Here is a 41,377-nt window from a genome sequence, read left to right as displayed (position 1 = left end):
TGGAAATGAGCTATTATCACTTTTAGAAAATGCTGGACGAATGGGGATTCCCCTTCCACAAGCATTAACAAATGCAGTTGAAATTTTAAGTAATAAGAGCAATAAGACAAGTTCTGAATATGATAATAGAGGAGATGTTGAATAATGGGACATATTGTAGATATTTCAAAATGGAATGGCAATATTAATTGGGACGTAGCGGCACCGCAACTTGATTTAGCAATTTGTCGGGTTCAATACGGTTCCAAAAAAATAGATGAGCGTTACAAAAGTTATGTAGATAATTTAGAAAGACAGGGTATACCACATGCAGCATATGCTTACGGGTGTTATATAAGTGTAAATGATGCCATCGTGGAAGCAGATGACTTCATGAAACGTGTGAGTCCAAATGCAAAATTCCTTGTTCTCGATGTAGAAGATGATACATTGAAGAGCTGTGGAGCAACAAATTTAGCAAAAGCTTCTCAAGCATTTATTGATCGTTGCAAGTCAAAAGGATGGAAAGTAGGACTATATGTATCACATCACATGTACAATAACTACGGTTTAAGCGGAGTGAAAGCAGATTTCCTTTGGATCCCTCGTTATGGCGGAAACAAACCTGCATATGAGTGCGATATTTGGCAATACACAGAGACAGGGCACGTGCCTGGTATTGGTAAATGTGATTTAAATAAATTAATCGGAAATAAACCGCTGGCTTGGTTTACAAATCAAACTGTTGAAAAACAAGAAGGAGGATTTATCGTGGCGGATAATAAATTAGTTGCAACAGGCGGAATTGGTTTTAATCATTTACAAGAGGTAGCAGAATTCCTTAACAAACTTGGGTACGGTGCTTCAATCGTTATTTCTGGTAAAAATGACGGGATTTTTAGCATTCGCACTGAAAGACGTATCGGTTCCGAATTAGATAAATTCACAGCGTGGTTAGATGTGAAAAATTGGTGGTATCAATACGAATAATGAAAGTAGCCGGCTCTTATGAGTCGGCTCTTTTTGTTTTTTTCTAGTAAAATGGTTATTTGCTTATGTCTTTCCTTTAAATCCTCTAATGATATATTTGTGATGGCAGCATTATTTATGAAGAAGTTTTTATGAGAAATTTTCTTCTGGTCATCATGTTTTAATAATAAAGATGCAATTTCTTTTTGTTTGCCAAAAATATCTCGGATTAACTGATCTTTTTCATGTTTTGTTTGACTAAATATCATAACATTCCCTCCTTGTTTAAAATTCATTTATTAAAATTTTAATAGCCCTAGGTTTTGAATGATCGCGCTGAATGTATCCTTTCTCTTCTAGTTTCAGCAAATGACCATGTATTGTAGAGGATGATGCAATTCCTATACCTTCTCCAATTTCTCGTATAGATGGTGGATATCCATTTTCAATTACTTTATCGCGTATAAATGTTAAAATTTGAGATTGTCTTCTAGTTAGAATCATATATGTTAACCTCACTCTTATATAGGAAATATTTAACTATATAATACCAAAAGAAAAACATTAAATCAAACGTACGTTCTATTTTAAAAAGGAATATATTTAAAAAAGATCTATCACAACTTTAAAGATTGTAGATAGCAAGGTATCATATATTATAGAAGATAATAAAAAATAAAACAGGATAAAGTGTAGTGGGGAATGAAATCTCACTTATCGATATTTTGAAATCTGAATCAGAAGATGTGATCGATATGATTCAACTTAGTATGGAGTTAGAAAAAATTAAAGAGTATATTGATATTTTAGATGAGAGGGAGAAAGAAGTCATTGTAAAGCGTTTTGGACTCGGACTGGATAAGGAGAAAACGCAGCGGGAAATCGCAAAGGCACTTGGGATTTCAAGGAGCTATGTATCAAGAATTGAGAAGCGAGCACTGATGAAAATGTTTCATGAATTTGTGAGGGCGGAGAAAGAGATGAAAGCAAAGGAATAAGAAAAAGGAACGACTGCCGTGTCAATGCAGTCGTTTTTCTTTTGATGAAGGTGATAAAAAGCGAAACGAAAAGAAGAAATATATGTTCACTGTTGAAAATGATGGATTCTATCTGTAATATTAGAAGGTGCTAACGAATTTATCCAGCAGTAACAGGCAGTAAGACTTTTATTTTAGATTGAAAGAAAAATAAAGATGATAGATAGGAGTCTGGTTGTCTGTAATCGCTTGATTGGTAAAGATTCATAATCAGCGGGAGAGGGAAAATCTTGCTGCTTACAGTTTCACTTTATGAAAGAAGTCATATTTTTCTTGTATAATATGTAGACTGTCTGTAATAACGTAAAGGTGTTTATTTAGATAAACGGCATGATATCGCAAGAAAAGAAGGGAAAGCTATATGTAATTGTTACTTTAAGAGTGATTAGGAGGTTTCGCAGTTTGCGACGTACATTATATCGACTGATGATCGAACTTACAAATGGGCGTTTTACTTCTTATATATTACGTAAATTTGCACAGTCTCGTTTCAGTTCTATTATTATTCCATCTTATGCAAAAGTGTTTCAAATTAATCAAGATGAGATGGAAAAAGATTTAAAAGAATATCGAACGTTACATGAGTTGTTTACACGTAAATTAAAAGAAGGAAAGCGAATGATTAATACAGAGGCAGCAACTGTTGTTAGCCCTGTTGATGGAATTTTTGCGGATTTTGGATCTATCGAAGAATCGAAAACATTTGATATTAAAGGTAAGCGCTATTCGATTGTAGATATGCTTGGCAATGAAGAAAGAGCAAGTCGTTATGCCGGCGGTACATATATGGTGATTTATTTAAGTCCAAGTCATTATCATCGCATTCATAGTCCACTTTCCGGTATTGTGACAGAGCGGTTTGAGCTAGGGAAAAAATCATATCCTGTAAATGCAGCAGGCATGAAATATGGGAAAGAACCTTTGTCAAAGAATTATCGTTCTGTTACAGAAGTAGATAGTGAAGGAAAGCATATGGCGCTAGTAAAAGTAGGAGCTATGTTTGTAAACAGTATTGAACTTCTTCATAAACGAAACACTGTTCAAAAAGGTGAAGAGATGGCATACTTTACATTTGGTTCGACAGTTGTTCTGCTGTTTGAACAAGGAATGATCGAAGCTGTTTCAACGTTAACAAGCGGTCAAGAACTCCGTGTAGGCGAAAAGATTGCAACTCGATTAACCTCATAGTAGTGAACAGTAGAAGTCTATAATAAGCTTGTATGGACTCAAAGAAGTGAGATGTGTCAATGTGTCTAATGAAAGTTCCTGAAAGTTGGAAAGTTCATTTTAGTTAAGAGCCATCTTACCGATGGCTCTTTTTACAAATAAGACATTATTTTATATGTACTTAAGAAGATTTGACAAGCTTGTCCTCTAATGAACGTCTAATGATTTCTTGTTTTATAAGTAAAATAAAGTCAGGATTTAATTTTAGTTCTTTTGCTTTATAATAAGACTCAGTGAGTAATTCGGTAGATAACTGTTCTATATGATTTGTATTCAAGATGAGTCACCTCCTAGTAATTAAGGATAGGTTCTTTGTTGCATCTAATGTATCAAAAAAATATGACGGTCACAAACGTATGGTTATCCACAAAGTGTCGTGGATAAATTGTGTATGAAATGTTAATAATTTCTAAATTGATTGAAATATTAATGTGGAAAATGTGTACAAGTTTATCCACATGCTGTCTATCGAAAAATGTTGTCGAAAAATTTTATGAAAAATCCTCAAAGAGGTGAAAGAAATTGAAACTATTTTTACCAAATGAATACGTGAAAAACGTATATCATGTTCAACCAGAAGAGCTAAAAAAACGTGGAATTAAAGGCGTTATTACAGATTTAGATAATACGTTAATTGAATGGGATCGTCCGAATGCCACGCCACAGCTTGAACAATGGTTTTTGAACATGAAGGAACAAAACATTCAAGTGACGGTTGTGTCAAATAATAACGAAAAACGAGTAAAGGATTTTGCAGAACCACTTGGAATTCCATTTATTCATAGTGCACGTAAGCCGTTTGTTCGTGCATTTAAACGTGCAATAGAACGAATGAATTTGAAGCCAGAGGAAGTCGTAGTCATTGGAGATCAGATTTTAACAGATGTATTAGGTGGCAATCGAGTTGGGCTACATACGATTTTAGTTGTACCAGTTGCACAAACGGATGGATTAGTAACGCGCTTCAATCGAAAAATTGAGCGAAGAATTATGAAAAAAATGAAGAAAAAAGGTTTAATTAATTGGGAGGAATAAAGTTTGATTGAAACAATTAAATGTATTGGTTGTGGTGTAGAGATTCAAACGGAAAGCAAAAATGAAGTTGGATATGCACCAGCTTCATCTTTGCAAAAAGAGCAAGTCATTTGTCAACGTTGTTTCCGTTTAAAGAATTATAATGAAATCCAGGACGTGTCGCTAACGGATGATGACTTTTTACGTATTTTAAATGGAATTGGCCAGTCAGAGGCATTAGTTGTTAAAATTGTTGATATTTTTGATTTTAATGGAAGTTGGTTACCAGGGTTACATCGTTTTGTTGGGAACAATAAAGTGTTACTTGTAGGAAATAAGGCAGATTTAATTCCGAAATCTGTAAAACATGATAAGATGAAACATTGGATGCGCTATAGCGCAAAGCAGCTTGGTTTAAAAGCAGAAGATATCTTTTTAATTAGTGCAGCGAAAGGACAAGGTATTCAAGAACTTGCAGAGGCAATTGAAAAGTATCGCAACGGTAAAGATGTATATGTGGTAGGATGTACAAATGTTGGGAAATCAACATTTATTAATCGCATGATTAAAGAATTTAGTGAAGAAACTGAAAATGTGATTACAACATCTCATTTTCCAGGAACAACGTTAGATTTAATTGATATCCCATTAGATGATACGTCTTCTTTATATGATACACCAGGAATTATTAATCATCATCAAATGGCTCATTATGTTGGGAAGCAAAGTTTAAAAATAATTACACCAACAAAAGAGATTAAGCCAATGGTATTCCAATTAAATGAAGAACAAACATTATTCTTTAGTGGATTGGCACGCTTTGATTATGTGAGCGGTGGTCGTCGTTCATTTACTTGCCATTTCTCAAACCGTTTAACAATTCATCGTACAAAGCTAGAAAAAGCAGATCAATTACATGAAAAACATGCTGGGGAATTATTAAATCCACCAACTCCAGAGGAATTAGAAAGCATGCCTGAATTTGTGAAATATGAATTTAATATTCGTGAGCCAAAAACAGATGTTGTATTTTCTGGATTAGGATGGGTTACTGTAAATGAACCAGGAGCAAAAATTGTTGCTCATGTACCAAAAGGAGTTAGTGTTTCATTACGTAAATCTTTAATTTAAATGGAGAGGGATTTATGAAACAATTATATGGTGTAATCGGAAATCCAATTGGACATTCCTTATCACCGCTTATGCATAATGATGCGTTTGAACATTTAGGAATAGATGCTCATTATCATGCGTTTCTTGTAGAAGAAGAGATGCTAGGGGAAGCTGTGAAAGGGTTAAAGGCGTTAGGAGTTTCAGGGATCAATGTGACGACTCCACATAAAGTTTCTATTATGAAATATTTAGATGAAATTGATCCGTTAGCAAAGCAAATCGGTGCAGTAAATACCGTTGTTCATCGAAACGGCAAGCTTGTTGGTTATAATACAGATGGAATTGGATATGTTCGTTCTTTGCAGTCTATTAGTAAAGAATCCTTACGTCACAAACGCATGTTAATACTCGGTGCAGGTGGTGCATGTCGAGCCATTTATTGTTCGCTAGTAGCTGCAGGCGTAAAAGAAATCGATATTGCCAACCGGACGGTAGAAAAAGCAAAGCAGTTGATTGCAAGTAGCAAAGAACGGGTTGTTTCAAATGCACTTTCACTAGAGCAAGCGACGGAAGCACAAGAGAATTATGATGTGATCATTCAAACAACAACGATAGGTATGCATCCACATGTACAACAGACGCCAATGCAAATTGGCTCTTTAAAACAAGGGGCAATTGTTTCTGATATTATTTATAATCCTTTTGAAACGAAGCTCTTACATGATGCGAAATCGAGCGGAGCGATTGTTCAAAACGGTATTGATATGTTTGTTTATCAAGGAGCACTTGCCTTTGAGATGTGGACTGGAATGATGCCAGACATTAATAGAATGAAACAATTAGTAATAAGAAAGCTTGGAGGATAATGATATGTTAACAGGAAAACAAAAAAGATTTTTACGTGCAAAGGCGCATCATTTAACACCGATTTTTCAAGTAGGAAAAGGTGGCGTAAATGAAAATATGATTAAACAAATTGCAGATGCATTAGAGGCTCGTGAATTATTTAAAGTGAGTGTATTACAAAACTGTGAGTTTGACCGCCGTGAAGTTGCAGAAGAACTAGCACAAGGTGCGGGAGCAGAAATTGTTCAGGTGATTGGAAGTACAATCGTTTTATATAAAGAATCAAGAGAAAATAAGCAAATTCAACTCCCGTAATCGTCGAGGATTTATATAGGTTTTTTCCGAAAAAATGCTTATTGTAGATGAAATGAACATAAGTAAGCTTTTCCAAAAGATAAGCTCTTTTCATGTTTTTTGAGGGAGAAATTGAAACTTTAATCAGTAGAGGTTTGATTCCTCGCTGATTAAAGGCCCTCATGAATCGGGTTGCCCCAAAATAGCGGGATAAAATAAAGGAGGCATTTCCTTTGAAAAAGATCGGAATTATTGGTGGTACCTTTGACCCGCCGCATTATGGACATTTGTTAATTGCGAATGAAGTGTATCATGCATTAAAACTGGATGAAGTTTGGTTTTTACCTAATCAAATACCGCCTCATAAGCGGAATCGAAATGTTACAAGTGTAGAAAATCGACGAAGGATGTTGGAGTTAGCAATAGAGAATGAAGGCCATTTTTCACTTTGTTTAGAGGAGCTTGAGAGAGAAGGCCCATCTTATACATATGACACTATGTTACAATTAACGAAGAAGCATCCGGACACAACGTTTTATTTTATTATTGGCGGTGATATGGTGGAATATTTGCCAAAGTGGTATAACATCGAAAAACTACTTGAACTTGTAACGTTTGTTGGCGTTGCAAGGCCTGGCTATACTTTACAGACACCTTATAAAATTATGACGATAGAAATTCCGGAATTTGCTGTTTCTTCATCTTTACTGCGAGAAAGATATAAGAATAAGAAGACGTGTAAATATTTGCTTCCAGAACAAGTACAGTCATATATTGAGAGGAATGGGTTGTATGAATCGTGAAAAAGCTCTTGAAATTGTAAAAAAACAAATGCACGAGAAACGCTATATACATACGATTGGTGTAATGGAAACAGCGATTGAATTGGCTCAGCGATATGGTGTGGATGAGAAAAAAGCAGAGATGGCTGCTATTTTTCATGATTATGCGAAGTGTAAACCAATTCAAGAAATGGAAGAGATTATTAAGCGGACGGATTTGCCAAAAGATTTGCTTCAATATAATAAAGAGTTATGGCATGCACCGGTTGGGGCATACTTAGTAGAAAAAGAAGTAGGCATTACAGATCCGGAAATTTTGCAAGCTATTACATATCATACGAGTGGTCATGAGAAGATGACAATGCTTGATAAGGTTATTTATGTAGCGGACTATATTGAACCTGGACGCAAGTTTCCGGGCGTAGATGAGGCGCGGAAGTTAGCGCAGGAGGATATAAATAAAGCATTATTATTTGCATTAAAGCGTACGATTCAATTTTTAATGGAAAAGAACCAAACGATTTATCCGTTAACATTTCAAACGTATAATGCAGTTGTAAAGGAGGAAATTACTGGATGAATAATAAAGAATTATTAATGGTAGCAGCAAAGGCAGCTGATGATAAACGAGCAGAGGACATCGTAGTATTAAATATGCAAGGGATTTCACCAATTGCTGATTACTTTATCATTTGTCACGGGAATTCTGATAAGCAAGTACAAGCAATCGCGCGTGAAATTAAAGCAAAGGCACATGAATTCCAAATTGATGTAAAGCGTATGGAAGGATTTGATGAGGCACGCTGGGTTCTTGTAGATCTTGGTGATGTTGTAGCTCATGTATTCCATAAAGATGAGCGCGATCATTATAATTTAGAGCGCCTATGGGGCGACGTGCCGCGCGAAGATATTACAGAAGAGTTAAGCCAATGAGATATGAGCAATTTGCATTACTGTACGATGAACTTATGAATGATGTCCCATATGACAAGTGGGTAGAGTTTACAGAGGAGAGTTTGCAGCAGGCGGGGATGAAAGAAGCGAAAATCCTTGATGTAGCTTGTGGTACTGGGAATGTAACGCTCCCGCTTGTACAAAAAGGTTACGATATGACTGGTGTAGACCTTTCGGAAGAAATGTTAGCAGTTGCCCAGCAAAAATTAGGAGCAGAAGGGCACTTCATCCCATTTTATCAACAGGATATGAGAGAATTAGATGTTCCTGGAGAATTCGATTGTGTAACAATCTTTTGTGATTCATTAAATTATGTATTGCAAGAAGAAGGGATACAAGAAACATTTAAGAGAGTATTTCATCATTTACGGAAAGATGGTTTATTTTTATTTGATGTGCATTCTTTATATAAAATTCATCACATCTTTCAAAATGAAACGTATACAGTAAATGGAGAAGAGATAGCCCTTATTTGGAACTGTTTTCCTGGAGAAGTACCAGATAGCGTGGAACATGAATTATCATTCTTTGTCCAAGATTCAGAAGAAGGTGTATATCACCGATTTGATGAATATCATATGCAGCGTGCGTATCCGGTTGAACTGATTACGAAATGGCTTGAAGAAGCCGGTTTTTCTGTAATCCGTGTTACGGGTGATTTTGAACGCATGGAAGTAACAGAACAGACAGAACGCATCTTTTTTATGGTGAAAAAGAATGGATAAAACGAAAAGCAACCTATTTATTGGTTGCTTTTCGTTTTATTTTATTTTGCAAAAATAAGAGAGAATAAAGGATTTTGTATATAGATGGCGTATTCTTTACGTGTGCCTGTTAAATTGTTCTTCTACACCTGCTAAATCTTCTGCATATTTTTTATGTGTTCGTTCGAATAACTTGTGGAACATATCTCCGACGTGTCCTTCTAAAATTTGGATTCCTTCTCCGGTGACCCCACCTTTTACACATACTTTTTCTTGTAATGTCGGTAATGTGAAAATTTCTTTTTCAAGCAATTTCCCCATCCCAATAATCATTTCACTTGCTAAAGTAGTAGCTTCTTCATGAGTAATCTTTGTTTGATCTACCGCTGCGTCAATAAAGCACTGTAATAAATAACTGAAGAACGCTGGTCCGCAACTTGCAATATCAGATGAAACGCGCGTAATATCTTCTTCAATGACCATAGGTGTAGAAATATTTTTAAATAATTTCAGTAATTGTTGTTTCCATTTCTCAGAACAGTTTTTTCCGAATGTGAATAGTGAAGCGCCAGAGAATGCTCGGTTTGTAATGCTTGGAATAATGCGTGCAACGTGACAAGAAACCACTTTTTCTAATTGGCTGGCTGATATAGGACTAGTGATAGAAATTAAACATTTTTCATCGGTCAAGTAAGCGGTATGTTGTTTTAAAATAGGATAAATATCTAAAGGCTTGACGCAAATAAAAACAAGTTCTGAACGTTCTATTACTTCTTGCACTGTTTTTGCTATATAAATAGAAGGATACTTCTCTTTTATATGATATGCTTTGGCAGGCGTACGATTAATAATAGTGAGGCACGAAGGTTTGACAGCGCGTGTTTCTAAAAAAGCATCAATGAGTATATTTCCCATGTTTCCTGTCCCTATGATTCCGATGTTCAATGTTTCATCCCTCCTTCGTAACATCTTTCTCCTAAACAATATGAACTATGTTGTGAATTTATGAATTGGAGGAATAAAATGATGTGGAATTTACAAAAGAAGTGGTTTGCTTTATTAGGAGCTGCTGGATGTGTGATTGTTCTTTTTTTATGGCAGACAAACAATCAAGAAGAGAAATCGACAGTTCAACTTCAATCGGCTACAGTTATGAAAAGTGAAGGGAAAAATAAATCAAAAGAATTGGAAACAAAAGAACAGAAAAAAGAAATTATTGTTGATATAAAAGGAGCTGTGCAAAGAGAGGGGGTGTATGAGCTAAGAGAAGGTTCTCGCGTGAAAGACGGTATTGAAAAAGCAGGAGGGTTTTTGTCAGAAGCGGATGTAACACGAGTAAATTTAGCTCAAATGATGCAGGATCAAATGCTTTTATATATTCCTAAAAAAGGGGAGCAATTACATGAAGCAACGATACCTGTTCAACAATCTGGAAAGATAGCAATCAATCAAGCTTCAAAAGAACAGCTTGAAAATATAACAGGAATCGGTCCGAGGAAAGCGGAGGCAATTATCAAGTATCGTGAAGAGCGTGGATCATTTCAAAAGATAGAAGATTTATTGGAAATAGACGGAATCGGAGAGAAATCGCTTGAAAAGATGAAAGATCAAATTATAGTCCCATAAAGCAAAACGGAAGTCGTACCATAAAAAATCAAAGCAATGTGAAGTCTCCTTTAATCTTCATAGCTAGGCTTATACGACTGAAAATTTTATGGAAATATAATAAAATATTGACGAGCTTCTTCTTCTTTCGCTACACTACAGATGGACAAAAAGGTGGGTGAAGATATGGAACGAATTTCTTGGGATCAATATTTTATGACGCAAAGCCATTTGTTATCGCTACGTAGCACATGTACAAGGCTTGCAGTAGGAGCGACAATTGTTCGCGATAAGCGAATTATTGCAGGTGGTTATAACGGTTCGATTAAGGGTGGTGTTCATTGTATAGACGATGGGTGCTATGTCATTGATAATCATTGTGTGCGTACCATACATGCAGAAATGAATGCTTTATTGCAATGTGCGAAATTTGGTGTGAAAACAGAGGGTGCTGAAATTTATGTCACGCATTTTCCTTGTTTACAATGCTGTAAAGCGATTATTCAAAGTGGTATTACGGCCGTGTATTATGCGCAAGATTATAAAAATCATCCGTATGCGATAGAGTTATTTAAACAAGCAAATGTGACTGTAAAGCATGTTCCTTTAGAATATGATATTGCATCATTAGAGCAACAAGAGCGTCATATGCAATTGAAAGAACTGTTTTCTTCGTTAGAAAAAGAAGATTTAACGATGGACGAACTACAACAAGTATTCACAAAAGCGAAACAAATGCTATAAGGAGTGAGTAGGAGTTGCGTAGGCAGTGGGGCTATATTGCAATTTCTTTTGTAATAGGAATTGCAATTGCCTGTTCCTCGTCTCAAGTATTGGTTACGATTTTATTTGGGTGTTATTTTTTATTCTGCATATATCGTACTTCGCGTCAAACCCTCATGTTCTGTATAGTAGCGTGTCTTAGTAGTTTTCTTTATACATCCTATATTGAACAGGAAAATAAACCTTCTATGCGTTATGATTTGGAATTCATAACGGGTGTGATTCAAAATACCCCTCTTATGAATGGAGATCGCCTCTCTTTTCAAATAGAAGATCACTCAAAAAATAAAGTGCAGCTATTTTATAAAATGCAGTCAGAGAAGGAAAAGAATATGCTGCGCGGGTTACGTGTGGGGATGGAATGTACTGTTAGAGGAGCGTTAAAGGAACCGCCAAGCGCCCGGAATTTTCATGGATTTGATTATAAACATTACTTGCACAAACAAAGGATTCATTTTTTGTTTGAAGCAACCGAAATAATGGATTGTAACAACAATCATGTCACATTTGTGAATTGGCTTTTTCAATTGAGACAAGAAGCAACTTTGGCAGTTGCAGAAATGTTTCCTGAACAATCAGGTGCGTTTATGAATGCGCTATTATTTGGAGACCGCCAATTCATGTCATATGAAGTGGAACAGCAATATCAACAGTTTGGTTTGATTCATTTGCTTGCTATTTCGGGTTCGCACATTGTATTACTATCGGCAATTGTATATTTTATTTTGCTTCGAATTGGTGTAACAAGGGAAAGAACAACCACTGTTCTTATCATTTGTATCCCGTTGTATATGTTTTTTGCGGGGGCATCTCCTTCTGTTATGCGAGCCTCTATTATGGGTACTTTATTGCTCATAGGGGTGATGCATTCCTTTCGTTTATTCAGTATAGATGCGATTAGTGTAACAGCTATATTCATGCTCATATATGACCCATATATGCTTTTTGATATCGGATTTCAATTTTCGTTTATTGGCAGTTTGGCGTTATTGTTATCTGCAAATACATTGTTACAGTATAACCGCGGAGTAATTCCAAATGCGGTCATCCTTTCTCTTATTTCACAACTTGTCAGTATCCCGATTACGCTACATCATTTCGGTTATTTTTCTCCATATAGTATTCCCCTCAATTTGATCTATGTTCCATTCTTGTCTTGTATTGTATTACCGTGTAGCATCATTATTTTTTTATGCATGATGCTTTTCCCCCCGATGGCAAAAGGGATTGCACATCTACTGTCTATATGTTTACGCATTTCTAATGATATTTTGCAGTATGGTGAAGCCTTTCCTTTCGTACGGCTTACGTTTGGACAAACTCCTCCATTTCTTGTAGCACTTTATTCCTTTAGTATCATTATTATATGTATCGTGTGGGAAAGAGCGATTAGGAAAGCATTTTTATATTTCGCCTTTGGCAGCTTCTTTTTTCTATGCATGTGTCATTATCTATCTCCATATTTTCGCGCAAGTGGTAGTGTGACATTTATTGATGTGGGACAAGGTGATGCGATATTGATTCGCCTTCCGTACGAGAAAGGAGTGTATCTTATCGATACAGGAGGGACAATTCCGATAAAAAAAGAACATTGGCAACAGAAGAAACATGAATTTTCTATTGGGGATGATGTGCTCCTTCCTTTTTTACAAAAGCAAGGAATTCGCACGATCGATAAGTTGATTGTAACACATGGTGATGCTGATCATATGGGAGCGGCTAAAGAGGTAGTATCAGCTCTTGATGTAAAAGAAGTTATATTTGGAAAAAAGAGAAAAGATTCCGTATTAGAAGCTGAATTGAAGCATCTTGCGCAGAAAAAAGACATTCGAATCAATGAGGTGAAAGAAGGTGACGGATGGAAGATCGATGAAGCAGAATTTAGAATACTATCACCAGAGGGAACCGAAACAAGTGATAATGATTCTTCTATTGTGTTATGGACAAAAATAGGGGAGTTTACATGGTTGTTTACAGGAGATTTAGAAGAAAAGGGTGAGGAGCGTATAGTAAAACAGTATCCAAACTTGCGAGCGGACATATTAAAAGTTGGACATCATGGGAGCAAGACATCTTCTACTGCTCCGTTTTTGCATCTTATTCAGCCGAAGAAAGCGATTATTTCGGTAGGGGAGCATAATCGATACGGGCATCCGCATGACCAAGTATTAAAGCGCCTTGAGGAAATGCAAGTGGAAGTATGGCGGACAGATAGAGAAGGAGCCATTTTATATACTTTTCAAGGAAAGAATGGAACATTTCAAAGCAAATTAACATATGATGAAGCACAGAAAAGGATGAAAAAAGACCGCAAGTAGCGGTCTTTAGGAACCTATAAATTTAATGATTGTTGCAATAATAAAAAGTGTTGCGAAAAAACCAAATGAGACGATAAATCCTACCCCTGAATCAACAGCGTCATTACGTTTACTTTGAACGTTTTGCTCAAATTCATTCATTTAGCATCCCTCCCCAACATTCCACTTTAGTATAAAATATTGTCAGAAAAAAATCTACAATTTCCCTGCATAGATAGTAAGAGTATGCCATGGATTCTCCTTTTTTGGAGGTGAATATCTTAAAAATAAGAAAGATTTACATTACCAAGCATGTTAACAGTTGGTACTTATACTTGGAGAGTTGCTGTAAATAATAAAAGTAAAGTGGTTTACCGCACACCAATAAGATTCCCGGGGCTTATTGCGTGGCGTTTTATATAAATAAAGGAACAGGTAATGATACCTGTTCCTTTGGACTTGTAAAACATGACATCCACCAGTAGTATAAAGGTATATTGCCAAATTAGGGAGTAGGAAAAGTATGAGTGATATACATAAGAAAATTAAAAAGAAGCAGTTTGCCCCGTTTTATTTATTGTATGGAACGGAAGCCTATTTTATAAATGAAACAATCGATTTAATTACAGTGGAGGCACTTGCCGAAGAAGATCGTGATTTTAATATTGTTACATATGATTTAGAAGAGGCGTATTTAGAGGATGTAGTAGAAGATGCAAGGACACTTCCATTCTTTGGAGAGCGAAAAGTATTATTAATAAAGTCCCCGTTATTTTTAACATCACAGAAAGAAAAATTGGAACAAAATATAAAGATTCTTGAGGAATATATTGCTGAACCATCCCCGTTTTCGATCATGATTTTTATCGCTCCATATGAAAAGTTAGATGAGCGAAAAAAAATTACGAAGTTATTAAAGAAAACGGCTGAGGTAGTAGAAGCGAATGCTATGCAAGTGCAAGATGTTAGGAAATGGATTGTAAAGCGTGCTGAAGAAGTTCATGTGCATGTTGAAGAGGCGGCTGTAAGCTTGCTTTTGGAGCTCGTAGGAAGCAATGTAACAATGTTAGCGAAGGAAATGGATAAGTTAACACTGTATGTTGGAATGGGCGGAGATATTACAACAAAACTTGTAAGTGAGCTTGTACCGAAGTCAGTTGAGCAAAATGTTTTTGCCTTAACAGAAAAAGTCGTAAAAAAAGATATAGCAGGAGCAATGAAAATATTAGATGGCTTATTTACGCAGCAGGAAGAACCAATTAAATTATTAGCGTTGCTAGTGAGTCAATTCCGTTTATTACATCAAGTAAAAGAGCTACAGCAGCGAGGATATGGGCAAAATCAAATTGCTTCGCATATTGGTGTTCATCCGTACCGAGTAAAATTGGCGATGAATCAAACGAAATTTTTCTCATTTGAAGAATTGAAAAAGGTAATTTTCGAGTTAGCGGAAGCGGACTATAGTATGAAGACAGGGAAAATGGATAAGAAGTTAGTTCTAGAATTTTTCTTAATGAGACTAAATCATATGTGACCGAAAAAGTTCATGCGGCAATTAGCATGAACTTTTTTGTATATAAAAAAACGACCCAAATGGATCGTTTTTAAACGTCTTACGCGTTTACTTTTTTCGCTAAGCGAGATTTTTGACGAGCTGCAGCGTTTTGGTGGATAAGACCTTTACGAGCTGCTTTGTCAAGTTTTTTAGAAGCAGTTTTGAAAGCTTCTTTAGCATTTTCAAGATCGTTATTAGAAACTAAAGCTTCTACAGTTTTAACAGCAGTACGCATGTCAGATTTGATAGAAGCGTTATGTGCACGACGCTCTTCGCTAAGTTTAGCGCGTTTGATAGCAGATTTGATGTTTGCCATACTTTTCACCTCCCTGGTGCGATCGAGTGACTCGATACTTACATAGAACAAGTGATATTCTATCAAACGGTGGAGAGAATTGCAATAGCGATATCAATGAAATTTCATATAAAGGAAAGAATGGCTCCATAGAACTTTGGGAAATCTAACTATATTTACTATAAATTATGGAGGAGATACGATGAAAGAACCATTGGATTTAAGTAAATATGCTGTTAGAACTGACCTTGCGGTAGAAGCGCATCAAATGTTGCAAGAACAGCAACAAGAAAACACCGGTATTCAAGGTGTGATGATAAAAGAGCGTGAAGAAGAAGGAATGACGATTACGAAAGTGACGATTGATGAGAGTGCTTCGGAAGCAATGGGTAAAAAGCCTGGGAATTATTTAACACTTGAAGTGCAGGGAATTCGTCAGCAAGATACAGAACTGCAACGAAAAGTAGAGCGTATTTTCGCAAAAGAATTCGCTTATTTTTTGGAAGAGATCGGGGTTGAGAAGGAAGCGAGTTGTTTAATCGTTGGATTAGGAAATTGGAATGTAACACCAGATGCACTTGGTCCGATTGTTGTAGAGAATGTCCTTGTAACGCGCCATCTTTTTAAATTGCAACCTGAAAGTGTGGAGGATGGATATCGTCCTGTTAGTGCGATTCGTCCGGGTGTCATGGGGATTACTGGAATTGAAACGAGCGATGTGATTTACGGTATTATCGAAAAAACAAAGCCAGATTTTGTAATTGCAATTGATGCCTTGGCGGCACGTTCTATTGAACGAGTAAATAGTACGATACAAATTTCAGATACAGGGATTCACCCAGGTTCTGGAGTAGGGAATAAAAGAAAAGAACTTAGTAAAGAAACGCTTGGCATTCCTGTAATCGCGCTTGGTGTTCCAACCGTTGTAGATGCGGTTTCTATTACGAGTGATACGATTGACTTTATTTTAAAACATTTTGGACGCGAAATGAAGGAAGGAGATAAGCCTGCTCGCTCTTTATTACCAGCCGGATTTACATTTGGTGAGAAAAAGAAATTAACAGAGGAAGATATGCCGGATGAAAAAAGCCGCAATATGTTTTTAGGGGCTGTAGGTATGTTAGAAGAAGAGGAAAAACGAAAATTAATTTATGAAGTATTGGCTCCGCTTGGACATAACTTAATGGTAACACCAAAAGAAGTAGATGCGTTTATTGAAGATATGGCAAATGTAATAGCAAGTGGTTTAAATGCAGCGCTTCATCATCAAATTGATCAAGATAATACAGGAGCATATACACATTGAGTCGATTTTTGTTGCAATGTGTGTGCTGTGTAATTTTCTGTCTGTTTATCATGCTTGCTGGAATTGGAATGGCAAACTATGGATTGAAGAGTATGAAAGGGTATCGGCAGCCGACATATGAACAAATAGCTCATATGACAGGAACGAAACAAGGAAATATAGAAACAGAAATTTTGAGCGAGACGTTTTCTGCAAGTGAAAAGCAAAAACAGTTAGAAAAACTTAGAAGTTTTAATATAGTAGAAGATGTTGGAATGAAAATTGCGGAATTGACTCGTAACATTGCAAAGTTTGGACTAGATATAGCGATTGGAAAAATGAAAGAAATTTTTAATGCGTTAGGAGCATCTTAAGTTAGAAAGTTGTCAAAAACCCACTTTTATTATGGCAGGGGCACAAGATCAAAATATATTCGCATTTCGACAAGAGATATCGACTAACCGGTAAAGTGAAACTTTAATCAGCGGCGTGGTTCTTCATCCGTCACTAATTAGGAGCCCTTACCAATCGGGTCGTTACTACCTAAAAATAGCGGGATGAAATGCGCCCCTTCGCATCTAGTGAAAAATAGAAATAGGAATTGGTATTTATTATTTTTGTTCAGCTCGTCCAAAAAGTTATACGTATATGACGAGCTCTTTGTTTGAAAAAGATTTGTCTCTTAATATGTACTCGCATAAGATAAAGGTAGAATGATTTGTCTTGCAAGTAGCACGAGTTTTCATTGAATCTTTGCTGCTCTATTGATATAATCAGTGCTAGTGTATATTGGCGAGACTATTAGGAGTTGAGAACATAGATGAACAAAGAAGAAAGAGCAAAAAGACAGTCCAAAATTCGTAACTTCTCTATCATTGCTCACATTGACCACGGAAAGTCAACGTTAGCAGACCGTATTTTAGAGAAAACAAATGCGTTAACACAGCGCGAAATGAAAGCTCAATTGCTTGACTCTATGGATTTAGAGCGTGAGCGCGGTATTACAATTAAATTAAATGCAGTTCAATTAACGTATAAGGCGAAAGATGGTGAGGAATATATTCTTCATCTAATCGATACGCCAGGACACGTCGACTTTACGTACGAAGTATCTCGTAGTTTAGCGGCTTGTGAAGGGGCAATTCTTGTTGTGGATGCAGCGCAAGGAATTGAAGCACAAACGTTAGCGAACGTATATTTAGCATTGGATAACGATTTAGAAATTTTACCGGTTATTAATAAAATTGATTTGCCAAGTGCTGATCCGGAACGTGTTCGTCAAGAAGTAGAAGACGTAATTGGATTGGATGCTTCAGAAGCTGTGCTTGCTTCTGCAAAAGCAGGAATTGGTATTGAAGAAATTTTAGAACAAATTGTGGAGAAAGTACCAGCTCCAGATGGTGACCCAGAAGAGCCGCTACAATGTATGATATTTGACTCTTTATATGACCCGTATCGCGGTGTAATCGCATATATCCGCGTTGTAAATGGTACAGTAAAAGTCGGCGATAAAGTACGCATGATGGCAACTGGTAAAGAGTTTGAAGTAACAGAAGTTGGTGTATTTACACCGAAAACAACGCAGCGAGATGAGTTAACGGTAGGTGATGTTGGTTTCTTAGCGGCATCTATTAAAAACGTAGGAGATACGCGTGTTGGTGATACAATTACACATGCGAAACGTCCAGCAGCAGAACCATTACCAGGTTATCGTAAATTAAATCCGATGGTATTCTGTGGTTTATATCCAATCGATACAGCTCGTTACAACGATCTTCGTGAAGCGTTAGAAAAGCTGCAATTGAATGACTCGGCTTTAGAGTTTGAACCAGAAACATCACAAGCGCTTGGCTTCGGTTTCCGCTGCGGTTTCTTAGGACTTCTTCATATGGAAATTATTCAAGAGCGTATTGAACGTGAATTTAAAATTGATTTAATCACAACAGCACCAAGTGTTATTTACAAAGTGTATTTAACAAATGGTGAAGAAATTGTTGTAGATAACCCATCTAATATGCCTGATCCACAGTCTATTGATCGTGTAGAAGAGCCGTATGTAAAAGCGTCTATTATGGTGCCGAACGATTATGTAGGTGCGGTTATGGAAATTTGTCAAGGAAAACGCGGTACGTTTATTGATATGCAATATTTAGATGAAACACGTGTTACATTAACGTATGAGATTCCGCTTTCAGAAATTGTATATGATTTCTTTGATCAGCTGAAATCGAATACGAAAGGATATGCTTCATTTGATTATGAATTAATTGGATATCAAGCGTCTAAGCTCGTGAAGATGGATATTTTATTAAATGGAGAACACGTCGATGCATTATCATTTATCGTACATCGAGACTCTGCGTATGATCGCGGTAAAATAATCGTAGACAAGTTAAAAGAATTAATTCCAAGACAGCAGTTCGAAGTACCAATTCAAGCTGCAATCGGAAATAAAATTGTAGCGCGTTCTACAATTAAAGCGATGCGTAAAAACGTACTTGCAAAATGTTACGGTGGTGACATTTCTCGTAAGCGTAAATTGCTTGAAAAACAAAAAGAAGGTAAGAAGCGCATGAAGTCTGTTGGGTCGGTAGAAGTACCACAAGAAGCGTTCATGGCTGTATTACGAATGGACGATGATAAATAAAAAAGGAAGCCGCTTTAGCGGTTTCCTTTATTTTTTAGTTGACGAATAAATTCGCCCATAAGTTGTGGAAGATCGTTCCATGCGTGACCAGAAATTAAATTTTTGTCAACATGGAAGCGAGTTTGTACGTAAGTTGCACCGCATGCTTCAACTTCTGGACGACAAGCTGTATATGCTGTTAATTCGCGGTTCTTTAAAACATCTTTAATTACTGTTAAAGCAACAGCGGCATGACATAAAATCATAATTGGTTTATTTGCTTCAAAGAAATGTTTGGCAAGATGTGGGAAACTAGGATGCATACGGATATGTTCTGGAGCGCGTCCGCCAGGAATAATTAAAGCATCGTATTCTTCAGGGTTTACATCTTCGAAAGCCGCGTGCGCTTCAAGTTGATAGCCGCGTTTCTCTGTGAAAGTTTGCCAATCCTCAAAGTCATGAACAACAGTGTGTAATTTTTCTGTATTTGTTGGAGAAGCGATTGTTACATCAAATCCTTCTTCAAGACAACGGTAATATGGATAGTAAGCCTCTAATGCTTCAACGGCGTCGCCAGTTAACATTAATACTTTTTTAGACATCTTTATATCTCTCCTTTACAATAGTGATGACACTATTTATTGTAAGAAATAAAAGTGTAATAGGGAAGAATGCACTTTTGAGTGACAAGGTAACGAAAAAGTAACTATGTAAGAAAAGTTAGGAGACGACTCATGTCTGAAAATATTCGCAAAGATATTCAAGAAAAAATAAAAAATGGTGATTTTAATTGTGAGAAGGAACTGACGCTTTCTATTATTAGTGGGAAGTGGAAGGTTGTAATTCTTTGGCACCTAGGGGTAGAGGGACCTCATCGCTTCAGTGAGTTACAACGATTGTTTCCAAATATTTCTCATAAAGTTCTATCAAATCAATTAAAGGAATTAATGGAAGATGGGATTGTGGACCGGACAGTATATCCAGAAGTGCCACCTCGTGTAGAGTATTTTATGACGGATTTAGGCATGACGCTTTTACCAATCGTCGAAATGATGTATGATTGGGGAAAAATGCGAATGAAACAAATTCGTGATGGATTAGAGAAGTAAAGGGCCTCCGAAACGCGGAGGTTTTCTTTTTAGAAAGGTAGGAGTAAAATTTGATGCAAGCTGCATATATCCATATTCCGTTTTGTCAGCATATTTGTCACTATTGTGATTTTAATAAAGTATTTATTGAGCGTCAGCCTGTTGATCAATATTTAGAGTATTTGGAAAAGGAAATCGTGAATACGGTGCAAAAGGTTCCTTTTGAGCAGATGAAAACGATATTTGTAGGAGGAGGAACACCGACAGCGTTAAATATGGAGCAGACAAAAAAATTGCTTGATATTATAAATCGTCGTTTACGACCGTTTGCTCCAAACTGTGAAGTAACGTTTGAAGCGAATCCTGGAGATTTACCAAAAGAAAAGTTAAACCTTCTATTAGAAGGAGGCGTGAACCGGATTAGTTTTGGCGTACAAACATTTCGAGATGAACTATTGGAAAAAATCGGACGAAAGCATACGAGAGAAGATGCGTTTGTTGCCATTCGTGAAGCGCAAGAAGTAGGGTTTACAAATATTAATATTGATTTAATTTATGCACTGCCAGGACAAACAATTGAAGATGTAAAAGAAACGTTAAATATCGCTTTTACACTTGGAGTGCAGCATTTCTCGGCGTATTCTTTAATTGTTGAACCGAAAACGGTATTTTACAATTTAATGAACAAAGGGAAATTACGCCTACCAGGTGAAGAACATGAGGCAAAAATGTACGAGATGGTAATGGATGAAATGGAGAAACATGGGTATCATCAGTATGAAATTAGTAATTTTTCAAAAGAAGGTCATGAAAGTAGACATAATCTCACATACTGGAATAATGAAACTTACTATGGGTTCGGTGCTGGGGCACATAGCTATGTAAATGGTGAACGAATTCAAAATGTTGGTCCATTGAAACAATATTTTGCTAAAATCGATGAAACGGGGTTCCCTTATCTAGATGTTCATAAAGTAACAGAAAAAGAGAGAATGGAAGAAGAATTGTTCTTGGGACTTCGAAAAACAAAAGGCGTTTCAAAAAAAGCATTCCAGCAGAAGTTTGGGGTGAAGATGGAGGACATCTTTGCGAATCAATTGGTTCATAATAAAGTGCATGGATTACTTGAGGAGAAGGATGGTCATGTTTGTTTGACAAGAACAGGGAAGTTACTAGGAAATGAAGTGTTTCAATCATTCTTAGTGGATTAATGAAATTGTTTCTGTGGAAAAAGTTTCACGAATTCTTGACGTTTCCGTTGACAATTGAATGTCAATTTTGGTAAGTTAGTAATAGATTTAGCACTCGGAGATAAAGAGTGCTAACAGAGGTGATGATGAGATGCTTACGGAACGTCAGCTCTTAATTTTACAAGCAATCATTGATGACTTTATCGGATCAGCACAGCCTGTTGGATCAAGAACGTTAGCTAAAAAAGATGAAATTACATTTAGTTCGGCTACCATTCGAAACGAGATGGCCGATTTAGAAGAATTAGGGTTTATTGAAAAAACACATAGTTCTTCAGGACGTATTCCTTCAGAAAAAGGATACCGATTTTATGTAGATCATCTATTAGCGCCACAACACTTGTCCACTGAGGAAATTGTACAAATTAGGGATTTATTTGCTGAAAGAATTTTTGAAGCGGAAAAGGTTGCACAGCAATCAGCTCAAATTTTGTCAGAACTCACAAATTATACGGCAATCGTTCTTGGGCCGAAATTGAGTACAAATAAGCTCAAAAATGTACAAATTATTCCGCTGGGCCAAAAGACAGCAGTCGCAATTATTGTAACTGATACAGGGCATGTACAAAGCAAAACGATTACCGTTCCGGAATCTGTTGATTTATCAGATTTAGAAAAAATGGTTAATATTTTAAATGAAAAACTATCTGGCGTACCAATGGTAGAATTACACAATAAAATTGTAAAAGAAGTTGTGACAGTTCTACACAGGTATCTCCATAACTATGATAGCGCAATGAAAATATTAGACGGTACATTTCAAGTGCCTTTATCGGAAAAGATATACTTTGGAGGAAAAGCTAATATGCTTGCTCAGCCAGAGTTCCATGATATTCAAAAGGTACGTTCTTTGTTAGAAATGATCGATAATGAAGCTGAATTTTACGATATTTTACGTAAGAAGCAAGTAGGAATTCAAGTGAACATTGGACGGGAAAATTCCTCAATGGCAATGGAAGATTGTAGCTTGATTTCTGCGACGTATTCTGTTGGAGAAGAACAGCTTGGAACAATTGCAATATTAGGTCCGACGAGAATGCATTACGCCCGAGTTATCACTCTTTTACAATTATTTACAAAACAATTTACAGAGGGGTTAAATGGGCTGTATAAATCAAAATAATAAATTCGCTCGAGTAATGAAAGATAATCATTGCTGGTGTGTAACATAAATATATGCTTGAGTGCTCATGCTCAACGTGAGCACTTGAACACTTTTAAGGAGGTGAAAGTTGTGGAAGAGCGTAACGAACAAGTGGTTGAAGAGACAAAAGAAGCGCAAACTGAAGAAGCTACTATAGAAAAAAACAGTGAAGAATCTGTAACAGAAGAAACAGCTGAAGAAACTGTAGTAGAAGAAAAAAGTGAGGCAGCTCTTTTACAAGAAAAAGTAGATGAATTGCAAGCGAAATTGACGGAAACGGAAGGTCGTATGTTGCGTCTACAAGCTGATTTTGAAAATTACAAACGCCGTGTTCAACTTGATAAGCAAGCGGCGGAAAAATATAGAGCGCAAAGTCTTGTATCAGATATTTTACCTGCTCTTGATAATTTTGAAAGAGCGATGCAAGTGGAAGCAAGTGATGAGCAAATGAAATCCTTATTACAAGGGATGGAAATGGTGTATCGTCAGTTGTTAGAAGCGTTAAATAAAGAAGGTATTGAGGTGATTGAAGCTGTTGGAAAGCAGTTTGATCCTCATGAGCATCAAGCTGTTATGCAAGTAGAAGACAGTGAATTTGAATCCAACGCGGTTGTAGAAGAATTCCAAAAGGGTTATAAACTGAAGGACCGTGTGATTCGCCCATCAATGGTAAAAGTAAATCAATAATTTACATAAATGTAGGAGGTTTCGCCATGAGTAAAATTATCGGTATTGACTTAGGTACAACAAACTCTTGTGTAGCTGTTATGGAAGGTGGAGAACCAAAGGTTATCCCAAACCCAGAAGGCAACCGTACAACACCTTCTGTTGTAGCATTCAAAAATGATGAGCGTCAAGTTGGGGAAGTTGCAAAACGTCAAGCAATTACAAACCCAAATACAATTATGTCTGTTAAACGTCATATGGGTACAGACTACAAAGTAGAAGTTGAAGGTAAAAACTATACACCTCAAGAAATTTCTGCGATTATTTTACAAAACTTAAAAGCTTCTGCTGAAGCATATTTAGGTGAGCCAGTAACAAAAGCTGTTATTACAGTACCAGCATACTTCAACGATGCAGAACGCCAAGCAACAAAAGACGCTGGTCGTATCGCTGGCTTAGAAGTAGAACGTATTATTAACGAACCAACAGCAGCTGCTCTTGCTTACGGTTTAGAAAAACAAGATGAAGAGCAAAAAATTCTAGTATATGACTTAGGTGGAGGTACATTCGACGTATCGATCCTTGAGTTAGCAGATGGAACATTCGAAGTTATTTCAACTGCTGGTGACAACCGTCTTGGTGGTGACGACTTTGACCAAGTGATCATCGATTATTTAGTTGCTGAATTCAAAAAAGAAAACAATATTGATTTAAGCCAAGATAAAATGGCGCTTCAACGTCTGAAAGATGCTGCTGAAAAAGCGAAAAAAGATCTTTCTGGTGTAACACAAACTCAAATTTCATTACCATTCATTAGTGCTGGAGCTGCTGGTCCATTACACTTAGAACTAAACTTAACAAGAGCGAAATTCGAAGAACTTTCAGCGAACCTTGTTGAAAGAACTTTAGAACCAACTCGTCGTGCATTAAAAGACGCTGGTCTTTCTGCAAGTGAGTTAGATAAAGTTATTCTTGTTGGTGGTTCTACTCGTATTCCAGCTGTACAAGAAGCAATTAAACGTGAAACTGGTAAAGAACCATACAAAGGTGTTAACCCTGATGAAGTAGTAGCATTAGGTGCTGCTGTACAGGGTGGTGTGCTTACTGGTGATGTAGAAGGTGTTCTATTATTAGATGTAACTCCACTTTCTTTAGGTATTGAAACAATGGGCGGAGTATTTACAAAATTAATTGAGCGTAACACTACAATTCCAACAAGCAAATCACAAGTGTTCTCAACTGCAGCTGACAACCAACCTGCAGTAGACATTCACGTATTACAAGGTGAACGTCCAATGGCAGCAGATAATAAAACATTAGGTCGCTTCCAGTTAACTGATATTCCACCAGCACCACGTGGTATTCCACAAATCGAAGTAACATTCGACATCGATGCGAACGGTATCGTTAACGTACGTGCAAAAGACTTAGGAACAAATAAAGAACAAGCAATTACAATTCAATCTTCTTCAGGTCTTTCTGATGAAGAAGTAGAACGTATGGTAAAAGAAGCAGAAGCAAACGCTGATGCTGACCAAAAACGTAAAGAAGAAGTTGAACTTCGTAACGAAGCAGATCAACTTGTATTCCAAACAGATAAAGTTGTAAAAGATTTAGAAGGTAAAGTAGATGCAGCTGAAGTTGCAAAAGCAACAGAAGCAAAAGATGCATTAAAAGCAGCGATTGAGAAAAATGATCTTGATGATATTCGTGCGAAAAAAGATGCTCTTCAAGAAATCGTACAACAATTAACTGTAAAATTATATGAGCAAGCTCAAGCAGCTGCTGGTGCTCAGCAAGCAGAAGGTGCACAAGGAAACGCTGGTGCAAAAAATGACAATGTAGTTGACGCTGAGTTTGAAGAAGTAAAAGAAGATAAATAATAAAGTAAAATAGCATAAGTAAGATGACAAAAAGTCAAAGTCAAGCGTGCCTTGACTTTGGCTTTTTTCACGAATAAGGCTTAATAAGGGCCTAAGTCTTTTCAGAAGGCTCTTACGTTTTTCTTTTTGCATATTGTAAGAGAGGGAAGTTTGTTGCAAAGCACTTTCTTTCAATGTTAAAATTACGTTTATGTGAACGATTCGGGGGTTACGATTTTATGAGTAAACGAGATTATTATGAGGTGCTTGGTGTAAGCAAAAGTGCTTCAAAAGATGAAATTAAAAAAGCATATCGTCGTTTGGCTAAAAAATATCATCCAGACGTAAGTAAAGAAGAAAATGCAGTAGAAAAATTTAAAGAAGTTCAAGAAGCATATGAAGTGCTAAGTGATGAGCAAAAACGTGCGCAGTATGATCAATTTGGTCACGCTGGTCCAAATCAAGGTTTCGGTGGCGGAGACTTTGGTGGTGGTTTTGGATTTGAAGATATCTTTAGCTCGTTCTTTGGCGGAGGCGGTAGACGTCGTGATCCAAATGCACCGCGTCAAGGTGCAGACTTACAATATCAAGTGACGCTAGAGTTTGAAGAAGCAATTTTTGGTAAAGAATTAAATGTGGAGATCCCAGTAGAAGACCCTTGTGATACATGTCATGGTAGTGGGGCTAAACCAGGAACTACAAAAGAAACATGTAAACATTGTTCAGGAACAGGTCAAATCAGTGTAGAACAAAACACACCATTTGGTCGCATTGTGAATCGTCAAACATGTAGACATTGTTCAGGAACAGGCCAAATGATTAAAGAAAAATGTACAACATGTCACGGAACTGGAAAAGTACGTAAACGTAAGAAAATTAACGTTAAAATTCCAGCAGGTATTGATAATGGTCAACAAATTCGTGTCGCTGGTAAAGGTGAAGCTGGCGTAAATGGAGGACCAGCGGGAGATTTATATGTAGTTGTTCGTGTAAGAGAGCATGAATTCTTTGAGCGTGATGGAGATCATATTATTTGTGAAATGCCATTAACGTTTGCGCAAGTAGCACTTGGTGATGAAGTGGAAGTGCCAACTGTTCATGGAAAAGTGAAGCTGAAAATTCCAGCAGGAACACAAACAGGTACAGAATTCCGCTTAAAAGGAAAAGGTGCTCCAAATGTACGCGGTTATGGTCAAGGAGACCAATATGTAGTCGTTCGCGTTGTGGTACCGACAAAATTAACAGCGCATCAAAAAGAATTATTGCGTGAATTTGCAGGGCAAGAAGACCAAGATGACAGCTTGTTTGGAAAGCTTAAACGAGCTTTCAAAGGAGAATAATGGAAACGAAAAATGGAGTTGGTAAATTGTGAAATGGTCAGAAGTTAGTATTCATACAACAGAAGAAGCGGTAGAAGCTGTTTCTCATATTTTACACGAAGCAGGTGCTAGCGGTGTAGCGATTGAAGATCCAGCAGAGCTTACAAAAGAGCGTGAGCAACAGTATGGTGAAATTTATGCGCTCAACCCAGCTGAGTATCCAGCGGATGGAGTAGTAATAAAAGCGTATTTCCCGCAAACGGATTCTTTACACGAGACAATTGCAAGTGTAAAATCATCTATTGATGTACTTCCGTCTTACGACATTGAAATTGGTACAGGGAACATTACAATTAATGAAGTTGATGAGGAAGATTGGGCTACTGCTTGGAAAAAATATTATCATCCAGTTCAAATTTCTGATACATTTACAATTGTGCCAACGTGGGAAGATTATACAGCTTCTTCTCCAGATGAAAAGATTATTGAGTTAGATCCTGGTATGGCCTTTGGGACAGGAACGCATCCAACGACAACGATGTGTATTCGTGCGTTAGAGAAAACAGTAAAGCCTGGGGATACAGTCATTGACGTTGGGACTGGTTCAGGAGTATTAAGTATTGCGGCGGCTAAACTAGGGGCAGCTTCTGTTCAAGCTTATGATTTAGATCCAGTAGCAGTTGAAAGTGCGGAGATGAATGTCCGATTAAATAAAACAGATGATGTTGTATCTGTAGGACAAAATAGCTTGTTAGAAGGTATTGAAGGTCCGGTCGATTTAATTGTAGCAAATTTACTTGCGGAAATTATCCTTATGTTCCCTGAAGATGCAGCAAGGGTTGTAAAGCAAGGCGGATTATTTATTACGTCTGGCATTATTGCAGCTAAGGAAAAAACAATTTCCGAAGCGCTAGAGAAAGCTGGATTTACAATTAAAGAAGTGTTAAGAATGGAAGATTGGGTAGCAATCATTGCACGAAATGCGTAATATATATTTTATGAATATATGAACGGAAAAGTCTCTCGCTATAAAGGTGAGGGACTTGCCGTTTGTTCTATTAAAATGAGAATGTTTCGTTCTTTTCGTAAGTATGGGCTTACGAAAGGAACGAAACTTTACTAAGGTGATGAGATGCAACGTTATTTTGTAGAAGAGAAGAATGTAAATGGTACAAATATTCGTATCGTTGGCGATGATGTGCATCATATTGCCAGAGTGATGCGTATGTCAGCTGGAGACCACATCTATTGTTGTGTAAATGGGAAAACAGCAGAGTGTACAATTGCTGAAATTACCAATGAATTTGTCGATAGCGCTATTGTAGAATGGATAGAGACATCGAGCGAGTTACCTATACTCGTAACGATTGCCAGCGGACTGCCGAAAGGAGACAAGCTTGAGTTAATTTTTCAAAAAGGAACTGAGCTTGGGGCAGCTGCATTTTTACCATTTCAAGCATCGCGTTCAATTGTGAAATGGGATGCGAAAAAAGCGGATAAAAAAGTGGAACGTTTGAAAAAGATTGTGAAGGAAGCTGCGGAGCAATCTCACCGGACAGAAATTCCGCATGTATATGCTCCAGTATCATTTAAACAATTGCTTGAAATGAGTAAAGAGTATGATGTTTGTCTTGTTGCCTATGAAGAAGAGGCGAAGCAAGGTGAAAAAGCAAATTTTGCAAAAGCTCTTACAGCAATTGAACCTGGCCAAAAACTGCTCATTGTATTTGGTCCAGAAGGTGGTTTAAGTGAGGAAGAAGTATCCGCACTTCGTGAATATAAATTTGTACCATGTAGTTTAGGACCAAGAATTTTAAGAACAGAAACGGCACCGCTCTATGCGTTAAGCGCCGCTTCTTATCATTTTGAATTGATGGGGTGATATCAATGGCAACTGTTGCGTTCCATACGTTAGGTTGTAAAGTAAACCACTACGAAACAGAAGCAATTTGGCAATTGTTTAAACAAAGTGGTTATGAAAGAGTAGATTTTGAAAAAACAGCAGATGTATATGTCGTTAATACATGTACTGTAACAAATACAGGTGATAAAAAAAGCCGTCAAGTGATTCGCCGTGCAGTAAGACATAATCCGGATGCTGTTATTTGTGTAACAGGTTGTTATGCACAAACTTCTCCAGCAGAAATTATGGCAATTCCAGGTGTAGATATCGTTGTTGGTACTCAAGATCGCGAAAAAATGCTAGGTTATATTGAACAGTATCGTCAAGAGCGTCAACCAATTAATGCTGTACGTAACATTATGAAAACACGTGTATATGAAGAATTGGATGTACCATACTTTACTGATCGTACACGCGCATCTTTAAAAATCCAGGAAGGTTGCAATAACTTCTGTACGTTCTGTATTATTCCTTGGGCACGCGGTTTAATGCGCTCTCGTGATGGAAAAGAAGTCATTAAACAAGCGCAACAATTAGTGGATGCAGGATATAAAGAAATTGTCCTAACTGGTATTCATACAGGTGGATACGGTGAAGACATGAAAGACTATAACTTAGCGGGATTACTTCGTGACATGGAAGCAGAGGTAAAGGGATTGAAGCGCCTTCGTATTTCTTCTATTGAAGCGAGTCAAATTTCTGATGAGGTTATTGAAGTATTAGATAAATCTGAAGTGGTTGTACGCCATTTACACATTCCACTTCAATCTGGCTCTAACACGGTATTAAAACGCATGCGTCGTAAATATACAATGGAATTTTTCCAAGAGCGTTTAAATCGCTTAAAAGAGGCGTTGCCAGGCCTTGCGATTACATCGGATGTAATCGTTGGTTTCCCGGGTGAAACAGAAGAAGAGTTCATGGAAACATATAACTTTATTAAAGAAAACCGTTTCTCTGAACTGCACGTTTTCCCATATTCTAAGCGTACTGGAACACCTGCGGCACGCATGGAAGATCAAATTCCTGAAGAAGTGAAAAATGAGCGTGTTCATCGTTTAATTGAATTATCAAATCAATTAGCGAAAGAATATGCTTCTCAGTTTGAAGGGGAAGTTCTGGAAATTATTCCAGAAGAACCATTCAAAGAAGGTGATCGTGAAGGGTTATATGTAGGATATACAGATAATTACTTGAAGGTTGTATTTGAAGGATCAGAAGAATTAATTGGGAAACTAGTAAAAGTGAAAATTACAAAAGCTGGTTATCCATATAATGAAGGGCAATTTGTTCGCGTTCTCGAAGACGATATGAAAAAAGAATCTGCAAGCGCATAATGAAAAAGCATGCAAACAAAAAGGTTTGCATGCTTTTTTTCGGGCTATAGGTCATGTTTTCAAACTTGCGATTATAAAGATTGAAAAAAATAGTGGAATTTATGAAAGTTAAATACAAAAGTTCATAACTTTGTTTTCGTTGCTTTAAAGTGTGTCGGAATCAATTTGATTGGAAGAGAGGAAACGACTGAATGTACAATCGTAAGTGATTCGTTAAAAAAGAAAATAGCTATTGATTCTCACTTACGACTTAAGAGTTTTTTTGGTCAAAAAATGATCTGCTTTTCTTTTATTCTGCTAAATAGTTGACCTAAAGTGACAAAATGTATTATAATCGTAAAAGACATGCTGAAGAAGTGTTTCTTTTTGCATGCTGAAGTTAGTATGTAAGTGTGATGTTTCGGAGGGAGGGAAAGATAATGTCAAAAACAATCGTTCGTAAAAACGAGTCTTTGGAGGATGCACTTCGCCGTTTTAAAAGATCGGTTTCTAAAACTGGTACACTTGCTGAAGCAAGAAAACGCGAGTTTTATGAAAAACCAAGTGTAAAACGTAAGAAGAAATCTGAAGCGGCAAGAAAGCGTAAATTCTAAGAGAGGGTGTAAGTTATGAGTCTTCTCGATCGTTTAAACGGTGATATGAAACAAGCGATGAAGAATAAACAAAAAGAACAATTAACCGTCATTCGTATGGTTAAGGCTGCTTTGCAAAATGAAGGTATTAAGCTGCAACAGACTCTTACTGAAGAAGAGGAATTAACAGTTTTAACTCGTGAAGTAAAACAGCGTAAGGACTCCCTCCTTGAATTTAAAAAAGCGGGTCGTGATGACCTTGTTGATAAACTGCAAAGTGAAATTCAGATTTTAAGCACATATTTGCCGAAACAGCTAACAGAAGAAGAACTAGCTGATGTAATTAAGCAAGTGATCTCAGAAGTTGGTGCAACATCGAAAGCGGATATGGGTAAAGTGATGAGTGCTGTTATGCCGAAAGTAAAAGGGAAAGCAGACGGATCGCAAGTGAATAAGCTGGTTGCACAGCTATTAGCATAAAAAAACGTCTCATGAGAAATGAGACGTTTTTTTATGCTTTTTTTTGTTTGGACGTGATATTACAAGCTCTTTTTTCATACATATGGGATGAGAGGGGGGTCTTGGAGATGAAGAAGCTGGAACAAATGAAAAATTGGCTAACGAAGCAAATAGACCTACCAGTGGATGTACTAATGGATCTGCCTCGTATTACTCTTGTTGGGCAAGTACATATTTATATAGAAAATCATCGAGGATTATTAGTTTTTTCTGATAAAGAAGTAAGGTTGTTATTAAAACATGGTCAATTATTAATTAAAGGACAGTCGTTTGTAATCAAAACAATTCTCCCAGAAGAACTTCTACTCGAAGGTGTAATTGAACAGGTAACATTTTTAGAAAATGAAAAGAAAGAAAAATAAAGAGAAACTCCCATCATGAAAGTTCTCTTCTTCATTAGAAGCAAAGCGGAGGGGAACTTGTCATCAGTGAGATGAGATAAGCTCACTGATTCATATTTTGCTGTATGTTGTACGAGCTATAAAAAGTGGAGAGAGAAGCTCTGCTTTTGAGAAAGATAGTGGGGGGCAGACAATGAAAAATCAATGGTTTACGAAATGGCTTGGGTATGTCAAAGTACGCATTGAAGGAAGAGGGGTTGAGCGGTTTGTTAACGAGTGTGTACGCAGGAATTTAGTTGTTTGGGATGTAAAGAAAATTGCTGATGAAACATTAGTCTTTTGTATGCTGCTGCGAGATGTAAAAAAATTAAGGATAATTTATCGTAAACATGAATGTAAACTATATTTTATAGGGCGCTATGGCGCTCCGTTTTGGAATAAGCGATTGATTAAAAATAGTGGGTTTTTAATTGGATTTCTTGTCTTTTTTTTCGGTATGATCGTCTTATCAAATATGGTATGGAAAATTGAAGTTACGGGAGCTAAACCAGAAACAGAATATATACTTATGAAAGAATTGGACAAAATGGGTATCAAGAAAGGGAGATTGCAATTCCAAATGCCAAGTGTGGAAGAAATTCAGCGGCACTTGACTGATAAAATTAATGCGATTACATGGGCTGGTCTTGATGTGCAAGGAACAACATATCATTTTAAAATAGTTGAAAAAAATGAGCCAAAAAAGGAGAAGGCACAACAGCCGCAAAACTTGGTAGCGAAAAAGGGAGCGATTATTACAAGGACCTTTGTAGAGATTGGGAAGCCGGTTGTAATGAAAAATGATTATGTAAAAAAAGGACAGTTGCTTGTTTCGGGTATGTTTGGGAATGAAGAAAATCCAACGATTGTTTCCGCGAAAGGGATTGTTTATGGAGAAACATGGTATGAATCTAACGTAACAGTTCCGCTGAAAACCACTTTTCAAGTGTATACAGGAAATTCATATAATGAGCATTTTCTTCGATTAGGAAGTGCTAAAATAAAAATATGGGGATTTCAGCATGATAAGTATAGGAAGTCCCAAACTGAAAATGTAAAACATGATGTGAAATTACTTGGTTTTACATTACCGACTTCTTATGAAAAAGAAATTGTGCGCGAAGAGGAAGAGGCTAACCGTGAATATACGGAAAGGGAAGCGCTTAAAGTTGCGAAAGAAATGGCAGAAAAAGAATTAAAGAAAAAATTGGATGAACATGCTATGATTGTAAGTGATAAGATTTTGCATAAAAAGGTTGAAGGCGAACAACTAAAAGTAGCATTACATTATACAGTGATTGAAAATATTGCAGAGCCACAACCTATATCTGAATCCGATATTCAAGGAGACTGAGTAATGACAGAACAATTAGTAGAGATGAATCAACAAGTAGAAAATCACAATGAAGCAATCGCTCTATTTGGAGTGAATGATGCGAATTTGAAAGTAATTGAACAAGAGCTTTCTGTATCGATTGTAACTAGAGGAGAGTCTGTTCGCGTATCTGGAACAGATGAAGCAGTGGCACTTGTTGAAAACATTTTACAGCAATTACTAACTGTTATTCGTAAAGGTGTATCAATTACTGAACGGGATGTTCTATATGCAATTCAACTTGGTCGCCAAGGGAAAATTGCTCATTTTGAAGAGTTATATGAAGAGGAAATTTTTAAAACAGCAAAAGGTAAGTCTATACGTGTAAAAACGATGGGGCAAAGACAGTATATTCATGCGATGAAAAAGAATGATATCGTTTTTGGAATCGGACCAGCTGGTACAGGGAAAACGTATTTGGCTGTGGTAATGGCCGTACGAGCGTTAAAACACGGCTATGTGAAAAAGATTATTTTAACAAGACCGGCAGTAGAAGCTGGAGAAAGTTTAGGGTTTTTACCAGGAGATTTAAAGGAAAAAGTAGACCCTTATTTACGCCCTTTATATGATGCGCTCCATGATATTCTTGGACAAGAATATACGCAGCGTATGATGGAAAGAGGAACAATTGAGATTGCACCTCTTGCGTATATGAGAGGAAGAACGCTTGATGATTCCTTTGTTATTTTAGATGAGGCACAAAATACAACTGGTGCTCAAATCAAAATGTTTTTAACTCGCCTAGGTTTTAGTTCGAAAATGGTTGTTACAGGCGATCCTACTCAAATTGACTTACCAAAAGGGGTTAAGTCAGGGCTTTCGATTGCAGAAAATGTTTTATCTAATGTATTAGGGCTTTCCTTTGTTAGACTAGAACAAACAGATGTAGTAAGGCACCCACTTGTACAACGAATTATTGAGGCGTATGATAAAATGGAATGATCCTATTGGCCAGGGTCATTTCTTTTTATTCATTGTAAGAGCTGCTTGTAAAAACTCAATGAATATGACCTAATAATGAATGGGAATGGAAAGGTTGGCGAATTGCGTATTTTTTAATATTATGGAAGGGTAGCAAATATAAATACAGGATCAGTACGTGATGAAATTTAAGAAGGAAAACTTTAAAGTGTGTAGTTTATGTGAGTTAACTTTTAGTTGAGAGAAGGAATGCTCAACTGAAATTCGTTTTATTGTATGTCTGGAGAGGAGAAGGTATTGAAATCATGTCAAAGTCTCGAGAAATTTCTAAGTGGTTTCGAAATATACAACATTCGAAAAAACTAAGCTGGGTTTCTTATATTTTATTAGGGGCAGTGTTGTTTTTTGCACTAATCAACAATGTGAAACCAGAGCAACTAGATGTTAAAATGCTCTCTATTTCTAATCAAACAATCCATTCTCCTATCAACATTGAAGATAAGATAACAACAGATAAGAAGAAAAGAGAGGCTGCTCAAAAAGTCGATGATCAATATACATATAAAAGTGAGTACAAGCAAAATAAAATTGATATTGTGAACTCGGTTTTTGATGCAATTAAAGAAGTAGATGCGGAAACAAAAGCGGCTGGCCCTGATGAGCAAAAAAAGGTTACGCCCGCAGACAGGCTGGAGAAACTGAAGAAGAAGTTACCTATAGATTTAACGAAAAGTTTATCTGATGCAGTGTTGTTACAATTTATTAATGCTGATCCAGATCAATTAGAAGCAGCGAAATATCCGGTCATAACAGCTGTTAATAATATAATGAGTTCACATATTAAAATGAATGAAGAAAATGAAGCGAGAGATCGCTTTGTGGAAGAAATCAAAAATATTAATGTTAATAGCGATTTAAAAGAAGCTTTAAATGCGCTTGGAAAGTATGCGATAGAAGCGAATTACTTTTATGATTCGAATGCTACAAAAGAGCGTAAAAAAAAGGCGGAAGATGAGGTCGCACCTGTTTACATATTACAAGGTCAAGTGCTTGTAAAAGAGGGGGACACAATTACTAGAGATATATATGAACAACTAAAATTAGTTGGGCTTCTCGAGCAAAATAATACCTTTCAGCCATTTGTAGGATTAGCGATTGTAATCGGTGTACTCTTATTCTTTATGCATAAGCAATTTGAAGTGTTTTTAAAGTTGAAAAGAGAAGAAAAACCATATATGTTGGCATATACAACGATCATAGCAATTACAGTTGTGTTGATGAAAGTAATTAGTTTGTTCCAAAAGCTGGAGTATGCAGGGATTGCATTTGTTGTTCCGGTTGCGATGGGATCAATATTAGTAAAATTGATGATTGGCGATCGCTTTGTATTTCTAACGAGTATCATTTTCTCTATATGTGGAAGTATTTTATTTAATGAAGGTGTCACGAGCACGTTAAATTATAATGTTGGGGTTTATTTCTTATTAAGCTCGTTATCTGTAAGTGTCTTTTTGAGAGAGAAAAATCGTCGTTCTATGATTTTGCAAGCAGGTATTCTTGTGTCTGTTTTAAATGTTATTATGTTAGCAGCTTTATTGTTATTGCGAAATGGGAATTTCTCGCCGTTTGAAATTGGCTCACAATTATTGATGGCAGCAGCTTCCGGGATTATTTCCTCCATTTTAGCTATGGGGATTTTACCATATTTAGAAAGCGGCCTTGGAATTGTATCAAGTATGAAGCTTGTCGAACTTTCAAGTCCTAATCACCCGCTTCTTCGCAAGATTTTGTTAGAAGCGCCAGGTACATATCATCATAGTGTAATGGTTGCGAACCTTTCAGAGGCGGCATGTGAGGCCATAGGAGCGAACGGTGTGTTAGCACGTGTTGGCGCATATTATCATGATATCGGAAAGACAGTACAGCCTCATTTCTTTATTGAGAATCAAATGGGGATTGAAAATCCGCACGATAAATTAGATCCAGAAACGAGTAGGGATATTATTATTGCCCATGTTACCAATGGGGTAAAGATGTTAGAAGAACATCATATTCCGCAAGAAATTATTGATATTGCAGCACAGCACCATGGGACTACGCTATTAAAGTATTTTTATTATAAGGCTATGAAAGAAGATAAAGATAAGTATACAGAGGATATGTTCCGTTATCCGGGTTCAAAGGCGACATCGAAAGAATCTGCGATCGTTGGAATTGCAGATAGTGTAGAGGCGGCGGTGCGTTCTATGAACCATCCAACGCCGGAACAGATTAATAATTTAGTGAAAAATATTATTAAAGATCGCCTACAAGATGGGCAATTTAGCGACTGTGAACTTACTTTTAAAGAACTACAAATAGTAGGAAAAACTTTATGTGAAACATTGAATGGAATTTTCCATTCTCGTATTAAATATCCGGAACCACTGGAAGAAAAGGTGAAAGAATGAGTTTAGTAATTGATTTTTTTGATGAAACAGAAGAAGTGAAAGAAGACTATGTGGATATGATTCGTGAGCTGTTAGAAAAAGCTGCACAAATGGAAGGCGTGGAAGATGGGACGGAGCTGTCTGTTACTTTCGTCGATAATGAACGGATTCGAGAAATAAATCGTGATTATCGGGGAAAAGATCAGCCTACGGACGTGATTTCTTTTGCCCTTGAAGATATGGGAGAGGGTGAAACAGAAATCATAGGTGCTGATATGCCTCGTATGTTAGGAGATCTTATTATTTCTATCCCAAGAACAAAAGAGCAGGCTGAAGAATATGGCCATTCTTTTGATCGTGAATTAGGATTTTTGGCGTTACATGGATTTTTACACTTGCTTGGTTATGATCACATGACTGAAGAAGATGAAAAAGAGATGTTTGGAAAGCAAAAAGAAATTTTAGGAGCATTTGGATTAAGAAGATGAAAAAAGGAAAACTTATAAAGAGTTTTACGTATGCTATAGCTGGTATATGCTTTTGTCTTCGTCATGAACGAAATATGAAAATTCATTGTTTGGCCGCAGTTATTGTTATATGCTGCGGCCTTTATTTCCATGTAACAAGAGCGGAATGGCTTATATTACTTGCTGTAATAGGTGCTGTAATGAGTTTAGAGATGGTGAATACAGCGATTGAAAAAACGGTTGATTTAGTAACAAAGGATTTTAACCCTCTTGCAAAAATTGCAAAAGATGTTGCAGCTGGTGCCGTTTTATTATTTACTATTATAGCAGTCATAATTGGTGCTATTATCTTTTTACCTTATGTGGTATAGTTGCATTCCAAAGATCTTCTTGTACTTGAGTGGTATTGAGCCTTTAATCAGTTGATTGTTTACTTAGGTGGCCATAATATCCTATTCAAAGTCCAAGTAGGTACATCGTTACTGATAGGGATGGAAAAGTATACCGTAGATGTGATGGAAACATGCATCGTATGGTTATGTCATTACGAGGAACGTAAAGTGTTATTTTAGAAGGAGATACGGCGCTTTTAGCCATAATCGTTGTAGTGGATTGGAAACGTTTCGTGCCTCTTTGTGGAGCGTGCCGTCAAGTTGTGATAGAATTATGTAAACAGAGCATAAAATATATTTATCAAATTTACATGGTGACACTGGGAAGACGACAGTTAGAAAGTTGTTACCAGGAGCATTTTTAGCGGAGGATTTACATGAATAACAAAGGTTATAAATCAGGTTTTGTCTCTATTATCGGGAGACCAAATGTTGGGAAATCTACATTTTTAAATCGAATTATCGGTCAAAAAATTGCTATTATGAGTGATAAACCACAAACAACTCGTAATAAAGTACAAGGTGTATATACAGAAAATGATGCGCAAGTGATTTTTATCGATACGCCTGGAATACATAAGCCAAAACATAAATTAGGCGATTTTATGGTGAAAATGGCACAAACGACATTGAAAGAAGTTGACATTGTACTCTTTATGGTCAATGCGGCGGAAGGCTTTGGTCGTGGTGAAGAATACATTATTGAAAAATTGAAGGAAACGAAGCAACCAGTATTTTTAGTGATTAATAAAATCGATCAAGTTCATCCAGAAAAATTATTAGAATTGATTGATCAATATCGCAACTTGTACGAATTTGCAGAAATTGTGCCGATTTCTGCATTGGAAGGTAATAATGTGGAAGCTTTAATTGGAGCAATTAAAAAATATTTACCAGAAGGACCGCAGTACTATCCGGAAAACCAAGTAACAGATCATCCGGAACGATTTATTATTGCTGAATTAATCCGTGAGAAAGTGCTTCATTTAACGCGTGAGGAAGTACCTCATTCAGTAGCAGTTGCAATTGATGCGATTCAAAAGCGTGAAGGTGGAGCGGTGTATGTAAATGCAACAATTATCGTGGAACGTCCTTCTCAAAAGGGAATTATTATTGGAAAGCAAGGGAAAATGTTGAAAGAAATCGGGAAGCGAGCTCGTTTTGATATTGAAGCCCTTCTTGGCTCTAAAGTGTTTTTAGAAGTATGGGTGAAAGTACAAAAAGATTGGCGTAATAAAATGTCCCAACTTCGTGATTTAGGTTTCCGTGAAGATGAATATTAATAGAAATTAGGAAAATTTTTTCTCACATGAAAATGGACAAAATGGGTCATTTTAATAACAACAAAAGAAATTGGTTTACATGCTATGCTTACTTAGAAAGGTGGATTCTTATGCTGGATTTTACCTGGAAGGTTTTCTCCAAAACAGGAAGTATTGAAACGTACTTGCTTTTGAAAGAAATGGAAAAAGATCTAAATGATGAGATGGATCAACATGAAGAGGAGCTAGCACATCTAGATTCTCCAATTTCTTGACCCGTTTTGTTCAATCCTTGGATGGTGACGAACATGTTTCAAAAAGTTGAGGGCATTGTTATCCGAACAACAGATTACGGAGAAACGAACAAGATTGTTACTATATTTTCTCGTGAATTTGGAAAAGTAAGTGCAATGGCAAGAGGGGCGAAAAAACCAAAAAGTAGGTTAGCATCTATTTCGCAACTCATGACGCATGGTCATTTCCTAATTCAAATGGGGTCTGGTCTCGGAACTTTGCAACAAGGTGAAATGATTTCATCGATGAAAGAAATTCGAGAAGATATTTTTTTAACTGCTTATGCATCGTTTATTGTGGAATTGACAGATAAAGCCACGGAAGATAAAAAGCACAATCCATATTTATTTGAAATGTTATATCAGACACTTCACTATATGTGTGATGGTGTTGATCCTGAAGTATTATCTCTTATTTATCAAACGAAAATGCTTCCGGTATTAGGGATGCATCCATACTTTGATACATGTGCGATTTGTCACCAAGAAACAGACTTTGTCGCCTTCTCTGTAAGAGAAGGCGGTTTTCTGTGCTCTCGTCACGCAGAACAAGATCCGTATCGCATTCCGGTGGGCGAGGCGGTTCATAAGTTATTACGTCTCTTTTATCACTTTGACTTAGGGCGACTCGGTAATGTATCAGTAAAAGAAGAAACGAAGCGACAAATTCGTACAGTATTGAATACATATTATGATGAATATTGTGGCATATATTTGAAATCGAGACGTTTTCTTGAACAACTTGACAAATTTCAAATATAATGAGGACCATATAAAGGTCCTTTTTACATACTTTCTTTTTCAAATAGCATATTTAGTATATAATATTTAGGAGATAGTATAACTTTTTTGTTTTGTATTGAAGGTGGTGATTATCATAGAGCTGAATAAACGACAAGAACATATCATTCAGATTGTAAAAGATCACGGTCCTATTACAGGAGAGTCAATCGCTGCACAGTTAAATTTAACGCGTGCAACTTTAAGACCAGATTTGGCAATTTTAACGATGGCGGGTTATTTAGAAGCACGTCCGCGCGTCGGTTATTTTTATACAGGGAAAACTGGTGGTCAGTTATTATCAGAAGCTGTTAAAAAAATTAAAGTACAAGATTATCAATCTAGACCAGTTGTCATTGATAAAAATGTTTCCGTATACGATGCAATTTGTACGATGTTTCTAGAGGACGTTGGTACTTTGTTTGTCGTGGATCAAACTACATTTTTAGTTGGCGTCGTTTCCCGTAAGGATTTATTGCGAGCAAGTTTAGGAAAGCAGGATTTAACCTCCCTTCCGGTTAATATTATTATGACGAGGATGCCAAACATTGCGATGTGTCATAAAGAGGATTCTTTATATGATGTTGCAATGGAATTAATAGAAAGACAGATTGATGCTGTACCCGTTGTAAAAGAAACAAAGCAGGGACTAGAAGTTGTTGGACGAATTACAAAAACGAATATTACGCGTGCGTTTGTGAATTTAGTAAATAATGAATAAGTGTAATTTGTTTAAAGTGAGGTAATGGAATGGTTAATAAAATCGTATATGTCGTATCTGATTCAGTCGGAGAGACTGCTGATTTAGTTGTTCGAGCGGCAATGGGACAATTTCCTTTCGCTCCTGATATTAGACGTGTACCGTATGTAGAAGATACAGGAACATTAAAAGAAGTGATATCAATCGCAAAGAGTAATCGGGCGCTGATTTGTTTTACACTCGTGAAGCCTGATATGCGTCAATATTTGTTAACAGAAGCGGCAAAAGAAGGCGTAGAAGCATATGATATCATCGGGCCTCTTATTGACCAAATTGCAGAAATTACAAGGCAAGTGCCAAGATATGAGCCAGGGATTGTTAGAAAACTGGATGAAGAATATTTTAAAAAGATTGAAGCGATTGAGTTTGCGGTTAAATATGATGATGGTCGAGATGCGCGTGGTATTTTGAAAGCTGATATTGTTTTAATTGGTGTTTCTCGTACATCAAAGACTCCACTTTCACAATATTTAGCTCATAATAAGCGATTAAAGGTTGCGAATGTACCGCTTGTTCCTGAGGTTGACCCGCCTGAAGAATTGTATCAAGTTCCAAAGGAAAAGTGTTTTGGTTTGAAAATTAATCCGGAAAAATTAAATCATATTCGGAGAGAGCGCTTGAAATCACTAGGATTAAGTGATGGGGCAACATATGCGAACATTAATCGTATTAAAGAAGAAATTGACCATTTTGAAAAAGTGATCAATAAAATAAATTGCCAAGTGATTGATGTGTCTAACAAAGCGATTGAAGAAACGGCAAATATTATTGTGAATGCGGTGCAAAACCAAAGAATGTTTTAGCACATTTACCAAAGGTGAATGTGTTTTTTTAGCTCAAAGACCAATCTGATTCAGAGGGAAATATTTATAGAACTGTAATGGTTAGAGAAATTTCAGAGGATATGTAGCGAAGTAGAAAGAAATATATTATAATAAAAAATTGTGATAAAAAACCTATATTTTACGTTTAGACTTTAATTTTTCAGAATAAACTAGGGATAGGATTTACGAAAAAAGACGTACATTTACGTAAAATCGACAAAAATCTAAACAAGAAAACGTACTTTGTAGAAGGATTCACTGAAGGGATGTAGAATACAGAAATATGCAAAACATCAGTAAGATTCTAGTTGATGCAGATGCATGTCCCGTAAAGGATGAAATTGTACAAGTCGGAACAAAATTTCATGTCGAAATTTTGTTTGTCGCATCCTATGCCCATCGTTCAAGAAAACAGCAAGGAAATTGGATCTATGTAGATTCTGAGCAAGATGAAGTTGATTTTTATATT

Annotated in this window: 48 protein-coding genes and 2 pseudogenes (1 of these 50 running past the window's edge); 43 read left to right on the top strand and 7 right to left on the bottom strand. The window is 36.7% G+C overall.

Annotated features, from left to right (window positions below; translation table 11 throughout):
* The coding region (locus MR058_RS18605; protein WP_242145363.1) for a phage holin family protein at positions 1-145 on the top strand (145 nt) is incomplete at its 5' end.
* Positions 145-969, top strand: a complete 825-nt coding sequence (locus tag MR058_RS18600) for a GH25 family lysozyme (RefSeq protein ID WP_210351781.1) — start codon at positions 145-147, stop codon at positions 967-969. The genes MR058_RS18605 and MR058_RS18600, both read left to right, overlap by 1 nt.
* Here MR058_RS18600 and MR058_RS18595 read toward each other — a convergent pair.
* Positions 957-1,217 (bottom strand): hypothetical protein, encoded by a 261-nt coding sequence (locus MR058_RS18595; protein WP_210351780.1) that lies wholly within the window; start codon positions 1,215-1,217, stop codon positions 957-959. The genes MR058_RS18600 and MR058_RS18595 overlap by 13 nt on opposite strands.
* 16 nt (positions 1,218-1,233) lie before the next feature.
* Positions 1,234-1,452: a LexA family protein gene (locus MR058_RS18590; protein WP_210351779.1), complete on the bottom strand. Its 219-nt coding sequence runs from the start codon at positions 1,450-1,452 to the stop codon at positions 1,234-1,236.
* A gap of 194 nt (positions 1,453-1,646) precedes the next feature.
* Between MR058_RS18590 and MR058_RS18585 the strand changes: the two are divergent.
* Both MR058_RS18585 and MR058_RS18580 read left to right on the top strand, forming a co-directional pair.
* A pseudogene (locus tag MR058_RS18585) lies at positions 1,647-1,946 on the top strand (sigma-70 family RNA polymerase sigma factor); the annotation flags it as partial.
* 441 nt (positions 1,947-2,387) lie between these two features.
* Positions 2,388-3,173: a phosphatidylserine decarboxylase gene (locus tag MR058_RS18580; RefSeq protein ID WP_242145361.1), complete on the top strand. Its 786-nt coding sequence runs from the start codon at positions 2,388-2,390 to the stop codon at positions 3,171-3,173.
* Positions 3,174-3,333: 160 nt separating this feature from the next.
* Here MR058_RS18580 and sda read toward each other — a convergent pair whose 3' ends face one another.
* On the bottom strand, positions 3,334-3,489 hold the full coding sequence (gene sda, locus MR058_RS18575) for a sporulation histidine kinase inhibitor Sda (protein ID WP_012095527.1): 156 nt from the start codon (positions 3,487-3,489) through the stop codon (positions 3,334-3,336).
* Between the two features lie 245 nt (positions 3,490-3,734).
* Between sda and MR058_RS18570 the strand changes: the two genes are divergently transcribed.
* The 8 genes from MR058_RS18570 (at position 3,735) to MR058_RS18535 (ending at position 8,940) form a co-directional block, all read left to right on the top strand.
* On the top strand, positions 3,735-4,247 hold the full coding sequence (locus MR058_RS18570; protein WP_242145360.1) for a YqeG family HAD IIIA-type phosphatase: 513 nt from the start codon (positions 3,735-3,737) through the stop codon (positions 4,245-4,247).
* A gap of 3 nt (positions 4,248-4,250) precedes the next feature.
* Positions 4,251-5,357: a ribosome biogenesis GTPase YqeH gene (yqeH, locus tag MR058_RS18565; protein WP_242145359.1), complete on the top strand. Its 1,107-nt coding sequence runs from the start codon at positions 4,251-4,253 to the stop codon at positions 5,355-5,357.
* Positions 5,358-5,371: 14 nt separating this feature from the next.
* Complete coding sequence (aroE, locus tag MR058_RS18560; protein WP_242145358.1) at positions 5,372-6,205, top strand: shikimate dehydrogenase; 834 nt, start codon at positions 5,372-5,374, stop codon at positions 6,203-6,205.
* Positions 6,206-6,209: 4 nt separating this feature from the next.
* Positions 6,210-6,500, top strand: coding sequence for a ribosome assembly RNA-binding protein YhbY (gene yhbY, locus MR058_RS18555; RefSeq protein WP_012095523.1), 291 nt, complete (start codon positions 6,210-6,212; stop codon positions 6,498-6,500).
* Positions 6,501-6,712: 212 nt separating this feature from the next.
* Positions 6,713-7,282, top strand: a complete 570-nt coding sequence (locus tag MR058_RS18550) for a nicotinate-nucleotide adenylyltransferase (RefSeq protein WP_242145357.1) — start codon at positions 6,713-6,715, stop codon at positions 7,280-7,282.
* Positions 7,272-7,841, top strand: coding sequence for a bis(5'-nucleosyl)-tetraphosphatase (symmetrical) YqeK (gene yqeK / locus MR058_RS18545; RefSeq protein ID WP_242145356.1), 570 nt, complete (start codon positions 7,272-7,274; stop codon positions 7,839-7,841). The genes MR058_RS18550 and yqeK overlap by 11 nt, the downstream gene beginning before the upstream one ends.
* Positions 7,838-8,194 (top strand): ribosome silencing factor, encoded by a 357-nt coding sequence (gene rsfS, locus MR058_RS18540; RefSeq protein ID WP_242145355.1) that lies wholly within the window; start codon positions 7,838-7,840, stop codon positions 8,192-8,194. The genes yqeK and rsfS overlap by 4 nt, the downstream gene beginning before the upstream one ends.
* Positions 8,191-8,940: a class I SAM-dependent DNA methyltransferase gene (locus MR058_RS18535; RefSeq protein ID WP_242145354.1), complete on the top strand. Its 750-nt coding sequence runs from the start codon at positions 8,191-8,193 to the stop codon at positions 8,938-8,940. Before rsfS ends, MR058_RS18535 begins: the two co-directional genes overlap by 4 nt.
* A 96-nt stretch (positions 8,941-9,036) precedes the next feature.
* On the opposite strand, the gene comER is transcribed toward MR058_RS18535, so the two are convergent.
* On the bottom strand, positions 9,037-9,864 hold the full coding sequence (comER, locus tag MR058_RS18530; protein ID WP_242145353.1) for a late competence protein ComER: 828 nt from the start codon (positions 9,862-9,864) through the stop codon (positions 9,037-9,039).
* A gap of 78 nt (positions 9,865-9,942) precedes the next feature.
* Between comER and MR058_RS18525 the strand changes: the two genes are divergently transcribed.
* The 3 genes from MR058_RS18525 (at position 9,943) to MR058_RS18515 (ending at position 13,625) form a co-directional block, all read left to right on the top strand.
* Positions 9,943-10,545, top strand: a complete 603-nt coding sequence (locus MR058_RS18525; RefSeq protein ID WP_277926616.1) for a helix-hairpin-helix domain-containing protein — start codon at positions 9,943-9,945, stop codon at positions 10,543-10,545.
* A gap of 165 nt (positions 10,546-10,710) precedes the next feature.
* On the top strand, positions 10,711-11,268 hold the full coding sequence (locus MR058_RS18520) for a ComE operon protein 2 (protein WP_242145351.1): 558 nt from the start codon (positions 10,711-10,713) through the stop codon (positions 11,266-11,268).
* 14 nt (positions 11,269-11,282) lie between these two features.
* Positions 11,283-13,625 carry a DNA internalization-related competence protein ComEC/Rec2 gene (locus tag MR058_RS18515; protein WP_242145350.1) on the top strand — a complete coding sequence of 781 codons (2,343 nt, stop codon included), beginning with the start codon at positions 11,283-11,285 and terminating at the stop codon, positions 13,623-13,625.
* A gap of 6 nt (positions 13,626-13,631) precedes the next feature.
* Here MR058_RS18515 and MR058_RS18510 read toward each other — a convergent pair whose 3' ends face one another.
* Positions 13,632-13,766, bottom strand: a complete 135-nt coding sequence (locus MR058_RS18510) for a YqzM family protein (RefSeq protein WP_041810028.1) — start codon at positions 13,764-13,766, stop codon at positions 13,632-13,634.
* Between the two features lie 361 nt (positions 13,767-14,127).
* On the opposite strand from MR058_RS18510, the gene holA reads away from it, so the two are divergent.
* Positions 14,128-15,138, top strand: coding sequence for a DNA polymerase III subunit delta (gene holA / locus MR058_RS18505; protein WP_242145349.1), 1,011 nt, complete (start codon positions 14,128-14,130; stop codon positions 15,136-15,138).
* Positions 15,139-15,217: 79 nt separating this feature from the next.
* Here the strand turns inward: holA and rpsT are convergent, their stop codons facing one another.
* The gene (rpsT, locus tag MR058_RS18500; RefSeq protein ID WP_012095513.1) at positions 15,218-15,475 is read right to left on the bottom strand and encodes a 30S ribosomal protein S20; all 258 of its coding nucleotides are present in this window, start codon (positions 15,473-15,475) and stop codon (positions 15,218-15,220) included.
* A 181-nt stretch (positions 15,476-15,656) separates the two neighbouring features.
* On the opposite strand from rpsT, the gene gpr reads away from it, so the two are divergent.
* The 3 genes from gpr (at position 15,657) to lepA (ending at position 19,386) form a co-directional block, all read left to right on the top strand.
* Positions 15,657-16,760, top strand: coding sequence for a GPR endopeptidase (gpr, locus tag MR058_RS18495; RefSeq protein ID WP_242145348.1), 1,104 nt, complete (start codon positions 15,657-15,659; stop codon positions 16,758-16,760).
* On the top strand, positions 16,757-17,113 hold the full coding sequence (locus MR058_RS18490; protein ID WP_277926617.1) for a DUF3679 domain-containing protein: 357 nt from the start codon (positions 16,757-16,759) through the stop codon (positions 17,111-17,113). The genes gpr and MR058_RS18490 overlap by 4 nt, the downstream gene beginning before the upstream one ends.
* Positions 17,114-17,559: 446 nt before the next feature.
* Entirely contained in the window at positions 17,560-19,386 is a 1,827-nt protein-coding gene (gene lepA / locus MR058_RS18485) for an elongation factor 4 (protein ID WP_242145347.1), read from the top strand.
* A gap of 14 nt (positions 19,387-19,400) precedes the next feature.
* Here the strand turns inward: lepA and MR058_RS18480 are convergent, their stop codons facing one another.
* Positions 19,401-19,967 carry a DJ-1/PfpI family protein gene (locus MR058_RS18480; RefSeq protein WP_242145346.1) on the bottom strand — a complete coding sequence of 189 codons (567 nt, stop codon included), beginning with the start codon at positions 19,965-19,967 and terminating at the stop codon, positions 19,401-19,403.
* Between the two features lie 132 nt (positions 19,968-20,099).
* Here MR058_RS18480 and MR058_RS18475 point away from each other — a divergent pair, with 132 nt between their 5' ends.
* The 24 genes and pseudogenes from MR058_RS18475 to MR058_RS18360 all read left to right on the top strand — a co-directional run.
* Positions 20,100-20,474, top strand: a complete 375-nt coding sequence (locus MR058_RS18475) for a winged helix-turn-helix transcriptional regulator (RefSeq protein WP_242145345.1) — start codon at positions 20,100-20,102, stop codon at positions 20,472-20,474.
* A gap of 50 nt (positions 20,475-20,524) precedes the next feature.
* The gene (gene hemW, locus MR058_RS18470; RefSeq protein WP_242145344.1) at positions 20,525-21,664 is read left to right on the top strand and encodes a radical SAM family heme chaperone HemW; all 1,140 of its coding nucleotides are present in this window, start codon (positions 20,525-20,527) and stop codon (positions 21,662-21,664) included.
* A 130-nt stretch (positions 21,665-21,794) separates the two neighbouring features.
* Complete coding sequence (hrcA, locus tag MR058_RS18465; protein ID WP_242145343.1) at positions 21,795-22,826, top strand: heat-inducible transcriptional repressor HrcA; 1,032 nt, start codon at positions 21,795-21,797, stop codon at positions 22,824-22,826.
* A 111-nt stretch (positions 22,827-22,937) separates the two neighbouring features.
* Entirely contained in the window at positions 22,938-23,534 is a 597-nt protein-coding gene (gene grpE, locus MR058_RS18460; RefSeq protein ID WP_242145342.1) for a nucleotide exchange factor GrpE, read from the top strand.
* Positions 23,535-23,560: 26 nt separating this feature from the next.
* Positions 23,561-25,396 (top strand): chaperone protein DnaK, encoded by a 1,836-nt coding sequence (dnaK, locus tag MR058_RS18455; RefSeq protein WP_242145341.1) that lies wholly within the window; start codon positions 23,561-23,563, stop codon positions 25,394-25,396.
* A 218-nt stretch (positions 25,397-25,614) separates the two neighbouring features.
* Positions 25,615-26,715, top strand: coding sequence for a molecular chaperone DnaJ (dnaJ, locus tag MR058_RS18450; protein WP_242145340.1), 1,101 nt, complete (start codon positions 25,615-25,617; stop codon positions 26,713-26,715).
* Between the two features lie 28 nt (positions 26,716-26,743).
* Positions 26,744-27,682: a 50S ribosomal protein L11 methyltransferase gene (gene prmA / locus MR058_RS18445; RefSeq protein WP_242145339.1), complete on the top strand. Its 939-nt coding sequence runs from the start codon at positions 26,744-26,746 to the stop codon at positions 27,680-27,682.
* Between the two features lie 144 nt (positions 27,683-27,826).
* Complete coding sequence (locus MR058_RS18440) at positions 27,827-28,576, top strand: 16S rRNA (uracil(1498)-N(3))-methyltransferase (RefSeq protein ID WP_242145338.1); 750 nt, start codon at positions 27,827-27,829, stop codon at positions 28,574-28,576.
* A 5-nt stretch (positions 28,577-28,581) separates the two neighbouring features.
* The gene (mtaB, locus tag MR058_RS18435; protein ID WP_242145337.1) at positions 28,582-29,934 is read left to right on the top strand and encodes a tRNA (N(6)-L-threonylcarbamoyladenosine(37)-C(2))-methylthiotransferase MtaB; all 1,353 of its coding nucleotides are present in this window, start codon (positions 28,582-28,584) and stop codon (positions 29,932-29,934) included.
* Between the two features lie 419 nt (positions 29,935-30,353).
* Positions 30,354-30,527, top strand: coding sequence for a 30S ribosomal protein S21 (gene rpsU / locus MR058_RS18430; protein WP_012095498.1), 174 nt, complete (start codon positions 30,354-30,356; stop codon positions 30,525-30,527).
* A 15-nt stretch (positions 30,528-30,542) separates the two neighbouring features.
* The gene (locus tag MR058_RS18425; RefSeq protein WP_012095497.1) at positions 30,543-30,986 is read left to right on the top strand and encodes a GatB/YqeY domain-containing protein; all 444 of its coding nucleotides are present in this window, start codon (positions 30,543-30,545) and stop codon (positions 30,984-30,986) included.
* Between the two features lie 107 nt (positions 30,987-31,093).
* On the top strand, positions 31,094-31,387 hold the full coding sequence (gene yqfC / locus MR058_RS18420) for a sporulation protein YqfC (protein ID WP_097896947.1): 294 nt from the start codon (positions 31,094-31,096) through the stop codon (positions 31,385-31,387).
* A gap of 172 nt (positions 31,388-31,559) precedes the next feature.
* Positions 31,560-32,759, top strand: a complete 1,200-nt coding sequence (gene yqfD / locus MR058_RS18415) for a sporulation protein YqfD (RefSeq protein ID WP_242145336.1) — start codon at positions 31,560-31,562, stop codon at positions 32,757-32,759.
* Between the two features lie 3 nt (positions 32,760-32,762).
* Positions 32,763-33,722 (top strand): PhoH family protein, encoded by a 960-nt coding sequence (locus MR058_RS18410; RefSeq protein ID WP_242145335.1) that lies wholly within the window; start codon positions 32,763-32,765, stop codon positions 33,720-33,722.
* A gap of 284 nt (positions 33,723-34,006) precedes the next feature.
* Positions 34,007-36,151, top strand: a complete 2,145-nt coding sequence (locus MR058_RS18405) for an HD family phosphohydrolase (RefSeq protein ID WP_242145334.1) — start codon at positions 34,007-34,009, stop codon at positions 36,149-36,151.
* The gene (gene ybeY, locus MR058_RS18400) at positions 36,148-36,618 is read left to right on the top strand and encodes an rRNA maturation RNase YbeY (RefSeq protein WP_242145333.1); all 471 of its coding nucleotides are present in this window, start codon (positions 36,148-36,150) and stop codon (positions 36,616-36,618) included. Before MR058_RS18405 ends, ybeY begins: the two co-directional genes overlap by 4 nt.
* Entirely contained in the window at positions 36,615-36,968 is a 354-nt protein-coding gene (locus MR058_RS18395; protein WP_242145332.1) for a diacylglycerol kinase family protein, read from the top strand. Before ybeY ends, MR058_RS18395 begins: the two co-directional genes overlap by 4 nt.
* Before the next feature lie 87 nt (positions 36,969-37,055).
* Positions 37,056-37,374: pseudogene (locus tag MR058_RS23735) on the top strand (cytidine/deoxycytidylate deaminase family protein); the annotation flags it as partial.
* Entirely contained in the window at positions 37,367-38,272 is a 906-nt protein-coding gene (gene era, locus MR058_RS18385) for a GTPase Era (protein WP_242145331.1), read from the top strand. The pseudogene MR058_RS23735 and the gene era, both read left to right, overlap by 8 nt.
* 110 nt (positions 38,273-38,382) lie before the next feature.
* Positions 38,383-38,526 carry a YqzL family protein gene (locus MR058_RS18380; protein ID WP_012095489.1) on the top strand — a complete coding sequence of 48 codons (144 nt, stop codon included), beginning with the start codon at positions 38,383-38,385 and terminating at the stop codon, positions 38,524-38,526.
* A gap of 33 nt (positions 38,527-38,559) precedes the next feature.
* Complete coding sequence (gene recO, locus MR058_RS18375) at positions 38,560-39,306, top strand: DNA repair protein RecO (protein WP_242145330.1); 747 nt, start codon at positions 38,560-38,562, stop codon at positions 39,304-39,306.
* Positions 39,307-39,412: 106 nt separating this feature from the next.
* The gene (locus MR058_RS18370; RefSeq protein ID WP_242145329.1) at positions 39,413-40,045 is read left to right on the top strand and encodes a transcriptional regulator CcpN; all 633 of its coding nucleotides are present in this window, start codon (positions 39,413-39,415) and stop codon (positions 40,043-40,045) included.
* A gap of 29 nt (positions 40,046-40,074) precedes the next feature.
* On the top strand, positions 40,075-40,887 hold the full coding sequence (locus tag MR058_RS18365) for a pyruvate, water dikinase regulatory protein (protein ID WP_242145328.1): 813 nt from the start codon (positions 40,075-40,077) through the stop codon (positions 40,885-40,887).
* A 304-nt stretch (positions 40,888-41,191) separates the two neighbouring features.
* On the top strand, positions 41,192-41,377 hold the start of the coding sequence (locus MR058_RS18360; protein ID WP_242145327.1) for a YaiI/YqxD family protein. It continues 273 nt past the right edge of the window; only the first 186 of its 459 coding nucleotides appear in the window; it begins with the start codon at positions 41,192-41,194; its stop codon lies off the right edge, out of view.

It is taken from the genome of Bacillus cereus group sp. BfR-BA-01430, assembly GCF_022663115.1.
Classification (GTDB): domain Bacteria; phylum Bacillota; class Bacilli; order Bacillales; family Bacillaceae_G; genus Bacillus_A; species Bacillus_A cereus_BD.
This window is presented reverse-complemented; position numbering and strand designations above follow the sequence as displayed.

Coding starts and splice junctions, on each gene's coding strand:
- MR058_RS18600 (WP_210351781.1), top strand. CDS start 145: ATGGGACATATTGTAGATATTTCAAAATGGAATGGCAATATTAATTGG.
- MR058_RS18595 (WP_210351780.1), bottom strand. CDS start 1,217: ATGATATTTAGTCAAACAAAACATGAAAAAGATCAGTTAATCCGAGAT.
- MR058_RS18590 (WP_210351779.1), bottom strand. CDS start 1,452: ATGATTCTAACTAGAAGACAATCTCAAATTTTAACATTTATACGCGAT.
- aroE (WP_242145358.1), top strand. CDS start 5,372: ATGAAACAATTATATGGTGTAATCGGAAATCCAATTGGACATTCCTTA.
- yhbY (WP_012095523.1), top strand. CDS start 6,210: ATGTTAACAGGAAAACAAAAAAGATTTTTACGTGCAAAGGCGCATCAT.
- yqeK (WP_242145356.1), top strand. CDS start 7,272: ATGAATCGTGAAAAAGCTCTTGAAATTGTAAAAAAACAAATGCACGAG.
- rsfS (WP_242145355.1), top strand. CDS start 7,838: ATGAATAATAAAGAATTATTAATGGTAGCAGCAAAGGCAGCTGATGAT.
- MR058_RS18535 (WP_242145354.1), top strand. CDS start 8,191: ATGAGATATGAGCAATTTGCATTACTGTACGATGAACTTATGAATGAT.
- MR058_RS18525 (WP_277926616.1), top strand. CDS start 9,943: ATGATGTGGAATTTACAAAAGAAGTGGTTTGCTTTATTAGGAGCTGCT.
- MR058_RS18520 (WP_242145351.1), top strand. CDS start 10,711: ATGGAACGAATTTCTTGGGATCAATATTTTATGACGCAAAGCCATTTG.
- MR058_RS18510 (WP_041810028.1), bottom strand. CDS start 13,766: ATGAATGAATTTGAGCAAAACGTTCAAAGTAAACGTAATGACGCTGTT.
- holA (WP_242145349.1), top strand. CDS start 14,128: ATGAGTGATATACATAAGAAAATTAAAAAGAAGCAGTTTGCCCCGTTT.
- rpsT (WP_012095513.1), bottom strand. CDS start 15,475: ATGGCAAACATCAAATCTGCTATCAAACGCGCTAAACTTAGCGAAGAG.
- gpr (WP_242145348.1), top strand. CDS start 15,657: ATGAAAGAACCATTGGATTTAAGTAAATATGCTGTTAGAACTGACCTT.
- lepA (WP_242145347.1), top strand. CDS start 17,560: ATGAACAAAGAAGAAAGAGCAAAAAGACAGTCCAAAATTCGTAACTTC.
- MR058_RS18480 (WP_242145346.1), bottom strand. CDS start 19,967: ATGTCTAAAAAAGTATTAATGTTAACTGGCGACGCCGTTGAAGCATTA.
- MR058_RS18475 (WP_242145345.1), top strand. CDS start 20,100: ATGTCTGAAAATATTCGCAAAGATATTCAAGAAAAAATAAAAAATGGT.
- hrcA (WP_242145343.1), top strand. CDS start 21,795: ATGCTTACGGAACGTCAGCTCTTAATTTTACAAGCAATCATTGATGAC.
- dnaK (WP_242145341.1), top strand. CDS start 23,561: ATGAGTAAAATTATCGGTATTGACTTAGGTACAACAAACTCTTGTGTA.
- dnaJ (WP_242145340.1), top strand. CDS start 25,615: ATGAGTAAACGAGATTATTATGAGGTGCTTGGTGTAAGCAAAAGTGCT.
- MR058_RS18440 (WP_242145338.1), top strand. CDS start 27,827: ATGCAACGTTATTTTGTAGAAGAGAAGAATGTAAATGGTACAAATATT.
- mtaB (WP_242145337.1), top strand. CDS start 28,582: ATGGCAACTGTTGCGTTCCATACGTTAGGTTGTAAAGTAAACCACTAC.
- rpsU (WP_012095498.1), top strand. CDS start 30,354: ATGTCAAAAACAATCGTTCGTAAAAACGAGTCTTTGGAGGATGCACTT.
- MR058_RS18425 (WP_012095497.1), top strand. CDS start 30,543: ATGAGTCTTCTCGATCGTTTAAACGGTGATATGAAACAAGCGATGAAG.
- yqfC (WP_097896947.1), top strand. CDS start 31,094: ATGAAGAAGCTGGAACAAATGAAAAATTGGCTAACGAAGCAAATAGAC.
- yqfD (WP_242145336.1), top strand. CDS start 31,560: ATGAAAAATCAATGGTTTACGAAATGGCTTGGGTATGTCAAAGTACGC.
- MR058_RS18410 (WP_242145335.1), top strand. CDS start 32,763: ATGACAGAACAATTAGTAGAGATGAATCAACAAGTAGAAAATCACAAT.
- MR058_RS18405 (WP_242145334.1), top strand. CDS start 34,007: ATGTCAAAGTCTCGAGAAATTTCTAAGTGGTTTCGAAATATACAACAT.
- ybeY (WP_242145333.1), top strand. CDS start 36,148: ATGAGTTTAGTAATTGATTTTTTTGATGAAACAGAAGAAGTGAAAGAA.
- MR058_RS18395 (WP_242145332.1), top strand. CDS start 36,615: ATGAAAAAAGGAAAACTTATAAAGAGTTTTACGTATGCTATAGCTGGT.
- era (WP_242145331.1), top strand. CDS start 37,367: ATGAATAACAAAGGTTATAAATCAGGTTTTGTCTCTATTATCGGGAGA.
- MR058_RS18380 (WP_012095489.1), top strand. CDS start 38,383: ATGCTGGATTTTACCTGGAAGGTTTTCTCCAAAACAGGAAGTATTGAA.
- recO (WP_242145330.1), top strand. CDS start 38,560: ATGTTTCAAAAAGTTGAGGGCATTGTTATCCGAACAACAGATTACGGA.
- MR058_RS18365 (WP_242145328.1), top strand. CDS start 40,075: ATGGTTAATAAAATCGTATATGTCGTATCTGATTCAGTCGGAGAGACT.